This window comes from Shimazuella soli, from assembly GCF_022511585.1.
GTDB classification, from domain to species: Bacteria; Bacillota; Bacilli; order Thermoactinomycetales; family Thermoactinomycetaceae; genus Shimazuella; species Shimazuella soli.
Window position 1 is genome coordinate 634387 of sequence record NZ_JAKWBN010000002.1, and the last position, 57671, is coordinate 692057.

At 38.9% G+C, this 57671-nt stretch carries 55 protein-coding genes and 1 pseudogene (2 of these 56 only partly in view); 46 read left to right on the forward strand and 10 right to left on the reverse strand.

Annotated features, from left to right (window positions below; all coding sequences use genetic code 11):
- The 9 genes from MK805_RS08140 to MK805_RS08180 all read left to right on the forward strand — a co-directional run.
- On the forward strand, positions 1–1500 hold the 3' portion of the coding sequence (locus MK805_RS08140; RefSeq protein WP_338057487.1) for a DAK2 domain-containing protein. It extends 180 nt beyond the left edge of the window; only the last 1500 of its 1680 coding nucleotides appear in the window; its start codon lies off the left edge, out of view; its stop codon occupies positions 1498–1500.
- A gap of 18 nt (positions 1501–1518) precedes the next feature.
- Entirely contained in the window at positions 1519–2391 is an 873-nt protein-coding gene (locus MK805_RS08145; protein ID WP_240875082.1) for a DegV family protein, read from the forward strand.
- A 6-nt stretch (positions 2392–2397) separates the two neighbouring features.
- Positions 2398–3060 (forward strand): L-serine ammonia-lyase, iron-sulfur-dependent subunit beta, encoded by a 663-nt coding sequence (gene sdaAB / locus MK805_RS08150; RefSeq protein WP_240875083.1) that lies wholly within the window; start codon positions 2398–2400, stop codon positions 3058–3060.
- A gap of 95 nt (positions 3061–3155) precedes the next feature.
- The gene (sdaAA, locus tag MK805_RS08155; RefSeq protein ID WP_240875084.1) at positions 3156–4049 is read left to right on the forward strand and encodes an L-serine ammonia-lyase, iron-sulfur-dependent, subunit alpha; all 894 of its coding nucleotides are present in this window, start codon (positions 3156–3158) and stop codon (positions 4047–4049) included.
- Positions 4046–6088, forward strand: a complete 2043-nt coding sequence (gene recG / locus MK805_RS08160) for an ATP-dependent DNA helicase RecG (protein ID WP_240875085.1) — start codon at positions 4046–4048, stop codon at positions 6086–6088. Before sdaAA ends, recG begins: the two co-directional genes overlap by 4 nt.
- 263 nt (positions 6089–6351) lie before the next feature.
- Complete coding sequence (locus MK805_RS08165; protein ID WP_240875086.1) at positions 6352–7584, forward strand: ATP-grasp domain-containing protein; 1233 nt, start codon at positions 6352–6354, stop codon at positions 7582–7584.
- Positions 7585–7600: 16 nt separating this feature from the next.
- Complete coding sequence (locus tag MK805_RS08170; RefSeq protein ID WP_240875087.1) at positions 7601–8812, forward strand: MFS transporter; 1212 nt, start codon at positions 7601–7603, stop codon at positions 8810–8812.
- Positions 8813–8828: 16 nt separating this feature from the next.
- Positions 8829–9500: a site-2 protease family protein gene (locus tag MK805_RS08175; protein ID WP_240875088.1), complete on the forward strand. Its 672-nt coding sequence runs from the start codon at positions 8829–8831 to the stop codon at positions 9498–9500.
- 175 nt (positions 9501–9675) lie between these two features.
- Complete coding sequence (locus tag MK805_RS08180; RefSeq protein ID WP_240875089.1) at positions 9676–10899, forward strand: cytochrome P450; 1224 nt, start codon at positions 9676–9678, stop codon at positions 10897–10899.
- A gap of 110 nt (positions 10900–11009) precedes the next feature.
- Here MK805_RS08180 and MK805_RS08185 read toward each other — a convergent pair whose 3' ends face one another.
- Positions 11010–11639, reverse strand: a complete 630-nt coding sequence (locus tag MK805_RS08185; protein WP_240875090.1) for a spore coat protein — start codon at positions 11637–11639, stop codon at positions 11010–11012.
- Between the two features lie 178 nt (positions 11640–11817).
- On the opposite strand from MK805_RS08185, the gene MK805_RS08190 reads away from it, so the two are divergent.
- The gene (locus MK805_RS08190; RefSeq protein WP_240875091.1) at positions 11818–13290 is read left to right on the forward strand and encodes a catalase; all 1473 of its coding nucleotides are present in this window, start codon (positions 11818–11820) and stop codon (positions 13288–13290) included.
- Positions 13291–13363: 73 nt separating this feature from the next.
- On the opposite strand, the gene MK805_RS08195 is transcribed toward MK805_RS08190, so the two are convergent.
- The gene (locus MK805_RS08195; RefSeq protein ID WP_240875092.1) at positions 13364–14338 is read right to left on the reverse strand and encodes a hypothetical protein; all 975 of its coding nucleotides are present in this window, start codon (positions 14336–14338) and stop codon (positions 13364–13366) included.
- Positions 14339–14395: 57 nt separating this feature from the next.
- The gene (locus tag MK805_RS08200) at positions 14396–15091 is read right to left on the reverse strand and encodes a YiiX/YebB-like N1pC/P60 family cysteine hydrolase (protein WP_240875093.1); all 696 of its coding nucleotides are present in this window, start codon (positions 15089–15091) and stop codon (positions 14396–14398) included.
- Positions 15092–15242: 151 nt separating this feature from the next.
- Between MK805_RS08200 and MK805_RS08205 the strand changes: the two genes are divergently transcribed.
- Positions 15243–15551, forward strand: coding sequence for a hypothetical protein (locus MK805_RS08205; RefSeq protein WP_240875094.1), 309 nt, complete (start codon positions 15243–15245; stop codon positions 15549–15551).
- Between the two features lie 48 nt (positions 15552–15599).
- Here the strand turns inward: MK805_RS08205 and MK805_RS08210 are convergent, their stop codons facing one another.
- Positions 15600–16595: a lipoate--protein ligase gene (locus MK805_RS08210; RefSeq protein ID WP_240875095.1), complete on the reverse strand. Its 996-nt coding sequence runs from the start codon at positions 16593–16595 to the stop codon at positions 15600–15602.
- A gap of 292 nt (positions 16596–16887) precedes the next feature.
- Between MK805_RS08210 and MK805_RS08215 the strand changes: the two genes are divergently transcribed.
- From MK805_RS08215 to coaD, 4 genes are all read left to right on the forward strand, one after another.
- On the forward strand, positions 16888–17415 hold the full coding sequence (locus MK805_RS08215) for a DUF2062 domain-containing protein (protein WP_240875096.1): 528 nt from the start codon (positions 16888–16890) through the stop codon (positions 17413–17415).
- Between the two features lie 197 nt (positions 17416–17612).
- Entirely contained in the window at positions 17613–17762 is a 150-nt protein-coding gene (locus MK805_RS08220; RefSeq protein WP_240875097.1) for a hypothetical protein, read from the forward strand.
- Complete coding sequence (rsmD, locus tag MK805_RS08225; RefSeq protein ID WP_240875098.1) at positions 17750–18316, forward strand: 16S rRNA (guanine(966)-N(2))-methyltransferase RsmD; 567 nt, start codon at positions 17750–17752, stop codon at positions 18314–18316. The genes MK805_RS08220 and rsmD overlap by 13 nt, the downstream gene beginning before the upstream one ends.
- Positions 18313–18804 carry a pantetheine-phosphate adenylyltransferase gene (coaD, locus tag MK805_RS08230; protein WP_240875099.1) on the forward strand — a complete coding sequence of 164 codons (492 nt, stop codon included), beginning with the start codon at positions 18313–18315 and terminating at the stop codon, positions 18802–18804. The genes rsmD and coaD overlap by 4 nt, the downstream gene beginning before the upstream one ends.
- Here the strand turns inward: coaD and ylbJ are convergent.
- Positions 18801–20018 carry a sporulation integral membrane protein YlbJ gene (gene ylbJ / locus MK805_RS08235; protein WP_420833064.1) on the reverse strand — a complete coding sequence of 406 codons (1218 nt, stop codon included), beginning with the start codon at positions 20016–20018 and terminating at the stop codon, positions 18801–18803. The genes coaD and ylbJ overlap by 4 nt on opposite strands.
- A 203-nt stretch (positions 20019–20221) precedes the next feature.
- Between ylbJ and MK805_RS08240 the strand changes: the two genes are divergently transcribed.
- The 16 genes from MK805_RS08240 to MK805_RS08315 all read left to right on the forward strand — a co-directional run bounded on the left by MK805_RS08240 (position 20222) and on the right by MK805_RS08315 (position 34888).
- Complete coding sequence (locus MK805_RS08240) at positions 20222–21016, forward strand: patatin-like phospholipase family protein (RefSeq protein WP_240875101.1); 795 nt, start codon at positions 20222–20224, stop codon at positions 21014–21016.
- A complete protein-coding gene (locus MK805_RS08245) occupies positions 21009–22049 on the forward strand; it encodes a SepM family pheromone-processing serine protease (protein ID WP_240875102.1) in 1041 nt (346 codons plus the stop codon). The genes MK805_RS08240 and MK805_RS08245 overlap by 8 nt, the downstream gene beginning before the upstream one ends.
- Positions 22050–22258: 209 nt before the next feature.
- Positions 22259–22786, forward strand: a complete 528-nt coding sequence (locus tag MK805_RS08250) for a YceD family protein (RefSeq protein WP_240875103.1) — start codon at positions 22259–22261, stop codon at positions 22784–22786.
- A gap of 297 nt (positions 22787–23083) precedes the next feature.
- Positions 23084–23266: a 50S ribosomal protein L32 gene (gene rpmF / locus MK805_RS08255; RefSeq protein ID WP_240875104.1), complete on the forward strand. Its 183-nt coding sequence runs from the start codon at positions 23084–23086 to the stop codon at positions 23264–23266.
- A gap of 173 nt (positions 23267–23439) precedes the next feature.
- Positions 23440–23988 (forward strand): transcription factor FapR, encoded by a 549-nt coding sequence (gene fapR, locus MK805_RS08260; protein WP_420833065.1) that lies wholly within the window; start codon positions 23440–23442, stop codon positions 23986–23988.
- A 13-nt stretch (positions 23989–24001) separates the two neighbouring features.
- Entirely contained in the window at positions 24002–25003 is a 1002-nt protein-coding gene (plsX, locus tag MK805_RS08265) for a phosphate acyltransferase PlsX (protein ID WP_240875106.1), read from the forward strand.
- The gene (locus tag MK805_RS08270; RefSeq protein ID WP_240875107.1) at positions 25000–25995 is read left to right on the forward strand and encodes a beta-ketoacyl-ACP synthase III; all 996 of its coding nucleotides are present in this window, start codon (positions 25000–25002) and stop codon (positions 25993–25995) included. The genes plsX and MK805_RS08270 overlap by 4 nt, the downstream gene beginning before the upstream one ends.
- Positions 25995–26957, forward strand: coding sequence for an ACP S-malonyltransferase (gene fabD / locus MK805_RS08275; protein ID WP_240875108.1), 963 nt, complete (start codon positions 25995–25997; stop codon positions 26955–26957). The genes MK805_RS08270 and fabD overlap by 1 nt, the downstream gene beginning before the upstream one ends.
- A 3-nt stretch (positions 26958–26960) precedes the next feature.
- Positions 26961–27704 (forward strand): 3-oxoacyl-[acyl-carrier-protein] reductase, encoded by a 744-nt coding sequence (fabG, locus tag MK805_RS08280; protein WP_240875109.1) that lies wholly within the window; start codon positions 26961–26963, stop codon positions 27702–27704.
- Between the two features lie 69 nt (positions 27705–27773).
- On the forward strand, positions 27774–28010 hold the full coding sequence (locus MK805_RS08285) for an acyl carrier protein (RefSeq protein ID WP_240875110.1): 237 nt from the start codon (positions 27774–27776) through the stop codon (positions 28008–28010).
- A gap of 86 nt (positions 28011–28096) precedes the next feature.
- A complete protein-coding gene (gene fabF, locus MK805_RS08290; RefSeq protein WP_240875111.1) occupies positions 28097–29353 on the forward strand; it encodes a beta-ketoacyl-ACP synthase II in 1257 nt (418 codons plus the stop codon).
- Entirely contained in the window at positions 29353–30048 is a 696-nt protein-coding gene (gene rnc / locus MK805_RS08295; protein ID WP_240875112.1) for a ribonuclease III, read from the forward strand. The genes fabF and rnc overlap by 1 nt, the downstream gene beginning before the upstream one ends.
- Positions 30049–30263: 215 nt before the next feature.
- On the forward strand, positions 30264–31106 hold the full coding sequence (locus MK805_RS08300) for a MurR/RpiR family transcriptional regulator (protein ID WP_240875113.1): 843 nt from the start codon (positions 30264–30266) through the stop codon (positions 31104–31106).
- 70 nt (positions 31107–31176) lie between these two features.
- Positions 31177–32292: an o-succinylbenzoate synthase gene (gene menC, locus MK805_RS08305; RefSeq protein ID WP_240875114.1), complete on the forward strand. Its 1116-nt coding sequence runs from the start codon at positions 31177–31179 to the stop codon at positions 32290–32292.
- Positions 32293–32317: 25 nt separating this feature from the next.
- Positions 32318–33739: a YfcC family protein gene (locus MK805_RS08310; protein WP_240875115.1), complete on the forward strand. Its 1422-nt coding sequence runs from the start codon at positions 32318–32320 to the stop codon at positions 33737–33739.
- Positions 33740–33757: 18 nt separating this feature from the next.
- The gene (locus MK805_RS08315; RefSeq protein ID WP_240875116.1) at positions 33758–34888 is read left to right on the forward strand and encodes a M20 family metallopeptidase; all 1131 of its coding nucleotides are present in this window, start codon (positions 33758–33760) and stop codon (positions 34886–34888) included.
- Positions 34889–34951: 63 nt separating this feature from the next.
- Here the strand turns inward: MK805_RS08315 and MK805_RS08320 are convergent, their stop codons facing one another.
- Positions 34952–35554, reverse strand: a complete 603-nt coding sequence (locus MK805_RS08320) for a trimeric intracellular cation channel family protein (protein ID WP_240875117.1) — start codon at positions 35552–35554, stop codon at positions 34952–34954.
- A gap of 241 nt (positions 35555–35795) precedes the next feature.
- On the opposite strand from MK805_RS08320, the gene smc reads away from it, so the two are divergent.
- A complete protein-coding gene (smc, locus tag MK805_RS08325; RefSeq protein WP_240875118.1) occupies positions 35796–39365 on the forward strand; it encodes a chromosome segregation protein SMC in 3570 nt (1189 codons plus the stop codon).
- A gap of 12 nt (positions 39366–39377) precedes the next feature.
- Positions 39378–40352 carry a signal recognition particle-docking protein FtsY gene (ftsY, locus tag MK805_RS08330; protein WP_240875119.1) on the forward strand — a complete coding sequence of 325 codons (975 nt, stop codon included), beginning with the start codon at positions 39378–39380 and terminating at the stop codon, positions 40350–40352.
- 60 nt (positions 40353–40412) lie between these two features.
- Here ftsY and MK805_RS08335 read toward each other — a convergent pair whose 3' ends face one another.
- The 3 genes and pseudogenes from MK805_RS08335 to MK805_RS08345 all read right to left on the reverse strand — a co-directional run.
- Positions 40413–40592, reverse strand: a complete 180-nt coding sequence (locus MK805_RS08335) for an H-type small acid-soluble spore protein (protein WP_240875120.1) — start codon at positions 40590–40592, stop codon at positions 40413–40415.
- Between the two features lie 21 nt (positions 40593–40613).
- A complete protein-coding gene (locus MK805_RS08340; RefSeq protein ID WP_240875121.1) occupies positions 40614–40913 on the reverse strand; it encodes an MTH1187 family thiamine-binding protein in 300 nt (99 codons plus the stop codon).
- Between the two features lie 53 nt (positions 40914–40966).
- Positions 40967–41215: pseudogene (locus MK805_RS08345) on the reverse strand (GNAT family N-acetyltransferase); the annotation flags it as partial.
- A 273-nt stretch (positions 41216–41488) separates the two neighbouring features.
- Here MK805_RS08345 and ylxM point away from each other — a divergent pair.
- From ylxM to MK805_RS08400, 11 genes are all read left to right on the forward strand, one after another.
- Positions 41489–41815: a YlxM family DNA-binding protein gene (gene ylxM, locus MK805_RS08350; RefSeq protein WP_240875122.1), complete on the forward strand. Its 327-nt coding sequence runs from the start codon at positions 41489–41491 to the stop codon at positions 41813–41815.
- A 15-nt stretch (positions 41816–41830) separates the two neighbouring features.
- Positions 41831–43174 (forward strand): signal recognition particle protein, encoded by a 1344-nt coding sequence (ffh, locus tag MK805_RS08355; protein WP_240875123.1) that lies wholly within the window; start codon positions 41831–41833, stop codon positions 43172–43174.
- 38 nt (positions 43175–43212) lie between these two features.
- The gene (rpsP, locus tag MK805_RS08360) at positions 43213–43470 is read left to right on the forward strand and encodes a 30S ribosomal protein S16 (RefSeq protein ID WP_240875124.1); all 258 of its coding nucleotides are present in this window, start codon (positions 43213–43215) and stop codon (positions 43468–43470) included.
- 14 nt (positions 43471–43484) lie between these two features.
- The gene (gene rimM, locus MK805_RS08365; RefSeq protein ID WP_240875125.1) at positions 43485–43997 is read left to right on the forward strand and encodes a ribosome maturation factor RimM; all 513 of its coding nucleotides are present in this window, start codon (positions 43485–43487) and stop codon (positions 43995–43997) included.
- 9 nt (positions 43998–44006) lie between these two features.
- Positions 44007–44744 carry a tRNA (guanosine(37)-N1)-methyltransferase TrmD gene (trmD, locus tag MK805_RS08370; protein WP_240875169.1) on the forward strand — a complete coding sequence of 246 codons (738 nt, stop codon included), beginning with the start codon at positions 44007–44009 and terminating at the stop codon, positions 44742–44744.
- An 86-nt stretch (positions 44745–44830) separates the two neighbouring features.
- A complete protein-coding gene (rplS, locus tag MK805_RS08375) occupies positions 44831–45184 on the forward strand; it encodes a 50S ribosomal protein L19 (RefSeq protein ID WP_240875126.1) in 354 nt (117 codons plus the stop codon).
- Positions 45185–45258: 74 nt separating this feature from the next.
- Positions 45259–45834, forward strand: a complete 576-nt coding sequence (gene lepB / locus MK805_RS08380; protein WP_240875127.1) for a signal peptidase I — start codon at positions 45259–45261, stop codon at positions 45832–45834.
- Between the two features lie 25 nt (positions 45835–45859).
- Positions 45860–46738: a ribosome biogenesis GTPase YlqF gene (ylqF, locus tag MK805_RS08385; protein WP_240875128.1), complete on the forward strand. Its 879-nt coding sequence runs from the start codon at positions 45860–45862 to the stop codon at positions 46736–46738.
- Positions 46722–47498 carry a ribonuclease HII gene (locus MK805_RS08390; RefSeq protein ID WP_240875129.1) on the forward strand — a complete coding sequence of 259 codons (777 nt, stop codon included), beginning with the start codon at positions 46722–46724 and terminating at the stop codon, positions 47496–47498. Before ylqF ends, MK805_RS08390 begins: the two co-directional genes overlap by 17 nt.
- The gene (locus tag MK805_RS08395) at positions 47498–47857 is read left to right on the forward strand and encodes a YraN family protein (protein ID WP_240875130.1); all 360 of its coding nucleotides are present in this window, start codon (positions 47498–47500) and stop codon (positions 47855–47857) included. The genes MK805_RS08390 and MK805_RS08395 overlap by 1 nt, the downstream gene beginning before the upstream one ends.
- Positions 47858–48012: 155 nt before the next feature.
- Positions 48013–49170, forward strand: a complete 1158-nt coding sequence (locus tag MK805_RS08400; protein ID WP_240875131.1) for a D-alanyl-D-alanine carboxypeptidase family protein — start codon at positions 48013–48015, stop codon at positions 49168–49170.
- 116 nt (positions 49171–49286) lie between these two features.
- Here MK805_RS08400 and ilvA read toward each other — a convergent pair whose 3' ends face one another.
- Positions 49287–50522 carry a threonine ammonia-lyase IlvA gene (gene ilvA, locus MK805_RS08405; protein WP_240875132.1) on the reverse strand — a complete coding sequence of 412 codons (1236 nt, stop codon included), beginning with the start codon at positions 50520–50522 and terminating at the stop codon, positions 49287–49289.
- A gap of 296 nt (positions 50523–50818) precedes the next feature.
- Between ilvA and MK805_RS08410 the strand changes: the two genes are divergently transcribed.
- Positions 50819–57319 carry a non-ribosomal peptide synthetase gene (locus tag MK805_RS08410; RefSeq protein ID WP_240875133.1) on the forward strand — a complete coding sequence of 2167 codons (6501 nt, stop codon included), beginning with the start codon at positions 50819–50821 and terminating at the stop codon, positions 57317–57319.
- Positions 57320–57671, forward strand: partial view of a non-ribosomal peptide synthetase gene (locus tag MK805_RS08415; RefSeq protein WP_240875134.1) — the 5' portion only. It continues 10334 nt past the right edge of the window; 352 of the gene's 10686 nt are visible here — the first part of the coding sequence; it begins with the start codon at positions 57320–57322; the stop codon falls past the right edge of the window.

Genomic DNA, 57671 nt, shown 5'->3' on the forward strand with positions numbered 1-57671 from the left:
GCAGCAGAACCAACAGTAGGAAAGTTAGCGGAAGCGCTTTCAAAAGGTCTTTTGATGGGAGCTCGTGGGAATTCTGGAGTGATTTTATCTCAGTTGTTTCGCGGGTTTGCAAAATCTGTGTCAAAAAGCGAAGTCATCGGTCCAAAAGATTTAGCAGATGCTTTTCAAGCAGGAGTAGATACGGCATACAAAGCTGTAATTAAGCCAGTGGAAGGTACGGTTTTAACCGTGGCAAGAGAAGCGGCAGCAGCAGGTGTATTCCAAGCGCGTGTAGCAGATGATCCACTCCAAGTTATGGATGCTGTTGTGAAAGAAGCGCGAAAATCATTGGCTCGAACTCCGGATTTATTGCCAGTATTGAAGCAGACTGGTGTAGTAGATGCAGGAGGGCAAGGATTGGTATTTGTTTATGAAGGGATGAAAAAAGTGCTAGCTGGAGAAGAAGTGTCACTAGAAGCAAAACCTGCATCCAATTTGCCAAGCTTAAAAGATTTGGAGCACGAAGCACATGCTGGTGCAAATATCGACCCTGCTACGATCGTACATGGATACTGTACGGAGTTTATGATTTTACTTTCCACAACAAGACGGAAAACTCGTAAGTTCAATGAAGTTCATTTTCGTGAAGAGATATCTCAGTATGGAGATTCTTTATTAGTTGTTTCTGATGATGAACTGGTCAAAGTACATATACACGCAGAGCATCCAGGCGATGCATTAAACTATGCTTCTACATATGGCGACTTAACCCGGATTAAGATCGATAATATGCGGGAGCAGTTTGAAAACGTTACCGGAGTAGATGCTATTCATCAAGTACCTGTAGAAAAAAAAGAGCCAGAAAAACCATATGGGATTGTGGCAGTAGCTACAGGACAAGGGATTAGTGACATATTTGAAAGTGTGGGTGTCGACGTCGTGATCACTGGCGGTCAGTCGATGAATCCCAGCACAGAAGACTTAGTAAAAGCTGTGGAATCGATATCAGCAGAACATGTATTGATTTTACCGAATAACAAAAATATCATTTTGACAGCAGAGCAAGTAGGCCAGCTAGTGAATGTTGATGTAACCGTAATTCCAACGAAAACCATCCCACAGGGGTTGTCTGCTTTGCTGGCATTTGATGAAGAAAAAGAAATACAAGATAATAAAGAAAAGATGAATCGAGCTCTTACCTCTGTTCAATCTGGAGAAGTAACCTATGCAGTTCGTGATACGGTTGTGGATGGGATCACCATTGAAAAGGATGATTTTCTAGGGATTCGGGAAGGAAAGATTATTACTGCCGGAAAAAAGATGGTAGAAACTTCCTATGATCTCTTGTCTAATATGATGACATCAGAGACAGAAGTAGTTACCATATTGTTTGGCAGCGATGTATCCGAAGAGGAAACAAATGAATTAGTTTCTCGTTTAACTCAGTCATATCCTGATGTTGAATATGAAGTTTATGAAGGTGGCCAGCCACTTTATTATTTCTTGTTTGCTGTGGAGTAGGAGAAGGGGGAATGGTTTTTGGCACGTGTTCATGTGTTTACGGATAGTACAGCAGATATTCCCAAAGAACTTCAAGAGGAATTAAATATTCGTGTAATTCCGTTGAAGGTACATTTGGATAACCAATCTTATTTAGATGGAAAGACCCTCACTCCAGAGGAGTTTTATCGCAGATTGGAAGTAGCAGAACAACTTCCTACTACTTCACAGCCATCCCCTATGGATTTTTGTGATGCCTATAAACAAGCGATCGCAGATGGTGCAGAAGAGATCATCTCCATTCATCTTTCCTCAGCATTAAGTGGTACCTATCAGTCCGCTGTGTTAGCGAAAGGAATGTTAGAAGAGGAAGCAAATGTAAAATTAACCGTTGTTGATTCTAAATCTGCTTCTTATGGTATAGGGGTTGTTGTAGTAGCAGTAGCAAGAGCAGCACTTGCTGATAAAAGTTTAGAAGAATGTCTAGAGATTGCGAATTATTATATCGAAAATCAACAAATATATTTTTTAGTGGATACATTGGAATACTTAAAAAGAGGCGGTCGGATTGGAAAAGCGGCTGCTGTGGTTGGATCTCTTTTAAACATTAAACCCATACTTTCCATCAACAAAGAAGGCGAAATCTATCCAGTAGAAAAGGTTCGCGGTAAAAATAAAGCATTTGGCCGTATTTTAGAACTTGCTAAAGAAAAGATCCCAGAGGGTGCTCTGTCAGCTACAGTCATTCATGCTGATGCACCTGAAGAAGCGAGTCGATGGATGGAAAAGTTAATGAACCAGCCTGAATACGATATTCGAGAGAACGTGATTTCTTCGATTGGTCCTGTTATCGGTACACATACAGGGCCTGCTACCCTTGCTTATATACTAGTTCCTTTAAAGAAAGAATGATGAGACATGAAATATCGTACTGTATTTGATATTATTGGACCTGTAATGATTGGTCCATCCAGTTCCCATACAGCAGGTGCTGCAAGAATCGGTCGAACAGCTAGGACGGTATTTGGTCGAGTTCCCAAAGAGATTATCATCACTTTGTATGGATCATTTGCCAAAACATATCGAGGACATGGTACTGACATTGCGTTGGTAGGTGGAATACTTGACTTTGACACTTATGATGAACGCATGCCATTATCTTTACAAATGGCCAAAAAAGCAGGAATAGATGTTCGGTTTGTTGAATCAGAAGAAATAGCAGATCACCCAAATACAGCTCGAATCCATCTTTCTGATGATCAAGGAAAGTTAGAAGTAGTTGGTATTTCCATCGGTGGTGGAAAAATAGAGATTGTAGAGCTAAATGGCTTTGAATTAAAGCTTTCAGGAAACTCCCCAACTCTTCTTGTGCTTCATAAAGATCAATTTGGTGCTGTTGCTGATGTAGCTACTATTTTAGCGAAGCATGAGATTAATATTGGTTATATGCAAGTAGCTCGTAAAGAAAAAGGTTTGGAAGCGCTGATGTCTATAGAAACAGATCAAAGCGTCACACCAGAATTACTGAAAGAAATTCGTCAAAAATCGGGAATGTACTCAGTGACAGTGCTAAATAATTAGAGCCACCGCTAGTCGGTGGTTTCTATTTGATAATAATCCATTTCTATGCCATTCAAAAAATAATTGTCATTTTTCTTTCGAAAGGAGTAGGACCCGTGAATTTTCGAAGCGTAGCAGAATTAGTGGAACTAGCAGAAACAGAAGGGCTGAAAATTTCCGAAGTAATGATTCGACAAGAGGTCGAAGTGATGAACCGATCTCGTGAAGAGATTTGGGAGGAGATGGGAAGAAATTTAGATGTAATGGGACAAGCTATCGAACGAGGTCTATCTCAAGATGGCCGTTCGGCTAGTGGCTTGTCAGGTGGAGATGCGAAGCGCATTCAAACTTATAAAGAAACTGCCCCTGTACTGCTTTCAGGTGAAACTGTATTGGATGCAGTAGCTAGTGCAACCGCAGTCTCCGAAGTGAATGCAATGATGGGGATCATCGTAGCTACTCCCACTGCTGGTGCATGTGGTATACTGCCAGGTACTATTTTTACGACAGCTAAGAAGTTTCAGTTGGACCGCGATGCGATGATAGCAGGCTTATTTGTGTCAGGTGCGATAGGTTATTGCATTGCCAATAATGCATGTATCTCAGGTGCGACTGGTGGATGTCAAGCAGAAGTAGGGAGTGCGACTGCAATGGCGGCAGCAGCGGTGGTAGAAATGGCTGGAGGAACGCCTTCGCAAGCTGCAGAAGCAGTTGCCATCGCGTTGAAAAATATGTTGGGGCTCGTATGTGATCCGATTGCTGGTTTAGTAGAGGCTCCATGTGTAAAACGAAATGCAATGGGAGCAGCAATCGCAATGGTTGCAGCTGACTTAGCATTAGCAGGGGTGAAAAGTATTATTCCTACGGATGAAGTAATCAGCGCCATGTATAAAATTGGTCAAGATATGCCTGTTGCACTTCGTGAAACAGCACTTGGTGGATTGGCGGCCACTCCCACTGGAAAAGCCTTAGAGAGACAAATTTTTCAAAATACAAAGGAAGACGAATGACAAAACTTACAAATGTTCCCGTTACCGTATTGCCCGGAGTGGGACCAGAGAGGGCGATACAACTAGCTGAGTTAGGTATCAAAAGTATGGAGGATTTACTTACTTACTACCCTTTCCGCTATGATAACTATCAACTAATCAATCCAGTTGATGCTCTACATGAAGAAAGGGTAACTTTTCGTGGAAAGATAGTTGGCAGTCCCAGCATGCGCTGGTTTGGAAAAAAACAATCTCGTCTAACGGTAAAGATGGAAGTAGATAATATTCCCATTACGGTGATGTGGTTTAATCAACACTATTTAAAGCCAAAACTTTCATATGGCTCTACAGTAATGGTAACGGGAAGATGGGATCGTGAAAAATTATTGATCAATGGGGAGAGAACGTTTTTTAGTCAAAAAGAACAAGAAGCTCATCTTGGTCAATTTGAACCTATTTATTCCGTGACCAGTAAAATAAAAGTGTCTTGGTTAAGAAAACTCATCATGGAAGCTTTTAAGGAATACGGAAGTCAAATTGAAGAGGTGTTACCTGCAAGCTTACGTTCCAAATATCGATTGATATCAAGAGCAAAGGCAATATACTATCTTCATTTCCCAAGGGATATAAAAGACGGTCATCAGGCACGCCGAAGCATTGTTTATGAAGAGTTATTTCTTTATGAATGCCGTTTAATATGGTCCAGGTTACAAAACCGCCATGAGACAAAAGGAATATCTAGAGAAATCGACGAAAGAAAATTGAAAGAGATGATAGACAATCTATCATTTCCATTGACCAGTGCACAGCAGAGAGTAGTTGACGAAATTTGTGCTGATTTAAAATCTCCGTTTCAAATGAACCGCTTATTACAAGGAGATGTGGGTTCTGGAAAAACAGTTGTAGCGGCAATCGCTTTATATGCGAATTACTTATCTGGTTATCAAGGTGCCTTGATGGTACCTACTGAAATCTTAGCAGACCAGCACGCGACTTCTTTGAAATCGATTCTAGAGAAATGGGGATTAAAAGTAGTAACTCTAACGGGAAATATGAAAGCTGCGAGTAGGAGAGAAACGTTAGAGCAGATTCAGCAAGGTTCGGCTGATGTGATAGTTGGAACACATGCATTGATCCAGGAAGCTGTCGTATATCAAAAACTAGGTTTGGTCATCACAGATGAGCAGCACCGATTTGGAGTAAAACAGAGAGGTACGCTTCGTGAAAAAGGGGAGTTTCCAGACGTCTTGATGATGACAGCTACCCCGATTCCACGAACGTTGGCAATATCGGTGTATGGAGAAATGGATGTTTCGATTATTGATGAGATGCCAGCAGGACGTGAACCTATTGCAACTTATTGGGTGAAAAAAGAAGCATGGAAAAGAATTATGGCATTTGTGGCAAAAGAATGTAAGGCAGGCAGACAGGCATATATTATCTGTCCATTGATTGAGGAATCTGAAAAGTTAGATTTGGCTAATGCAGTAGAGTTATTTGAACAAGTGACACTGGAATTATCTCCTATTCGTGTCGGTCTATTGCATGGTCGCATGAGTTCTGTTGAAAAAGAGGAAATCATGGGTCTTTACGAACAAAATGATGTTCAAGTTTTAATTTCTACCACCGTAATTGAGGTTGGAGTGAATGTTCCCAATGCTACCGTTATGGTTATCTATGATGCTGATCGCTTTGGTTTAGCTCAATTGCACCAATTAAGAGGGAGAGTTGGCCGTGGAGGGGGAGCATCGACTTGTGTGTTAGTTGCAAATCCAAAATCAGAAACAGGAAAAGAACGGATGGAAATTATGACAGAAACGACAGATGGATTTGTGATTTCCGAAAGAGACCTGCAAATGAGGGGGCCGGGAGATTTTTTAGGAGTAAAACAGAGTGGTTTACCAGAGTTTCGCCTAGCTGATCTAACCCGTGATGAGCGAATTTTAGAAGTGGCTAGAAATGATGCAAAGGAAATTCTTCAATCTAAAGATGGAATAACTTCTGAAGAATACGAAGATTTGTTGAAAAGAGTGCAAACAGACGAATCCATATTAGATTAAAAGTAAAAGGTAGCAAATAGCTGCCTTTTTTCCTTTTTTATTGGAGAAAAATTTTGAGCGTAGAAGTTGAGTTACATACGAAATTTTCCCATAACCATTACTGCAAAACCTCTTGGCAAAATAAGTGATTATATATTTAATTGACAAATGAAATATTTTATTTTTAATATAAAAATATGGATTGTAAATTCTTTTTACATTATCAACTGACTAAAAAATGCAGCAGTTATTCCACTACAAAAATCAAAGGACAGGGAAAGCAGATGAGCATACTCATTCTTAATCAAAACAGCTATGAGTTTTTTCCTTACAAAGAATGGCTGGAAGATGTACAGGAAGAAATTTTGTTTCTCACTCATTCGTCGGTGGGAGAACAGTTTGAAAGTAACCGTTTTTTGTATTTTGAGTCTTTTCCTAATTATGAATCTGGATTGGTAGATTTTAGAGCCAAACAACTTTTTGAAAAGTATCAATATGATACCATCATCGCATTGCATGAATTTGATCTTTTGCGAGCTGCAAAATTACGAGAGAGCTTGGGAATAAAGGGTCAATCGTATGATAATGCACTTCGTTATCGAAATAAAATAAAGATGAAATCAGTTTTACAACAGAACGATAGAATAGAAATTCCTCACTTTCAAGAAATGAATTACCCCTTAGATGCTGTTCACTTTATCAGTCAATATAACTATCCTGTAGTCATAAAACCTGCTGACAGTGCAGGATCAATGGGGACAAGCGTGATTCATGATGAAAAAGATTTAGAAGAATTTGTAACCAATATGACGATGTATCAGTTTGCTAGTCATCAACCAACAAATAATCTATTGTTGGAATCATATGTACCTGGCGAAATGTATCATGTTGATGGGTATATTCAAGATAATGAGCTGATTCTTATCTGTGCGTCTAAGTACTTAGAAGATTCATTGATATACTTAGATCAAAATGATATAGCTGGCAGTTTTACACTCCCTCCAGATAATCCGCTTAGTAAGCGACTAATAGAAGAAACAAAAAAAGTAATTCATACTCTTGGTTCTGCTGAAAGTTTTATCTTTCATGCTGAATTCTTTCATACTCCTGACGATCGCTTAGTATTCTGTGAGATTGCCAGTCGTCCTGGTGGAGCTAGAATTATAGATATGATAGATGTCGCATATGATTTTCATATTACAAAAGCATTAACCCGCGCTTTTTGTGGGAAAGAAAAAACATTGTCAGCCGTGAGCCCAAAAAGGTTGGCGGGTCATGTTGTGCCAATCCCCAAAAAAGGAACACTGGTAGATGCTCCAATGGAGGCGCCTTTTCCTTGGATCGTTCAATACCGTTTAAATATTGAGTTAGGGACTAGTTTTGACGGGGTTTCCTATAGTTCTCATCATATTGCCTATATGATTGTGGAGGCGGATACAGAAAGTCAATTAAGAGAAAGGCTAATAGAAGCCAATAATTGGTTCCAACAAGCGTGTGTTTGGGAAAAATCTGAATAATACTGGAGGAAGAGTGATGGGCATAAAAAGATTTTTTCCCCCATACCCAGCAGGAGTTTGGTATCTTGCTGGGGTTAACTTTCTTACACGATTTATTACTTTTATGATGCTTCCTCTATCCATCATATATTTAGGGAAGATAGGGTATCAGGAGTCTGAAGTTGGATGGATTTTAGGAATTGGATGGATAATTGGTGCCTTTGGCGGGCCATTAGTAGGATATTTGGTCGATAAACTTGGTTCAAAGCGTGTTTATGCGGTTATTCTCATTCTATGGTCGGTGTCGTTTGTTGGCTATGGATTTACCCAATCATTTTGGATATTGATGTTTTTGGCAATACTCAATGGATTTTGCCGAAGTACGGTTGAGGTCGTCATATTATCTCGAATGTTTGCTTCTGTTTCAACTGATCAGCAGAGTAACATAAATCGCTTCCAATATATTATTTTAAATTGGGGAGCGATTATGGGAACTGTGGCTGGCGCGTATACTGGAAAGTATGTAGAACAAAATTGGTTTACGTACATGGGACTTGTTTTTCTAGTACTTATTGTCGTAGATAGATTTATTCCTCAAGGGAAACAAGAGAAAGATGAGAAGACAGAACAAACGCAATCTAATCCCTCCTTGGCAGAGGTAATGCGGATTATTTCCAAAGACCGAGTGTTATTACTTCTACTATTTTCAGGTATTTGCTATATGATAGGATATATTCAGTTAGACTCTACTATTCCCATTGCATTAAATGAGCAAAATCAGATGCACACCTATGCATTATTAAACGTGGAAAATTCCTTGCTAGTTATTGTCCTTGCTGTACCAATTATGAATTGGGCTTCTAAATGGAGACCTTCTGTCGTTGTGTTTATCATGTGTTTATTTGTAAGCCTTTCTTTACTCTGTTTTGCATTTACCTACGAACCTTTATATTATGTAGGTGTTTTGTTTTATACAATTGGGGAAATTGCCTTTTTCCCACTCTGGCGACAAAAAGTAGCTGATCTAGGTGGTTCTATGAAAGGAACATATCTAGGGTTAACCAATTTTTCTTACTTAGGCTTTTTCTTTGGCAGTTTTTTAGGAGGAACATTTTTTGAGCAGGGTGGAAGTCTGCTTGTTTTCTCGATTATGGCTATAATCGTCCAATTAACATTTTTGTTCTACATTTTTGCAGTGATGCTTCAAAACAAAAACGAAAAAGAAATTATACCGAGACAGGAAGCGTAACAAAGGAGAGAACTTATTGGATTTATCGACTTTTTTTGCCTATCCTCTTGCGGATATCCCTTATGTAGTAGTCGCCTTATTGCTGGCATTTACCGTACATGAATTAGCTCATGCCTACACTGCTTATCTATTTGGTGACCCAACTGCAAAAAATGAAGGAAGATTAACTTTAAATCCACTTGCACATATTGATCCGGTTGGGACAATCCTGATTTTTTTAATGGGGTTTGGTTGGGCCAAACCCGTTCCAGTTAATCGATTTTATTTTAAATCTCCAAGGAAAGCAGGGGTATGTGTAGCTTTAGCAGGTCCAGTTAGTAATTTGTTACTCGTTTTTGTGTTTATGGGAATCTTAAAAGTAGTTTTACTACTAGGAGGACTTGAGAGTCACGAAGCCATTGCAGAGGTATTATTTCGGTTGATTGATGTGGTGGTTCAGCTCAATCTTGTCTTGTTTCTTTTTAATCTTTTTCCATTTCCTCCGCTGGATGGATACCGGATAATAGAAGAGTTGGTAAGTCCGAGTTTACGATTAAAAATGCAACAATACGAACATTATGGATTACTTATCTTTGTTATTTTATGGATTACACCGCTTGGAGAATTTGTGCTTACTCCTGTATTTCAACTTGTAAGCCCAATGATATATCAATTTTTTGCATCTTTATTGGGAATTTCCTTTCCTTAAACGAAAACCACCAACTTTTTTATGAGTTGGTGGTTTTCATATGCACCCAATCTTTCAATTCGTGGGGAAGTTTCCCTTTTTTGATTTTTTAGTGAATTCGTTTCATTTTGCTTTCTATTGTGATAAATTAACACATGAATAAATATGTTAATTTAACATATAAGGGGAGTTTGTTATGAGTTCATCAAATCAAACGATTCTTTTACAAGAAATATCAAAACTTAAAACAAAAGAGGAACAATGGGAACCTTTTGGTTGGTACCGTCATATGAGAGAAAATAATCCCGTATTTTATGATGCGGAGCAAGATGTTTGGAATGTATTTTTATATGATCATGTTAAGACTGTGCTCTTTGATCACCAGTTGTTTTCCAATAAAAAAGTCCGAAGTTTAATTCCTATTCCGCGGAAGATGGATAACCGAAGTAATATCAATTTAGTAGACCCTCCTGAACACCGAAAAAGACGAGCTCTCCAGTCTCAAGCATTCACGCCAAGAAATCTGAAAGAATGGGAACCTAGAATACAAGCTATTGTGGATGAATTGGTCACAGATATGGAAGGCGATTCTACAGTGGATATTGTGCAGAAATTAGCGATTCCTTTACCCGTTACGGTAATTGCAGAATTGCTAGGTGTTCCTTCTAAAGATAGAGATAAAATTAAGGCTTGGTCGGATGTGCTTTTTCTTCCCTATAATAAAGAGGCATATAGTGATATTGCCCAAGAAAAAGGTAGGGTTATGAAGGAGTTTCAAGAGTACTTATATCCGATTGTCCAAGAAAAACAAAAACATCCTGCAGATGACATTATCTCTGATTTGACAAAAGCAGAGTTGGAGGGAGAACTACTAACCGTTGAGGAAGTGGTCATGTCGAGTATTGGGCTGTTGGGTGCGGGGAATGAAACGACAACTACGCTTATTTCAAATGTATTTTATTCACTATTGTTTGACAAACCAGGTATTTATCAGGAACTCAGAGCTGATCTATCATTGGTCCCTAACATGATTGAAGAAGTGCTGCGCTTCCGTTTTCCGGCTACTATGGATCGTAAAGTAGCGAAAGATACGAGTGTCTTTGGGCATGAGATGAAAGAAGGGCAAGCAATTGTAGCATGGATTGGCTCCGCAAATCGAGATGGAGCTCAATTTGCTCATGCGGAAGAATTTGATATCCATCGTCAAGGAAATCAACGTCATTTTACATTTGGAGCAGGTCCGCATTTTTGTTTAGGTGCCCCCCTCGCCAGAATGGAAGCCAATATTGCTTTAACGACATTTGTGAAACGGATTGCTAATATACAAAAGGTAGAAGGATTTAAGCTTACAGAGCATTTAATAGATTCTGTGATAGGACAATCTCTTAAAAGCTTTCCTATTCGATTGAAGAAAGCATAATAAGCATTTCCCATATAAAGATTGCCCTGATTTTCCCTAGGAAATAAATATTAACTCCCCTCACCATAAATACAAAAAAGGCGTCCCTGATGGGTCGCCTATAATAATTATTAATGCATAGTAGGAGTGGCAGGTGCAAATGCATGGACCATTGCGGTTGTTGTTTGCTGATCATATTGGGGGACTTGATAATGTCCATTTTTATTTCTCCAGAGGAAAAGTTCATAAGCCATTTCGATGCCATTTGGAATGCTGTCTGCAATAACACGACGGGCAACAGGATTGGTAACTTCTGTAGAAGCTAGTGCTTTCGAGGAAGCCAAACCTTTTACCAAGCTGAGCATAAAGCCTGAGATACAAGCGTCATCGATGGCATTAGGTTGTTTTGGTTGTTTTGGGGTAGGGGATGGTTTTAATCCATAAACAATAGATTCATTGTTTTGATTCACCATTTGATATCTTTTTGTACCATGAGCAGGATCTTGTCCTGTTGAAAATGCTTGCACGAGCATATTGTATTCATCAAGCATAAATTGATATTGGTTGTTGGCGATTTGCACTAACTCTTGATTTTTTAGTTGACCGCGAAACATTGCATATTGTTCTAATGCACCAATCATTCCGCCCAATACTTCATGTACATCATTTAGTTCATGACCACCGTGGTTATAGGTGACAGAGCCAGTCTGCATATTTTGTTGTGGTCTCTCACTTTGGAATCCATTTTGTGGTGTTTGCATATCAAACATACCTCCATCAGATTGATACCATTACTCTCCCCTTAGTCAGGAAGATTATTCATTTTTTTTGGTACAAATTTCTCTAAATGAAATCGAAAAAAGACTTGAAATAAATATCACTTTATAATTATTATTATATAGGAAAGATAATCAATTACAGATAGGAGCATCTACTTATATGAGTAAACGCTTAACAACGAATCAAGGTTCTCCAGTCGGAGATAATCAAAATTCACGTACCGCTGGGCAGCGAGGTCCTACACTGTTAGAAGATTATCATTTATTGGAAAAGTTGGCCCATTTCGATCGAGAAAGAGTACCTGAGCGTGTTGTGCATGCACGTGGTGCAGGAGCACATGGGGTTTTTACCGTCCATAATAGTATGGAAAAATATACAAAAGCAGCATTTTTACAAGAGAAAGGTAAAGAAACTCCTGTGTTTGTTCGTTTTTCTACGGTAATTCATTCAGCTGGTTCTCCAGAAACAGCTCGTGATCCACGTGGATTTGCTACCAAATTTTACACAGAAGAAGGTAATTATGATTTGGTTGGAAACCATTTGCCGGTTTTCTTTATCCGTGATGCCATCAAATTTCCAGATATGGTGCATTCCCTAAAACCAGCACCAGATACCAACATACAAGATCCAGACCGTTACTGGGATTTTATGACTCTATCTCCTGAGTCTACACATATGCTTACATGGGTATTTTCCGACTATGGGACCCCTGCTAACTACCGCCAGATGAATGGATTTGGTGTCCATACCTTCCAATGGGTAAACAAACAAAACGAACGCTTCTATGTCAAGTATCATTGGAAACCTTTACAACAAGTGAGAAATTTGTCTGCAAGTGAAGTTCAAGAGGTTCAAGGTCAAGACTTTAACCATGCCACAAGAGATTTATTTGATCATATCGAAAAGGGCGATTTTCCAGAGTGGGATTTATACGTTCAAGTTTTCCCAGTAGCAGAAGAAGATGCTTTTATTGATAAATTTGAATTTGATCCCTTAGATCCAACGAAAGTATGGTCAGAAGAAGAATATCCTCTGCAATTAGTTGGTCGTATGACTTTAAACCGAAATCCTAAAAACTTCTTTGCAGAAGTAGAACAATCTGCCTTTTCACCTAGTGCATTGGTTCCTGGCATCGAACCTTCTGCGGATAAACTATTGCAAGGGAGATTGTTCTCCTATCCAGATACCCAACGTCATCGAATCGGACCAAACTATTTGCAACTGCCAATCAATTGCCCATATGCTACGAAAGTAAATAATTATCAGGTGGATGGAAATATGCAGACACGTACAGATATATCCACCATTAATTATGAACCAAATAGATATGATGATACACCAAAAGAAACAGGTAGTAATGATGTAGAGAGTGAAACACCACTTACTGGTGCAGCTGGTAGGAAGGCTATAGCCCAAACACTTAATTTCCGACAAGCAGGTATTTTGTATCGTTCCTTTTCGGCAGAAGAACAAAATAATTTGATACACAATTTGACGAATGATTTGTCAGGTGTAAATGAACGTACGAAATTACTAGCAATTTGCAATTTTTATCGAGCAGACAAGGAATATGGAGAAAAATTGGCTAAAGCATTGGGTGTTGATATCACACCATATGTATCGAAAATATAAAGAAAAACCAGCTTAAAGGCTATCTAGTCGATAAGCTGGTTTTTCATATCAAAATAGATAGGAGGGATCAGAATTAGAAAACGACAATATCTTGAACAGTAGTATCACGAATCGTTGGAAGAAGGTACTTTTTTTTCAATTTCCAATTTGAGATATTATACACTCCAACCAATCCTTGTCCGTTGGCTGGAATTTGAGATAACACATATAATTCATTGGCTTTTTGTTTGAGTTTGAAAACAGGTTGTGGAAGTTCAATTTGTTCGAGAATTCGATATGTTTTCCGATCGATCTTTGTCAATTTTTTACTGTTTTGATAGGAGATAAGCAAGTACTGTGACATTGGAACAATATATTCGGGACGTAATTCAGGCAAAGTTTGATAGGTGATTTTCTTTGTTTTGCAATCGAAAATTGCGATTTGATTTTGATTGGCGACAGAGGTAATAAATAAGCGGTGATCGATGACTTGCATGTCATTTGCTTGGTCGATTTTGATTGGTATCGCTGCTGCAATTTTTGCAGAATTACGATTTATTACATAAAGGACAGGTTTCTTTTGTTCTATAATCGTAGCAAAGACATAGATATAAGTTTGGTCAAAGGTTGCGATTCGTGGAAAGCCTGATACTGCCCACGATCGGCTCGTTTTTCCTTCCTGCCACTCTACTGTGCCAGCCTGTAGTGCTGAATTAAAAGTGGTAACCCGAAAATTTCCTGTTTGTTTCATATAAATAGGGTAAGGGTGACTCTTTGTTTCTTTTAATTCATTATTTGCAAGGGTTAGGGAGTAAATTTTATTTTCATATTGAACTGGAAGAAATATATTTCCAGATCCATTGTTCACAATTTGAAAAATGCCCATTGCGGGTATTTCAAATTCATGATTCTTATCCCCATTTTGATCGAAAAGGACAAAGGCGCTATCAGGTATAGTGGCATTTGTGTAGATGGCTCCGAATGTATGGGTACTAGGTAAGGAAGAAACGGTGCAACTTGTTAGCAGAATGCTGATGCAAAGAAATTGTAGAAAAAATCGGAGTCTCACATACCCATCTCCTTCTGTGAAACAGGTTATTTTCTATATAGGAAATAACCTGTTGGTTTAACCTTGTGAGTAGTAGGGGATTGTATAGGGGCTCTTAATGAGATCAACAGGCCAAACGGCATAGCCTCCATAGTTGAGATCCCACCCTCGGTTATACCATGCCCTCCAAACCAACTGAGAGCAATAGAAGCGCGCTGTAGTGGTAATATTGAAAAAATTGTAATTGTAACCTTTACCGATTTGTTCTCGGTTGTAGGCTGCTACATATTTGTAATCATTTGGAGTAGCACCTTCTACCCATAAAGCTTTTACTTTTTTGTATCTTGTTTTCCAGTCATTCACCCAATGCCGTACGCCATTTAATCCGATGGATTTATTACCAAAAGATTCTACTACATAGCCTGGTACATCGGATACGATACCTGTGTGCCCTCCAGCCCATTCAAATCCTGTGCTTGTTCCATCTAGCGTTACTAAAATATCTCCAGGTTTACCGATGGCATTGCCAGTTACAAATAAGGACTGCATCTGTGCATCTTTAATTTTCACGTGTTTTATAGCAGCTTCTTTTTGAATTCGTTCGATGGGTAGATTGTTATTCCATTTGTAGACTTGGGTTAATGTTTCCTTTTTAGCTTGAAGGGACATCTTAATTTTGTTAAAGTCAAGGGTGGCTGCATTGCTGGTAGAGGGTATTAAAATAGCAAACAAAGCAATGAAAAAAGCAATAATTGAATAAAAGGAAAAGCGCATATTTTCACTCCTTTCTTTTCTTTATTGTAATTAAAATTTCATGAAATGTTCAATCTTTATTTTGTATTCCGATATAGTCAATTTGTTTATCCACTTCAACAGCAAGTGGAATAGACTAGAAAAAGATTGTTTTATTGGAGGTGAACGATTTTTGAATAGAGAGCGAGAATATCAAGAAATTTCGGATTCCATCAATCAATTGGTCGGTCGAAAAGCAGTAACATCAAAAAAAATAAAAAATGTGATAAATGAGGCAAAACATATCCGTAAAACCCAAGGGACTTCTGGTTTATTGCGATTTGCTTCAGCATTGCCTTATCAGTTTTTCACACCAAAAGAGTTGGACCATATACAAGCTACCCCACAGTATCGAGAACTATCTAATAGATTGATTGATTTGTTAGTTGTTGAAGGGGTTATATCTTCTTTTGAAGCGATGTTTTTACGCAGGCAAGTGTAAGAAAAAAGGAAGCGATACTTTATGTTCGCTTCCTTTTTGTGTGTAGTTTTAGTAAATTAAATCTAAAAAATCCTCCTTGCTGATATTACCGAAGTAATGTTTTGTATCTACATCTTGTAATGCTTGTTCTAAATCAGCACGGTCATATCGGATTCCTTTTAATTTTTTTTCTACATCACTTACATCTCCAATCCCAAAAAAGTCTCCATAAATTTTACAATTTTTTATTACTCCCCGTTCACCGACGTTTAAGCGTACATCAATGGAACCGATGGGAAAACGTCTGGAGTGTTGAACATTAAATTCAGGAGATTCTCCAAAGTTCCAATCCCAATTCTGATAACGGTCTTTGGATATTTGATGTATTTTTGCCCAGTCGGAATCCGTCAGGACATATTCTGGAATTGGATGGCTACCTTCGAATATAGAGTCTAACAAGGCATCACGAAATTGTTTCATTGTTATTGGTTTGCTGAGAAATTCAGAGATATTTGCTACTCGACTACGTACAGATTTGATCCCTTTGGACTGTATCTTATCTTGTTTTACATGGAGTGCTTTACCCACTTGATCTAGGTCAACATCAAGCATTAATGTTCCATGACTAAACATGCGTCCACGCCGAGAGAATTGGGCGTTTCCGGATACTTTTTTACCCTCCACTAAGATATCGTTTCTGCCGCTTAGTTCTGCATGTACCCCTAATTTTTGAAGCGCTTGTATAACAGGCTCGGTAAATTTACGGAAGTTTGCAAAGCTCTTACCGTCATCTTTGGTTAAGAAGCTAAAACTCAAATTTCCCAAATCATGATACACTGCTCCACCACCGGAAAGTCGTCGCACGACATGAATCCCGTGTTCCCGTACATAATCGACATGAATTTCTTCAACTGTATTTTGATGCTTTCCTATAATGATTGATGGCTCATTGATATAAAAAAGCAAATAACTTTCCTGATCTATCTTTAAGTGTTCCAACACATATTCTTCAATTGCTAAATTAATTCTTGGATCCGTAATATTACGATTGTCAATGAATAGCATGGAAGTTTCCTCCTAAGTTATGATAAACAAGTTCATCATAACGCGATAGAGATTGCATGAGAAGTATAATATTATTTATAATTAAATTGAGATGGTGTGATTTGTAGTATCTTTTGTCAAAACTGGGGAACGATATACCAATCTTTGTTGGAAATATGGTTCATGCAACGTTAAAATATGCGAAGTGTACGGATGAAAAAAACATGGTATTCTTATGAATGTATTGCCAGCATAACCATAATGGTAAACATGAAGAACAATAAAAGGGTATGATATAAAGGGTTGTTATTGGATGAGCGAAAAGAAAAAAAAGAAAAAACCAAATTGGTTTTTACAAATTCCACGTGCAATCCGCTACAATTACCTCAAGTTGTTACGGTCGCCTGAAGGAGGAAAGAAAGTTTCTTTAGGTTTTGCATTGGGATTTGGATTGGAAATGATTGTTTTACCTACTGCTTCCTTGATTTACATTTTGTTTTATCCAATCGTTCGTATATGTGGAGGATCATTTCCAGCTTCTATCATTGGAAATGTAATTGGTAAATTGACTTTTTTACCGGTGATTTTGCTTCCTTTTTCCAAAAAAATAGGGGAGCTTATCTATCCAACTCCATATGAAGACCATGTAGTGAAATTTCATCATATCTACTACCAATTGCTACATGGTGATTTTCGTGTGGTCAAGGATATTTTTCGTGGGGGGCTGCACATCTTAATTGGTCAGACTATCTTTGGTTTTATCTTAGGTTTCGCTTCCTATTTTGTCATTTACTATCTATATGAGCGTCAGAGAAAGAAAAAGATGGTACAGGAAGATTAAAAGAGAAAAGGTCAACTGCTGAAGGAGTAGTTGATCTTTTTTGTTTATTCTACTTGCGTCTGTATTCACAAAGCTTTCATTTAGTATAATGAAGTAGCAGTGCAAAAAAAATGACTCGCGAAACGGTCGCGAGTCCATAGTATTTTCACCATATGGGAAAATACGAAATGGGAGAGGAGAAACCGGAGGAAGAGCTTATGGGGAAACGTAAGTCTTCTCCGCGGTTAGACAGACCTTATCGGGTACTGTCTTTATTTATTGTTGCCATTGCTTGCTTGTTTATTCAACAATTTGATATTTTTATCAGGAGAAAAAAAGTTGAAGGTGCTAAGTTATGCGAATTATAGCAGGAAGTGCAAAAGGAATACGATTAAAAATGGTACCTGGAAACCATGTCAGGCCAACGGCCGATCGGGTGAAAGAATCGCTCTTTTCGGTAATTGGTCCCTTTTTTGATGGTGGAAAAGGACTAGATTTATTTACTGGAACGGGTTCACTTGGATTAGAAGCAATAAGTAGGGGTATGGATCAAGTTTATTTTGTAGATCAATCCGCTGTTAGTTTACGAATTGCCAGAGAAAATGCAGTGCATTGCGGATTTTCCGATCAAGCTGTATTTTTGAGAAGAGATGCGAGAAGTGTTTTAAAGTATTTTGCGACAAAATCATTGCAGTTTGATCTGATTTTCTTAGATCCTCCTTACCATGAAAATCTTTTGCAACCAGTTCTTTCTTTGATACAAGAAAAATCACTTTTATCGCCAGAAGGACTGTTGGTGGTGGAACATCCTCATACTTTATCGATTCTTTCATCCGATAGTAGCTTTGTTACTTCTAGAGAACTATCTTATGGAGATACTACTATAACATTGTTGAAACAGAAGGGAGTAACATCAGCATGAAGGTAGCTGTTTATCCAGGTAGTTTTGATCCAATCACTTATGGTCATCTCGATATTTTAAAAAGAGGGGCTAAAATATTCGATAAAGTGATCGTGGCAGTGCTGATCAATTCAGCCAAACAACCTCTCTTTAGTGTAGAAGAAAGAAAGCAAATGATCACGGAAGCCATCAGTCAAACCGAGTATGGTGTACCAGTTGAAGTAGATAGTTTCGAGGGGCTATTGGTTGATTATTTACGAGATAAAGATATTCATGTCATACTTAGAGGCTTACGTGCTATTTCTGACTTTGAGTATGAACTGCAAATTGCTTCCATCAATCGAAAACTAGCTAATGATGTAGAGACAATATTTTTGATGACCAATAACATGCACTCCTTTATCAGTTCAGGAAGTGTAAAAGAAATTGCCAAATACGGAGGTGATGTTACGGATTTAGTACCTTCTCATGTAGTAACTGCTCTAAGAGAAAAAGCAGATTACGTTTAAACCAGAAAATTATCTTGTTGTTTCTGTATACGCTTCAGCAAATAGAACAGCCAAAGGGATAGGGCAACAAGACTAAAAACTTGCAAGTAAGACCACCAGTGCATAGGATTGTGTGTGATGCCAGTTGTCCAGGCAGGTGCAATCGGTTGTAAGCTAGGTTGGAATAACTTCCAAAAAATGAAAGTTAAGAAAAAAGCTAATATAGCATGTAGTATTCTCGCGAAGAAATATGGACGATAGCGAATATCACTTTTACTCAAGACACTTGCGACTTGTGCATGAATAGACAAACCATTCCAGCCGAGAAAAAGACTGACAAATGCCAGTTGTACAAGCAGTGAAACGTTTGAGGTGTATTCGCTGATCATTTGAGAACCAATGGTCATCTCCAGTATTCCGGCAACTAATGGAATGGATATTATATCGGAAAGATGAAGCAATTGTAGGATCGGTTGTAAAATAGAGGCTAATAATGCTGTAATTCCAACATACGTAAAAACATGAATCAAAACAGAAAAGATAATAACAAAACCACCGATCATGAGTAGTGTTTGTACAGCAGAAGTAACTGCTTCACCAAGCATCTGACCGATTGGTCTTCCATCTGCTATTCTAGCATGATGCATGGCGGAAAAAGCTCTGATGAAGCGTTTGCCACCGTGATTAGCAGAGGGTGTTAGCCGTTTTTCTCTTGCGTGAAAACGCATAAGGAAGGCAACAATAAAACAACTTACATAATGCACTACTGCTAGGATCATACCCACTGAAGGATTTTCAAAAAAACCGATTGCAATTGCTCCGAAAATAAATAGTGGTCCTGCAGTACAAGCAAAAGAGACAAGTCGTTCTCCTTCTTCTTTTGTGATTAAGTTTTGTTCTCTTAGTCGAGTAGTGAGCTTGGCTCCCATGGGATTTCCTGAGATGAGGGCAACCGCCATAACAAATCCACCAGAACCAGGTACACGAAATAAGGGACGCATAAAAGGTTCAAAGAATACACCTAACAAGTGGACAACCCCAAAACCCATCATAAGCTCTGCAGTAATAAAGAAGGGTAGCATTGCAGGAAAAACAACATCCCACCATATTTTTAACCCACGTAAAGAGGCTTTAAACGCAATTTCGGGATAGAATACTAGCGTAACCGCAAATAATAGAGCAAACATACCTAAGAATAAAGTTTTTGATTGACTTTGAAGGCGATGGGAGAACATTGCCATACTGTAGTTCGCTCCTAACTTCAATTGTAACGTTACTTTATCGTACGCGGTTGTCCTACAGAATATGAGTTGTTCGAAAACAGTTTCATGGTTATAGTGAGACTTAAAACCGAATATTTTTCCACGGATTGGTAATCAAACGAAGTAGGTTAGTTTTTCTGGTTTTTTATTGAAGTTTTCAAGCGTGGGGTGATTTGGTGGGTAGGCCTAAAGTAGGGATAGCATTAAGTGCCGGAGCAGCTAGAGGATTTGCGCATCTAGGTGTCTTGCAAGTTTTAAAAGAAGCAAATGTTACAATTGATTACATTGCAGGAAGCAGTATGGGAAGTTTTGTAGGTGCACTTTATTCCAATGGATTAGATTTAGAGATGGTAAAACATCTTGCTATTCATTTAAAACGAAAACACTGGGTAGATGTTACACTCCCTGGATTAGGATTTATTACAGGTGATAAGATGCAGGCCTTGACAAGACTCTTAACGCATCATAAAAATTTAGAAGATCTACCAATACCACTTGCAGTAGTAACCACAGATTTACTAAAAGGGGAAAAGTTAGTTTTTCGAACAGGTCCTGTAGCTGACGCTGTTCGCGCGAGTATTTCCGTACCGGGTATTTTTGAACCGGTTCCTTATGGGGATAAGTTGTTAGTCGATGGTGGTGTAGCAGATCGTTTGCCTATTTCTGTTGTTCGTGACATGGGAGCAGATTTTGTTATTGCTGTTGATGTGTTATCCAAATCACATGATGTACAAGTTAAAAACATTTTCGATGTGATTACACAAGCAATTACAATCATGGAGCGTCAAATTTTAGAACAACAAGATCTAGCTGCAGATTTTCTTGTTTTACCAGAAGTAGGCGACATTGCTCCAACTGCATTTCATCGAGTAGAAGAATGTATACGTCGTGGGAAACGAGCTATTCATCCTTATTTGACAGATTTACTAGATAAGCTAGCCAATTGGCAAGGGGAGAACAAACATGAGTGAAACATCTAGTAACAAACAAGCGATCCGATTATTATGGCTTTCTATATTACTTTTAATCATTGGCATTTGCTTTCTTATTCATGTTCCCTACTATGCAATGCAACCTGGAGATGCGATTGATACAGGGACAGTAATTTCAGTTGATGGAGGTTATACGAAAAAAGCAGGTGACTTTTTTTTAACAACCGTTGCGATGAAACAAGCTAATGTGTTTGATTATCTGTTAGCAAAAGTGAATAAAAAAATAGAGTTAGTACCTGTAAAAGAAGTATTAGCTGAGGATGAAAACGATAAACAGTATGAACAACAACAAGTCGAGAATATGTTAGAATCCCAACATAGTGCTGTTATTGCTGCTTTTCATCAATCTAAAAAGCCTTATCGTGTTACATACAAAGGAATAGAAGTTTTAGGAGTAACTCCAGGAGCAAAAAATCATCTGAAAAATGGTGATATCATTCAATCCATCGATGGAAAAGCCACACTTACAACGCATCAGTTGATGGACTTGTTTAGAACAAAGAAGGCCGGGGATAAGGTAAGTATAGGAGTACTTCGAGCGAATAAAAAAGTAACGGAACAAGCAACTTTGATTTCACTGGATACTGGCAACAATAAAGTAAAGCGAGTTGGACTCGGTTTTCTTCCAATGGATCGTTTGCTTTCTTTGACCTCTAATCCAAAAGTAAATTTCAAAACAAATAATATTGGTGGGCCATCTGCAGGTCTCATGTTTACATTAGAAATCTTAAATCAGTTGACACCAAAAGATTTAACTCACGGTTACGAAATAGCTGGAACAGGAACGATTTCCCCAACAGGTGCAGTAGGGCAAATCGGTGGTATCCAGCATAAAATCGCAGCAGCGATGGAAAAAAATGCTACGATATTCTTTACCCCAAAAGATATTTATGAGGGTGACGATAATGAAGCGATTGCCAAAAAGACAGCAAAAGAATTAGGAGCAAATATGAAAATCGTTCCTGTAGCTACGCTTCAAGAGGCGATCGATTATTTAAATAAATTGAAGTAGATAATGGAAAAACAACTATCTCATTTATTTGGTGTAGAGATAGTTGTTTTTATTGTATCTTTGGATTTTCTATAGAAAATCACTCTTAATTAGAAGAGATAATGGGCAAGATACAAGTATGTTTTCCACAAGCAAAGATGTGTAAAGATAAATAGGTTGACACCTAAATTTAATTTCTCGTATAATTCACCTGTTAGGGAGTGGGCATATTGATCATTACAATAAACCAAATAAATCAAACAGCAGATGGTGTCTATCCTTTTCAGGGCAAGGTTTATTTGGAAGATTTAGTGGAAGAAGAGCCAAATATTGTGAAATTGGAACCGATTCAGGTAGAAGGAGAAGCAAGCAGGTTGGACTCCCATCTTTACCAGGTTTCAGCAAAGCAAAAATGTGTTGGGAAATTAATCTGTTCCAGATGTCTAACGACTTTTCCTACCTCATTGGAATCCTCTTGGTTCGAGAAGTTTACAGATAAGAAGGAATTGGCCATAGACACAGAAGAAGAGACTATTCACCTTCTTATAGACGGACAAATTGAGCTTGAGCTGTTTGTTAGAGAACAATTGGTGATCCATCTTCCCTATGCCCCATTGTGTAAACCTGATTGTGCAGGTCTTTGTCCGGAATGTGGGGCAAACAAAAATGAGAAATCTTGTGATTGTAATACAGAGCGGATTGATCCGAGGCTTGCGAAGTTACAAGATTTGCTTGAAGATAAAGATTCTGTATCCTAGCACTCTTTTTAGATTTGTAGTATAATGGTTCGCGAACCTTTCGATGTAGGAAACCCATATTCATTTCCTCTTCTTATGGGCGGAACATGTAGAAGGCTGAAAGACACCGTTTAGTGATAGCATTATGATCACAAGCGGAAAACGGTTAAAACAGCACAAAGAGGTCAATAGTGCTGCTTGCATATAGTGAGCAGGGTTACTGTCTGATAACCATACGTGGTCGTTTTTAGAACCATAAACCCATTGCTTTAGCTTTGGGTATCATGACATTAGTTTTTCTTAGGAGGTGACATTCCCATGGCAGTACCTTTTCGTCGTACATCCAAAACACGTAAAAGATTGCGTCGTACACACTTCAAATTAACCGTAGCAGGTATGGCTACTTGTGAAAAGTGCGGGTCAGCTAAATTAGCTCACCATGTTTGCAAAGAGTGTGGACATTACAAAGGCGCAGAAGTTGAAGGCGTAGTAAGCCAATAAAAAGTCGGTGATACCGGCTTTTTTTTGTAGGACGTCATACATATATTCAAAATGGAGAAGAAAATGGTATACTTTCTTTCTTTGTGATTGCCAACAGAAATCATTTTTTGTATACTAATTTAGTACTTGGTACTAGAATGTGGTCATAAAAAGGGGCTGGTTCCGTCATGCGCCTGTCCAAAAAAATGCGTCAATCTCGATTGGTTCAATCATTTCAAGAAAATCCTTTCTTGACAGATGAAGAAGTAGCCAAGCAATGTCAAGTCAGTATTCAAACCATTCGTTTAGACCGTATGGAGCTCGGTATCCCTGAGATGCGAGAACGTTTAAAGCATATGGCAGAAAAAAGTTTTGATGAAGTGCGGTCTTTATCTCCAGAAGAAGTGATTGGAGAAGTGGTTTCGCTCGAACTGGACCAAAGTGGGGTTTCGGTGTTAGAAATCAGTGAAGACCATGTGTTTGAACGAAATCAGATCGCACGAGGGCATTATTTATTTGCGCAGGCGAATTCTCTAGCTGTTGCAATTGTAAATGCAGATCTTGTACTAACACGATCAGCAGCTATTCGCTTTGTTCGCCCAGTTAAATTAGGAGAGAAATGTATAGCACATGCAAAAGTGGTGCAAAAACAACCATCACGTTTTCAAGTGGATGTAGAAACAAAAGTGCTTGATGATATGGTTTTTCAGGGAGTGTTTGATGTATACCGTGCAACCAACTGAAAGGAGTTCGCTTATGCGAATCGCATTAGATGCACATGGTGGAGATGATGCACCAAACTCAGTTGTAGAAGGATTAAAGCTCGCTGCAAAAAAGTGGCCTGATACTTCTTTTATTCTTATTGGTACAGATGATTCGTTACTTCTTGGTAACAATCTTCCAAATATACAGTTTCATAAAGTTTCAGAAATAATATCACCAGATGATGAACCAGTTAAGTCCGTTCGTAAAAAACGAGATTCTTCGATGGTTGTCGGTTGTCAAATGGTGAAGACTGGTATGGCAGACGCGTTTATCAGCGCTGGTAATACAGGAGCACTCATGGCAGCTGGATTGTTTTACACTGGTCGAATGAAAGGCGTGGATCGTCCAGCACTTTCTCCAGTATTTCCTACCTTGCAAGATAAGGGTATCTTGGTGTTGGATGTCGGGGCAAATCCAGAAGCTAAAGCGAATCATTTGCACCAATATGCTCTTCTTGGAAGCCTTTATGCTAAATATGTCCAAGGAATAGGAATCCCAAAAGTTGGCTTGTTGAACATAGGGGCAGAGAATGGAAAAGGTACTGCGTTGACCAAAGAAGCATTTGATTTGTTGCAAGACGATGATCGTCTTCAGTTTGTAGGGAATGTAGAAGCAAGAGAAGTCCTTTATCGTCCTTGTGATGTGTTAATCTGTGACGGTTTTAGTGGCAATATCCTTTTAAAGGGAACAGAAGGTGTTGCCAAAGTTTTGTTTGATCGACTAAAAGATATATTTACTAAAAATATTTTAACGAAATTAGCAGCAAGTCTATTATTGCCCCATTTAAAAACATTGAAGTCAGAAATGGATTACAAAGAACATGGAGGGGCACCGTTGTTAGGATTATCAGGTGCGATTATAAAGGCACATGGCTCTTCTGATGAGACTGCTATTTTCCATGCAATCCGACAGGCTCGTCTTTTTGCTGAAGGTAATGTCATCAAACAAATGGAATCACATTTACACCCTACAGAAGGGAATGTGGGAAGATGAGAAGCGTAGGTATTATAGGCACAGGTGCGTATTTGCCTGAGAGGCGCCTGACAAACTCTGATTTAGAAAAGATGGTGGATACTAGTGATGAATGGATCACTTCACGCACTGGTATCAAAGAGAGAAGAATCGCGGCAGAAGATGAGGCATCATCAGATCTAGCTGTCAAAGCTGCTAAACAAGCGATGGAAAATGCTGGTATTACTGCGGATCAAGTAGATTTGATCATTGTCGCTACTGTGACACCTGATATGTCTTTTCCAGCCACTGCATGCCTTGTTCAAGAACAGATAGGAGCACCAAAAGCAGCTACTTTTGATTTATCTGCTGCTTGTACTGGCTTTATTTATGGAATCTCTACTGCAGCACAGTTTATTGCTACAGGAACTTATCAACATGCATTGGTTATTGGGGTAGAATGTCTCTCTCGGATTGTAGACTGGACAGATCGCAATACTTGCGTATTGTTTGGAGATGGGGCAGGTGCCGCAGTTTTGGGACCAGTAAAAGAAGGATATGGATTTCAATCTTTCGAACTAGGCGGAGATGGCAGTGGGAAAGATCTACTTAAAGTGGCAGCTGGTGGCTCTCGTTTACCTGCATCGGAAAATACAGTAGCAAATAGTTTACACACTCTCTATATGAACGGGAGAGAAGTGTTTAAATTTGCCGTTCGTGTTATGACATCTGCTTCGGATGTAGCATTAGAAAAGGCAAATCTCTCGTTTGAAGACATTGATTTATTTGTCCCTCACCAAGCAAATTTGCGAATTATTGATGCAGCAATGAAGCGATATGGTCTACCAGATGAAAAAGTAGTGGTTAACCTAGATCGTTATGGCAACATGTCATCTGCATCTATTCCAGTAGCCCTTCATGAGGCGATAGAAGAAGGTAGAGTTTCAGATGGGGATACCCTTGTGCTCTGTGGATTTGGTGGAGGACTCACATGGGGTGCCACCGTGCTAAACTGGGGAGGAGCTATAAAATAATGAGTAAAATAGCCTTGCTTTTTCCTGGACAAGGTTCCCAAAAAGTAGGGATGGGGAAAGAAGCTTTTGATCAATCGGAAGATGCAAAAAAGGTATTTGAGTCAGCGGATCAAGCGTTAAACTTCTCTTTATCAGATATTATTTTTCAAGGGCCAGAAGAAGAATTAAAACTAACCTATCATACACAACCAGCTCTGTTAACTACTAGTATTGCTCTCTATCGTTGGTTGCAATCCAAAATAGAGATCAAACCTGCATTTGTTGCTGGTCATAGTCTAGGAGAATATGCTGCTTTGGTTGCGGCGGATTCCTTATCCTTTGAAGATGCAGTCTCTGCTGTATATCAACGCGGTTTATACATGGATCAAGCAGTACCGGCTGGAGTAGGGGCAATGTCAGCAATCTTAAATTTAGATCGTGATGTATTGGATCAAATTTGCGAAGAGGTTTCTACACCTGAAAATGTCGTCCAAGCTGCTAATTATAATTGTCCAGGACAGATTGTTATTTCTGGACATGCAGAAGCAGTAAAGATAGCTGGTGAGAAGGCTTTAGAGGCTGGAGCTAGAAAAGTTGTTCCTCTGTCTGTCAGTGGGCCTTTCCACTCTTCTCTCATGCAGCCGGCAGCAGAGCATTTGCAGGAGAAATTTTCAACGTATGCTTTCCATGATGCGAAGATCCCAGTTATAGCAAATGTTACTGCTAGACCTGTCACAAAAGCTGCTGATATACAAACATCCCTTGTTCGACAAGTGGCTTCACCCGTTTTGTGGGAAGATACGATTCGATATCTGCTTCAAGAAGGAGTCGATACTTTCATTGAAGTAGGATCAGGATCAGTACTTGCTGGATTAACCCGTAAAGTGGATCGCAAAGTGATGATGTTAAATGTTCAAGATCAAGCTTCATTGGAAAAGAGCCTTTCTCAGCTTGAAGGGAAAACGGAAGGAATGACGAGATAAGAGATGCTAACAGGAAAAGTAGCTGTTGTCACAGGTGGTTCTAGAGGCATCGGACGATCCATTGCTTTGGATTTGGCCAAAGAAGGAGCGAAAGTGGTCATTTTTTATGCAGGTAATCATGGGGCAGCAGAAGAAACGGTTTCGGCTATCACAGATCTGGGAGCAGAAGCAGCAGCATTTCAAGTAGATGTTGCCGATAGCGGGCAGGTTGATGATGCATTTAAACAAGTAGTAAAGCAATTTGGGCGAGTGGATATTTTGGTCAACAATGCTGGTATTACAAGAGATAATTTGTTGATGAGGATTAAAGAAGAGGACTGGGACCAAGTAGTAGACACTAACCTTAAAGGTGTTTTTCTCTGCTGTAAGGCTGTTGTTCGTCCCATGATGAAACAAAGAGGCGGTAGAATCATCAATATAAGCTCCGTAGTGGGTGTTTCAGGGAACGCTGGGCAAGCTAACTATGTAGCAGCTAAAGCAGGAGTAATCGGGCTAACCAAAACAATGGCAAAAGAATTTGGTAGTCGGAATATTACTGTCAATGCAATTGCCCCAGGTTTTATTCAAACAGATATGACTTCTGTTTTAGATGAAAAAGTAAAAGAGGCTACCCTTGCTTCTATTCCACTAGGTAGATTTGGAGTTGCAGAAGAAGTAGCAAATGCAGTTTCTTTTCTAGCAAGCGATAAAGCGAGCTATATTACCGGCCAAACTCTCCATGTAGATGGAGGCATGGTACCAAATTAAGAAAATGGATGAGAAAGGTTTGCGTCTGAGCCTATCATTCAACTATACTACGATAGGGAGGTGAAGAGCATGGCAGACACTTTAGAGCGTGTAACACAAATCATTGTAGAACGTCTAGATGTTGAAGCGGACGAGGTAACTTTAGAAGCATCCATTAAAGAAGATCTTGGCGCTGACTCCCTAGATGTTGTTGATTTGATTATGGAATTGGAAGATGAATTTAACTTAACTATTGAAGAAGAAGATGCTGAAAAGATCAACACCGTTGGAGATATTGTTAATTATATTAGTGCGAAAGTCTCGTAATTATAAGGTAAGTCCCGAATTTCGGGACTTACCACTTATTTCATCTAAAATAGGTCAACTCTAACGTGAAAGGCGGTTGATCCATTATGTCAAATAGAGTTGTTGTAACAGGGCTAGGTGCTGTATCTCCCATCGGAAATGATTTGTCTACTTTTTGGGATAACCTTTTAGCAGGTAAATCTGGAGCTGGACCACTAACGCGTTTTGATCCTGATTCATTTCCCACCCCATTCACAACCAGAATAGCAGCGGAAGTAAAAGATTTCGATCCTCTTCCTTTTATTGATAAAAAAGAAGTTCGCAAAATGGATATTTTTATTCAATATGCAGTAGCTGCAGCAAAAATGGCGATTGAACATGCAAAATTGGATATGGAAAAAGAAGATTTGGATGAAGTTGGGGTCTATATTGGTTCTGGGATCGGTGGCATGAACACCATTGAAGCAAATGCACAAATACTGCATGAGCGTGGTCCTAAGCGTGTAAGCCCATTTTTTATCCCCATGCTTATTGCCAACATGGCATCGGGACAAGTATCGATCTTAACAGGAGCAAAAGGTCCAAATAGTGCTTCTGTGACCGCTTGTGCATCTGGAACACACAGCATCGGTGAGGCATTTCGTATCTTGCAGCGAGGAGAAGCTTCTGTGATGATTACAGGTGGTACGGAGGCAACCGTGACACCACTTTCTTTTGCAGGATTTTGTTCGGCTCATGCTATGTCTACTCGCAATGATGATCCAGAACATGCAAGTCGTCCTTTTGACAAAGAGCGGGATGGATTTGTGATGGGGGAAGGTGCTGGTATTTTGGTGCTAGAGACCTTAGACCATGCACTTGCACGAGGAGCGAATATCATCGCAGAAATGGTTGGCTATGGAATGACTGCTGATGCTCACCATTTAACAGCCCCAGCCCCTGAAGGTGAAGGTGCTCGCCGCAGCATGATTCGGGCACTCAAAGATGCAAATCTAGAACCAACTGAAGTGGACTATATCAATGCACATGGCACTTCCACAGATTTGAATGACAAATTCGAAACGATGGCTATCAAAGGCGCGTTTGGGAACCATGCTTATAAGCTGGCTGTCAGCTCTACAAAATCGATGACAGGTCACTTATTAGGTGCAGCTGGTGGTATAGAAGCGATTGTATTGGCAAAGTCCATTCAAGATCAAGTAATACCTGCAACCATTAACTATGAATTCCCTGATCCAGATTGTGATCTTGATTATGTGCCAAATGAAGCTCGCAAAGCCAATGTGCGAGTTGCTTTGTCCAATTCTCTTGGATTTGGAGGCCACAACGCTACCATTATCATGAAAGCTGTTGAGGAAGTATAATGTTAATCGATTTTGAAAAGGTGGAGCAAATTACAGGAATCTATATTCAAAATAGAAATCTATTTGTACAAGCATTCACCCATACTTCCTTTGCCCACGAACGAAAATCCCCCGGACGTGTTCAAGATAATGAACGCTTAGAATATCTCGGAGATGCAGTATTAGAACTACTTGTTTCTGAATTCCTGTACTATCGCTTTCCCAAAATGAGTGAAGGGGAATTAACCCGAACACGAGCAAGAGTGGTATGCGAACCATCCCTTGCTTCCTTTGCTCGTGAACTTGAGTTTGGTAAGTTTGTTCGATTGGGAAAAGGAGAAGAGCTTACAGGAGGCCGAGAGAGACCATCCTTATTGGCAGATTTATTTGAGGCTTTCATCGGTGCACTATATTTGGATCAAGGACTAGAAAAGGTTCGCCAGTTTTTAAACAAACTTGTTTTCCCACAGATCAATGGTACCTGGTTGGAACAAATGACAGATGCTAAAAGCCAATTACAAGAATTGGCTCAGCAAGAGAAGAGAGGAACATTGGAGTATCGAATTGTAGATGTCCAAGGACCTGCACATGACCGCTTCTTTTCGGCTGAAGTTTATTTGGATGATAAAAAATTGGGTCGAGGGTCTGGACGTTCGAAAAAAGAAGCAGAGCAACAGGCAGCCAGTACTGCTTTAAAAGCGTGGAAAACAAACTAAACCACTGTGAGGGGATCACGGTGGTTTTATTTTACAAAAATATAGTTTCCTAACAAAGTTAAAGGAATACTAATACTTAATTTTCAAGGCATATAAAAAAATATTATTGTAAGGGTTTTCAAATGAGTTTGTTCATGATATAGTCAAACTTAATTACGAAGCATAAAATACTTCCTTTTGTTAATATGAAGTAAAAGATGCAAAGGTGGGCATTTATGGAAGTCGATTTTCGTCAACTGGTCCAAGGTTTATATTCAAATCTATCAACAGGACAAAAGAAAGTTGCTGAATATATTTTAGATAATTTTGATAGGGCTGCATTTTTGACTGCGGAACAGATTGGTAGAGAGATAAAGGTGAGTCAGACAACCGTTATTCGCCTCTCTTATGCACTAGGATTTCGGGGTTTTTCCGAAATGCAACAAACGATTCAAGCTGAGGTGCTTTCCAAGAAACCATCCTCTGTTGTAGAAAAAACTGCAAATTTGAATGAAAAAGCTTCCATCTTTACTCCGATTATTGAAAAAGATATTGATATTTTACAACGTATGTCCCAAGAGATAGATGAAGAACATTTATGGAAAGCAATAGATTGGCTGTTAAAAGCAGATAGTATATTGGTGATTGGCTATCGAAGTTCCTATGCTGCTGCACACTGGTTTTCATTTGGCCTCGGTGAACTTCGGGATCATGTTGATTTGAATCCTACTTCTGGTCATATGGGCAAATTACTTACGTTATCTCAAAAATCTGTAGTGTTTATTATTTCCTATCCAAGATATAGTCCACAATCATTAATAATCGCTGAACATGCGAAGCATGTAGGAGCTAAGGTGATCGCAGTAACAGATCGTGTCTTGTCTCCAATCGCAAATACAGCAGATCTTTGTTTTTATGCAGAGACCAATCTCATGTCAGGTTATAATTCGATCGCAGCTAGCATTAGTCTTTTGAATCTATTTCTAGTGGGTCTTCAAAGTAAACTGTCAACAGAAGATCAATCACGCCGCAAGAATTTAGAACAATTATATTCACAGTTGGGCATTTTTTCGGAATGAATGAAAGATATACAGTGAAGGAGGTGAGGGCTCAAATTTATTTCATATAGAGATAGAAGGAGAGTTTTCCATGAGAATCGATAAGATCATATTACGTCAATTAAAAATGAAAATGGTGTCCCCCTTTCGAACCAGCTTTGGTACCCAGACAGATCGGGAATTTTTGCTTACAGAAGTACACGGCGAAGGATGGACGGGTTTCGGAGAGTGTGTAGTGAATACTGCACCTATGTATAACGAAGAGACCGTTGGAACAGCAAAACATATCATAGAGCAGTTTTTAATTCCGATTCTTTTCGAGCGTGGTGAATTTATCCATCCTGATAATATTCGTGATTGGTTTTCTCCTATAAGACGAAATATGATGGCAAAGTCTTCACTCGAAGGTGCAGTCTGGGATTTATATGCGAAAAGTAAAGGTCAAACGCTTGCACAAGCATTGGGAGGAGAAAAAGATAAGATCGAGGTAGGTATCAGTATTGGCATTCAAGAACAAATAGATGATCTTTATCGGTTAGTAGAGCAATATCTTGAGCAAGGATATCGCCGAATGAAAATAAAGATCAAACCTGGTAAGGACATAGAAGTTTTACAAGGATTACGAGCTCGTTTTGGAAATATTCCCATGATGGCAGATGCAAATTCTGCTTATACACTTGATGATTTATCCTTATTTAAAGAGATAGATGATCTCGGGTTAATGATGATCGAACAGCCACTTGCGCATGATGATATTGTCGATCATGCAAAATTACAACGCGAGTTAAAGACTCCAGTATGTCTAGATGAGAGTATTCATTCCTTGGAAGATGCCCGTAAAGCAATTGAATTAGGAAGCACACGTGTAATCAATATAAAAATTGGTCGTGTTGGCGGACTGACTGAAGCAAAGCGAATTCATGACTATGCTTTGGAACATGGAGTTCCTGTTTGGTGTGGTGGAATGCTAGAATCGGGGATTGGACGAGCACATAATATTGCCATTACCTCTCTACCTAATTTTACTCTCCCTGGTGATACGGCAGGGTCTACCCGATATTGGCAAGAAGATATCATCGATCCATTTGTAGAAGTACAAAATGATGGAACCATCATCCTTCCCACCAATTCAGGAATAGGCTATCATCCTAATGCAGAAAAAATAGAAAAATATACGATTTGGAAAAAGGAATATACAACTGGATAAATAGAAGATCTAAGGAGGCAATAGTATGGAAAAAACGATGAACCAAAAACCGAATTTTTTCAAACGTCTTTTAAAGCCTGATGCTTATGTTCTTCTTTTTTGTATTTTAATCATTTGTGCTATTGCAACGTATATTTTACCAGCAGGTGAGTTTAAACATGTGCCGCAAGGAGATCTGACTGTTACCGTACCAGGAAGTTATCATGCTGTTGCGTCGAATCCAACGGGATTTATGGACTTTTTTATGGCTATTCAAACAGGAATGGTAAAAGCAGCTCCGCTTATCTTTCTGATTTTGTTTACTGGTGGAGCATTGAAAGTTTTGGAGAAAACAGGAGCGATTAATGCTGCTATTGCCAAAACGGTTAAGCGTTTTCAAAAGAAAGAAATTTTATTAATCATTGTCATTGGAGTTTTGTTCTCCGTACTTGGAACCACTGGAGTGGTGGTCAATTCTATCATTGCCTTTGTTCCATTAGGAATTATCATTGCCAGGGCGATGAAATTAGATGCCATATTTGGGGTATCCCTGATTTATCTTGGAGCATACGCAGGTTTTAACGCTTCTATGATCACACCTTCTACTTTGGGGTTATCACAGAAAATTGCAGAACTGCCTATTCTTTCTGGAATTGGGTATCGAGCTGTTATTTATACAGCGTTTGTAATCGCGACACTTGCCTATATCTATATCTACATGCTTAAACTTCGCAAGAACCCAGATAATAGTTTGTTGGGTAATGATAAGTTCCCTTTAGCAATTGGGGATGCAGAAGAATGGGATGAGAACCAGGCCTTTACTACGCGTCAAAAGTGGATGCTTACGTTTGCAGGACTGACACTTCTGGTTTTTGTTATTTGCACTATTATCTATAAATTAGATGTGGATGCGATGACTGCAATGTTTGTCTTTATGGCAGTAGGTTCAGGCCTTATTGCTGGGATGAAAGCAAATGATATCTCCAAAACCTTTCTCAAGGGATGCCAACGTCTTGTTGCTGGTGCACTGATTGTGGGTATGGCACGAGCTGTAGTGATTATTTTAGGTGACGGCAAGCTGATCGATACCATTGTCAATGTACTAGCACATCTATTGCAATCGCTACCACCTGTCTTTGGAGCTGTAGGAATGTTTTTAGGAAGTGCCGGGATTCACTTTTTGATCTCTTCTGGTTCTGGTGAATCTGCTATGATCGTTCCGATCCTTGTTCCATTAGCAGATTTGATGCATATTACCCGTCAAGTTGCAGTAGAGGCAGTAATTTTAGGTGAAGGGGTAGTCAACTGTATTAACCCGACTTCAGGTGTGTTGATGGGTGTGCTTGCTGCAAGTGGGATTGCTTATGGTAAATGGGTGAGATTTATGCTGCCATTAGTTGGTATTTGGATTGCTCTATCGATCATTTTTATCGTAATTGGCGTGTTGATCGGTTGGGGACCAGCATAAGGAGAGGAATGAGGAAACATGAGTGCAATTTTACAATATCTACAGTCTCACCAGTCGGAGATGCTAGCCGATTTAGAAGAGTTAGTAAAAGCAGAATCCCCTTCTGATAATAAAGAACTGACAGATAAATGTGGGAAGGTTTTGCAAGCTATATTTGCTAAACATCTTGGACTAACTGCTGATATATTTCGTAGGGAGCATACCGGTGATCACCTTCGTTTCACTTATGGTGATGGATCGGAACAAATCTTGATTCTCTCTCATTTCGATACCGTTTGGGATCAGGGGCAGCTTCATTTTCGAGTTGAAGGAAATCGTGCCTTTGGCCCTGGAATATATGATATGAAAGCTGGAATTATACAAGCAATATGGGCATTAAAAGCTTGTAAAGAGTTAGGGGTTTCATTTAATAAAAAAATAGTATTTCTATGTACAAGTGACGAAGAAACAGGCAGTTTATCATCTCGAAAATTGATCGAACAAGAAGCGAAAAAAAGTAGTGTGGTATTAGTTACAGAATTTGCTGTTCGAGGAACGGGAGCATTAAAAACAGAAAGAAAAGGTGTAGGAGATTTTATTTTCACGATTGCTGGACTTGCTGCTCATGCAGGTAATCATCATGAGGATGGTGTTAGTGCAGTAGAAGAGATGGCACATCAAATTTTATGGTTGAATTCATTCACGGATTATACTGCTGGTACTACAATTAATGTAGGTGTTGCAAGAGGTGGAACACGACCAAATGTGGTAGCAGACAAAGCAGAATTACAAGTTGACCTTCGATTTTCTGATCCACTCGCAGGAGAGCAGATTGCCAGTAAGATCTTAAAAGCAAAAGCCTTTTTGCCCAAAGCTTCTGTAAAAGTAACAGGGGGGATTAATCGTCCGCCAATGGTAAAAACTCGTTCGACCAAAGAGCTTTTCGAAATGGCTTATGATTGTGGGAAACAAATTGGCATTACTTTAACAGAGACAGCAGTCGGTGGTGGTAGTGATGGTAATTTCACCGCCGCGCTCGGAATTCCCACTCTCGATGGTCTAGGAGCAATGGGCGACGGTGCTCATGCACAAAATGAACATATATTGATTGATCAACTTCCAGTTAGAAGTGCTTTGATGTCTCATCTGGTGAGCCGGCTTTCAGAGTGAGTTTAACAACTTTCAGGAAACGTTTTGAACAGATGAATCACTGTGTTCGGGCACAGTGGTTTTTTAGTGTTTTATTAGCTTCAATGGTAACTTTAGTTGATATTGGACGGAGATCAACCGCATTGTGACAACCAAAATAAACACGAAAAATAGTTCGATATTTGTTATATTTTTGTGCATTCCTATAATAAGTCCACTCAACATAGACCAAACAGCATAGACATCTTCTCTGAGCAGGATAGGTTTTTTACCAGCTAAGAGATCACGAATAAGCCCACCACCAATACCTGTTAAAATAGATGCAACCATAATGGCATGGATTGGCAAATGTTGATTTACTGCAAATAAAGCACCTTGAATGGAAAATGCGGACAAACCTATAGCATCAAAAAAGATAAGCCATCTTTTCCACTTATGAAACCAAAGAGTTGGAGTGAAAATAGTGAACGTAATCGCAATGAGTGCAGTATAGATAGCTATATTTTGTTTCCAAAGCATAGAGGCAGGTAATCCGATTAACAAATTACGAATGACTCCTCCTCCAAAAGTAGTGATAAATCCCAAAACATAGACGCCAAATATATCATATTGTTCTTCGATTGCCATCATTGCTCCACTCACAGCAAAAGCAGCAATGCCAATGTAATTAAAAATATCCCAAATCATATGCTACCTCGTTTAGTTGAGAAATACTTATTTCTAGGTATAAAGCTTAATATATTCCTATTTTGTACAATAATAATCATTTTTAGTTTTAAATTAGTTCTGGAAATCAGTAATGTCCAATCCTGCTATAGATTGATTCATTTTTCGTATTTTCAAAAAGATAGAGGTGAGCAAGTCAATTTTTTGTTAAATATATGCTACAATAGGCAAGTTAGCGATTAAGAAAGGAGGTATCTTTTCGATGCATCTTAAACGCTTAGAAATGTCTGGATTTAAATCTTTTGCAAGTCGCACTGAATTGGAGTTTGTACCTGGAATTACAGCAGTGGTCGGTCCGAATGGAAGCGGCAAGAGCAATGTCACGGATGCGATACGCTGGGTATTAGGAGAACAAAGTGCTAAGTCTCTGCGTGGTACGAAAATGGAAGATGTAATCTTTGTCGGGAGTGATTCACGTAAACCGGTTGGTTTTTGTGAAGTTTCTATCACCTTGGACAACACCAAACGAATTCTGCCTTTGGATTATGCAGAAGTTACCGTAACTCGTCGAGTTTATCGATCTGGAGATAGTGAGTACCTCCTCAATCGGCAAGCTTGTAGGTTAAAAGATATTCAAGAATTGTTTATGGATACGGGAATTGGGAAAGAAGCATATTCGATGATTGGACAAGGTCGAATAGAAGAGATGATCAGCAACAAATCAGAAGATAGACGAGCTATCTTTGAAGAGGCTGCTGGCATTGTTAAATATAAATCTCGTAAAAAAGAAGCAGAAAAAAAACTTGCAGATGCAGAGCAAAATCTAGTTCGTATTCGCGATTTAATTCATGAACTTCGCAATCAACTGGAACCACTGCAAAAACAAGCAGAACATGCTCAGCAGTTTAAAGCATGGCAACAAGAATTAACAGAGGTAGAAATATCTTTTTATGTACATAAGATTGAGACTCTACATGAAGAGTGGACCAAAACTTCTCAGCTGGTAAAGCAGCTGAAAGAACAACATATATCTGGTGCTTCTAAACAAAGTAAAGAAGAAGCAGAATTAGCACAAGTCAAATTCCAATTGGTGGAATTAGAAAAGAAATGGGAAATTCTTCAGTCAGAATTACTAGACACGAGTGAAAAAGTGGAAAAAGCGGACGCCGAAAAACAGGTTTGGCAAGAGCGAACAAAAAATCGAGCAGAAATGGAAGAAAAATTACAGGAACAATTGAAAGCTTATGTTGCGGAATATACAACAAGTGAGAAAGAACGGTTAGCAAAACAACAACAACATCAAGCAAAAAAACTAGAATTATCTACTCTTCAAGACCAAATGAAAGCGATAAAATTTACAGCAAATCAAGAAATCGAATCAGAAGTATCTTCGACGCAGATCGAATGGGAAAAGATAAAGAATGAACAAGTTCGGGATGATAGCGAAAAGAAATATATTCTAAATCAGTGTGAAGAGATAGAGCAAGAATTTGCGACTTACCAGCAAGAAAAGCAGATTTTGAATGAAGAAAAGAAAAAATTAGAGCAGATCAGTAATGAAATCGAGCAGCAAATCGATGCCGTAGAAGCAGAACTGGAGTTAAAAACAACAAAAGCTAACATTTTTGAAACGGAAAAAATAGAATGTTTGTCAGAACAGAAAAATCTGCACAATCAATTACTACAATTGGAAAAGCAATTGGTTCGAATCCAATCGGAGCGCGATGTATTGCAATCCATGGAACAAAATCATGCTGGTTTTTTCCAAGGAGTAAAAGCTGTTTTGGAGAATCGTTCACTAACTGGTATTATTGGAGCCGTGGCAGAGTTGATCCAAGTGCCTAAAAAAGTAGAAGTAGCGATGGAAACAGCACTTGGTGGAGCTTTGCAGCATGTAGTTGTAGAGGATGAAGCAGCTGCTCGCAGCGCAATTTCCTTCTTAAAAGAGAAACGACTAGGACGAGCAACCTTTTTGCCGATCAATGTGATAAAAGGAAGAAGTATTCCTGAACATGATTTAGCAAAACTTGCACACATCAGTGGTTTCTTAGGAGTTGCAGATGATTTAGTTTCGACAGCCGTTGCTTATCGTCCGTTATGCTCTCAGTTACTGGGGAATGTTTTGGTAACAGATAACTTAGCAACGGCAAATAAAGTTGCCCAAGTTTTATCTCATCGTTATCGAGTCGTTACCTTGGAAGGGGACGTTGTCAACCCCGGGGGATCGATGACTGGGGGAAGTAGACAGAACAAGACTCCTAATCTGCTTGCACGCAGTCGCCAACTGGAAGAATTGAATCAACAAGTCCAACAATGGCTTGATAAACAAGAGAAACTTCAAGCGGATGAGAAGATGCAGACGGAGAGATTAGCATCTCTGGAGAATGAATGGAAAATTATCCAAACGAATCTAAACGATTTGTTTGCTCAGCAGAAGGATTTAGATGCTAAAAAGCAAGAAAACCAATTACAATTTAAAAACAATGCACATCGCTTGAATCTAATTGTTATTAGGGAAGAGGAATCAAATAAAAAACGTGCTCAATTGCAGCAACGATTACGTGAAATGGAAGACATTCAACATAATAGGATGGAAAGATTAAAAGAATTAGAAGTCTTATTAGAACAAGAGGAGTTTATAAGAAAACAACAAGCAGATGAAGAGAGAGAAAGAAACACCCAATTAACGGAGTACCGAATTGAGGAAGCAAAACTTCAACAAATGATAAGCGGTTTAGAAGAAGATTTAAACCGGATTGAAGAGGCACAACAAAAAAATCTTACCTTGCAGCAAAATACAGAAAAAGAACAACAAAAGCTTTTGGAGATGGAAGACTTAAGCGAAGAAGCATGGCAAAGATTACTCGCTTCCCTCTATCAACATCAAGAGGCAAAAAAATCCCTTCAATTAGAGATTTCCGAACTCCGCGATGAGCGTGATGCTTGTAGTCAAAAACATCAAGAGTTAGAGCACATTGTTTATGAGAATAGCAAGTTGCTTCGTTCTTATGAAGAAAAACTTCATCAGCAAGAAGTACGAGTGAACCGTCTTGATGTCGAGCTTAACCATCTTCTGCAAAAATTAGCAGAGGAGTATGAAACAAGCTTTGAAGGTGCGAAAGAAAAGTATGGTGTACCTGAGAATCCAGCACAAGCAGAAAGAAAAGTCAGATCTTTAAAGCAAAAATTAGAACAATTAGGCGATGTGAACATTGGAGCGATTGAAGAGTACCAGCGATTAACGGAGCGTCTTACCTTTTTGACGACACAAGAAGATGATCTACTTCAAGCCAAACAACAGCTTTATCAGATGATCGCACAAATGGTTTCTGAGATGGGGAAACGATTTTCTGATAATTTTGTGCTCATCCGTGAAGAATTTCAAGATGTATTTGTAAAGATGTTTGGGGGAGGTCGTGCTGATTTGCAACTCACCGATCCTAATAATTTACTGGATACTGGAATTGAGATTGTCGCACAGCCCCCAGGAAAGAAGCTGCAACAATTGTCGCTATTGTCTGGTGGGGAACGATCTTTAGCGGCCTTAGCTCTACTCTTTGCTGTTCTGAGAATCAAACCTGTACCTTTTTGTTTTTTAGACGAGGTAGATGCAGCTTTGGATGAGGCGAACTTGACGCGGTTTACGCATTACTTACAAAAATTTGCTAATCAGACGCAGTTTATCATTATCACACACCGCAAACATACGATGGAAGGCGCGGATGTGTTGTATGGAATTACCATGCAAGAATCTGGTGTATCTACTCTAGTATCTGTCAAATTAGAAGAGTATGATGAGAGCAGAGAAGAAGTTGCCGCGGCAAAAGCATGAGGAGGATAACCGTTGAGTTTTTTTTCAAAGTTAAAAGAAAGTGTTTCCAAACGAACAGAATCAGTGACTCAAAAATTTGTTTCTGGATTGAGTAAAACGAGTTCTAATCTCGTTGGTGCGATGGGCAGTATTTTTTCGGCTCGTAGTAAGATTGATGAAGATTTATATGAAGAATTAGAAGAAGTATTGATTGGCGCAGATGTAGGAGTGCCTACTACGATGCATTTAGTGGAACGGCTCCGAGCAGAAGTAAAAGCGAGAAAAATCAAAGATCCAAATGAATTACAACCCATTATGACGGAATTGATCGCTGAGCTTTTAGAAGATGGAGATGGTCCTGCTCTGAGACTAAATCAAGATGGGATGAGTATCATCTTGTTTGTAGGAGTCAATGGAGTTGGGAAAACGACTACCATTGGAAAACTCGCTCATACCCTCAAAAAAGAGGGAAAGAAAGTTATCTTAGCAGCAGGAGATACGTTTCGAGCTGGAGCCATTGAACAGTTAGAGACATGGGGAACACGTGCTGGTGTAGATGTAATTAAACAACAAGCTGGTTCTGATCCTGCTGCAGTTATCTATGACGCAATCCAGGCTGCTAAAGCTCGAAAAGCAGATGTTTTGCTTTGTGATACTGCTGGTCGATTGCAAAATAAAGTCAACTTGATGGAAGAGTTAAAAAAGGTATTTCGTGTGGTTCAGCGTGAAGTTCCTGATGCTCCACATGAAGTGTTACTCGTATTAGATGCGACTACTGGTCAAAATGCGATGCAACAAGCAAAAACGTTTGGTGAAGCAGTAAATGTATCAGGAATTGTTCTTACAAAGCTAGATGGAACTGCTAAAGGTGGCATTGTTATCGCAATCCGTCACGAACTAGACTTGCCAGTGAAATGGATTGGTTTGGGAGAGAAAGCGGATGATCTGCAACCGTTTGATCGAGAACAATTTTTGCATGCGTTGTTTCAAGAGGCAGAAATCTCATAGCTACAATAGGAAAAAGGCGTTCCTTTTATTAAGGACGCCTTTTATGACGTTTTTTTATCACTATTTTTCCTGTAATTCACTGACAGGGACCATCTTCTCATCTTCTTTGTTCCCTACTGTATACACATTAGCAATTTGAGTAACATCGTTAACAGATTGAATCCAGACAGGATTACCTTGGAATGTAACGGTTATATTGTCTGGGGAATGTAAAATTTCCTCTGCGCGTTTAACATCCATCTCTATCCCTCTTTTTGAAAATTATTGTAGCGATTGCTCAATAATTTCTACTTGTTGTTCCATACTAATTGGTTTATCCATTCTCTCATCGATGGATATATTGGTAACAATACGGTGTGCACCATTAGTAATAGCATTCTGATGAATTGCTTTTGCTGTATCCATCAGTTGATTTATATCACCTTCAATGATGGTGGCTGTAGGGGTAATTTGATACTTTAATCCTTTTTCTTCAATGAGTCTCACTGCATTGACAACAGATGAACTAAAACTAGGGCTCTGTGTTCCAACCGGGATGAGACTTATCTCCATTAATGCCATTTACAAACCTCCTTATAGATATAATTTTCTCTTTTGGAAGTTTTATTCATTATTCAATTAGGATCAAATTTTTTTCTTTTTTCTAGTAGGTTCTGTTTCACTTGTTTCCAATCTTCTTTGATGATGGAATAAACAAATGCATTTCGGATATAGCCATTTTCTAAGATTCTCTCATTGCGAAGTAATCCTTCTTTTGTTGCTCCAAGACGTTCAATTGCTTTCTGCGAAGGTATATTTCTTTCATCTGTTTTGAATTGAACTCGAATAAAATGTAAGACCTCGAAACAATATTGGAGGAGCAGTAGTAAAACGAAAATAAATTTTTAATTGCAGGATAATCATACAAAGGTTTCAAGAGAACTTCATATAGAAGAGAGAACAAATGAATGAGATTAGTTGAAAATAATGAATTAAAGACGCCCCTATGGAATAAAGCATTGGGGCATTTTCTTTGTGAGAATGTTATTTTGGTAGTATTTTCGGATACAAGGAATTTTCTTGACTCTACATCTGTTTTCTGTTACTATTTTCAACTGTAAAGGAAATCACCTTGACACAAACAAGAGGTGATCTTGGTGCTAGAGCAAACAACTGAAATAAACTTGTTGTATGATTTTTATGGAGCGCTATTGACCAAAAAACAACAACTTATTTTAGAGTGTTATTATTTAGATGATTGGTCTCTTTCGGAGATAGCCAATCACCAAGGAACATCGAGACAAGCTGTGTTTGAAGGTATTAAACGTGCCGAACAACATTTGATAGAGTTTGAGAACAAGCTGGGAATGGTTCAAAAGTACCGCCAGCGAGATCAGTTAGCAAAGAAGATTCTCTCCAAATTATCTGCTGATCCAACCCTTCAAGCGGAGATTTCTCCTCTGATTCAGCAGATGATAGACTAGCGAAGAGGTGAGAAGATGGCTTTTGAAGGATTATCAAGCCGTTTGCAGAGCGTCATGCAAAAGCTTCGCGGAAAAGGAAAAGTGAGCGAAGCCGATGTAAAAGAGGCCACACGGGAGATTCGTCTTGCACTTCTTGAAGCAGATGTAAACTTTAAAGTTGTAAAAACGTTTATTGATCGAGTGAAAGAACGTGCGATCGGCCAAGAAGTATTGAAAAGCCTCACCCCAGGTCAACAAGTGGTAAAAGTAGTGAATGAAGAGTTAACAGCTCTGATGGGTGGACAAGAGAGTAAACTTACTGTTGCGAGTAGTCCTCCAACTGTTATTATGATGGTGGGATTGCAAGGAGCAGGGAAAACCACCTCATCTGGCAAGCTAGCAAGGCTGCTAGCGAAACAAAACAAAAAACCACTGTTGGTAGCAGCAGATATTTACCGCCCTGCTGCAATTCGGCAGTTAGAAGTATTAGGTGAACAGCTAGGTGTTCCTGTTTTTTCCCTCGGCGATAAAGAAAGTCCAGTGAATATCGCTAAAAAAGGGATTGAAAAAGCAAAAAGCGAACAGTTCGATACCGTTATTATTGATACAGCTGGTCGACTGCATGTAGACGAACAGATGATGGATGAGCTGAGAAATGTTCGGCAAATAGCAAATCCTGATGAGGTATTGCTTGTAATTGATGCGATGACTGGTCAAGATGCAGTCAATGTGGCGGAGAGTTTTCACCGTGAGATGGAATTGACTGGTGTCATCCTCACCAAGTTAGATGGTGATACACGAGGTGGGGCTGCATTATCAGTAAAAGCTGTAACCAACTGTCCCATCAAGTTTGTGGGGATGGGCGAGAAAGCGGATGCTTTGGAGCCTTTCCATCCAGATCGCATGGCTTCCCGTATACTCGGGATGGGTGATGTGCTTTCCTTGATTGAGAAGGCACAAGAAGCTGTTGACATGGAAAAAGCCAAAGAGCTGGAAAAGAAAATGCGCAGCCAGAAGTTGACGTTAAATGATTTCTTGTATCAACTTCAGCAAGTACGCAAAATGGGGCCATTGGAAGATATGCTGGCGATGATCCCAGGAGCGAACGCTAAGGCCTTGAAAAATGTCACAGTAGATGAGAAAAAAATGGATCGGATCGAGGCGATTATTCGCTCTATGACGGTCTATGAAAAGGATCACCCCGAAATATTAAACGCAAGTCGCAGAAGAAGAATCGCAATGGGTAGTGGTACTTCTGTTCAAGAAGTAAACCAATTGCTCAAGCAGTTCCAAGAAATGAAGAAAAGTATGAAACAGATGGCTTCGATGATGAAAAATACAAAGAAGCGAAAAGGATTTAAATTTCCTTTTATGGGATAGAAGTCCCCTGTGTATTCTAGAGTGGAGGTGAAAGAAAAATGGCAGTGAAAATTCGTCTAAAACGGATGGGTGCAAAAAAAGCTCCTTTCTATCGTGTAGTTGTAGCGGATGCTCGTGCTCCTCGTGATGGTCGCTTTATCGAAGAGATTGGTTATTTCAATCCTTTGACTGAACCAGAAACAGTGAACATCAACGAAGAAAAAGCTTTGAAATGGCTTCAAACAGGTGCACAACCTTCTGATACAGTAAAAGCTTTGCTTCGTAAAGAAGGTATCCTAGAAAAACTACAAAAATAAGGTTGGACGTAAAAATGGAATTTCTTCGTGTAGGTCAATTTGTCAATACACACGGGATTCGCGGTGAAGTAAAAATTAGGCTGAATACGGACTTCCCTGAGCAACGGTTTGCAGTTGGTAAACAAGTTTGGCTTCAGCATCCAAAGCTTGCTAATAAGCAGGCATTAACGATTGCAGGGGTTCGTAAGCATAAATCTGCCCTTCTGATTCGTTTTCAAGAATGGACAAATATCAATCAGGCTGAGCCTTTTAAAGGAGCAGGTTTGTTTGTTCCAGAAGAAGAAGTAGTGTCAGATGAGGAAGATGGTTTTTTCTTTCATCAAATAATTGGCTGTCAAGTGGTTACCACTGAGGGAGAACAAATTGGGAGAGTAAAGGAAATATTGACCCTTCCAGCGAATGACGTGTGGGTAGTATCCAGAGAAGGAAAAGGAGATTTACTTCTTCCGTATATCGAGGATGTTATCAAAGAGGTGGATGTTAAAGAGCGAGTGGTCACAATGAAGTGGATGGAAGGACTGGAGTAAATGGCGATGATTCGCTTTGATGTATTAACCTTATTTCCGGAGATGTTTCATGGATTCCTTTCTCATAGCATCATGGGTAGAGCGAAGGAAAGAGGGTTAGTTGAGGCTAATCTTATTAATTTTCGTCAGTTTTCCGACTCCAAACATCATACTGTCGATGATACTCCTTATGGAGGCGGAGGTGGGATGGTTCTAAGAGCCCAACCTATCTTTGATGCAGTTGATCATCTGCTGGAAAACGTAGCAGAAAGACCACCTATCATTATGATGACACCTCAAGGAGAACCCTTTTCTCAAGAAAAAGCAGAGGAGCTGTCACAGTTTCCTCATCTGATTCTGCTCTGTGGACACTATGAAGGTTTTGACGAGCGAATTCGTGAGCACTTGGTAACCCATGAAATATCGATGGGAGACTATGTGTTAACAGGCGGTGAATTACCAGCCATGATTATTATGGATAGTGTTAGTCGCTTGCTTCCAGAAGTTTTGGGGAATCCCAACTCTCATGTGGATGATTCATTTTCTATGGGATTGCTAGAGTATCCACACTACACCAAACCCGCAGATTATCGAGGGATGAAGGTACCAGATATTTTATTATCCGGTCATCATGCTAAGATAGATAAGTGGCGTAGGGAACAAGCATTACTTCGTACATGGAAACGCCGGCCGGATCTGTTAAAATCTTCGATTTTGACCGAGGAAGACCGTAAATTTTTGCGTCAATTAAAAGCAGACCAAGTTTAAATTGTCTTCATGAAAGACATGTGATAAAATATTTCCGTTTCCGTGATTCGGAATTTTGAATAGGACAGAAGGGAGGTCATCCGATCATGCAAGAACTTATCAGAAGCCTTACAGAAGATCAATTGAAAAAAGATATCCCACTATTTCGCGCTGGGGACACACTTCGTGTTCATGTGAAAGTAAAAGAGGGTCAACGTGAACGGATTCAGCTTTTTGAAGGAGTTGTAATTCAACGCCGTGGTGGTGGAATTTCTGCAACTTTTACAGTTCGTAAGATTTCTTACGGTGTAGGTGTAGAGCGTACTTTCCCACTTCATTCTCCACGTTTGGACAAAATTGAAGTAATCCGACGTGGTAAAGTTCGTCGTGCGAAACTGTTCTATCTCCGTAAACTTCGTGGAAAAGCTGCTCGCATCAAAGAGAGAATTACACATAAATAGAATGCACGATTCGCGAAAAAGGGCTTGAGATAATCAAGTCCTTTTGCCATATTTACATAGGGGGCGTCTGGTGATTGAGTGAATTTATGTCTCGCTCTGAGCGGCAAAGAAAAGAACGTCTAGAACGAAGAAAACAAAAACGCTATAAACGTTCATCTAATGCATTTGATTGGGTGAAGGCGGTTGTGATTGCTTTAGTTGTCGCTGTTATCATTCGTGGATTTTTTCTTGAACCAACATATGTGCAGGGCCCTTCCATGTTAAACACCATGAGAACTGGAGATAAGATTATCATCAATAAACTTGTCTATTGGTTTACATCCCCCGCTCGTGGTGAAATAATCGTATTTCATTCAAAAGAAGATAGAGATTTGATCAAACGGGTAATTGGTTTACCCGGCGATACCATTCAAGTGAAAAACAATCATGTATACATCAACGGCAAAATATTGTCAGAACCTTATTTGACTTATTCAACACAAACCTCCACTATCCCACTTATAAAAATCCCTTCCAATCATCTATTTGTTATGGGAGATAATCGTGAAAATAGTACTGATAGCCGTGAGTTAGGACCTATTCCGATCGATCAAATTATCGGTAGGGCAGAGTTTATCTATTGGCCAATTTCAGAGTGGAAGTTATTGTGATCTTAATGAACTAGAGGTGTTCAACATGTCGATTCATTGGTTTCCTGGGCATATGGCAAAGGCAAGAAGACAAATAGAGGAAAAATTAAAACAAGTAGATATCGTGATCGAACTATTAGATGCCAGACTCCCACTGGCCAGTCGTAATCCTATGATTGATGAAATAACCGGTCATAAAGCCCGTCTTGTTTTATTTACAAAAGGGGATATGGCAGATGAGGCAATAACCAATGAATGGGTGTCCTATTTCACCAGTATGGGGATTTCTGTTTTACCAATCGATGCAAAAACAGGAAAAGGAGTGCAAAAGATCGCTACTACCTGTGAACGTGTATTGGAACCGCTTTTTATTTCGAGGAAGAAAAAAGGTATCGTTTCGAAAAGAATGCGAGCAATGGTTTTAGGGATACCCAATGTAGGAAAGTCATCCTTAATCAATCGTTTGGCAGGAAGACATGCTACACAAACAGGAGACCGACCTGGAGTAACAAAAGCACAACAATGGATACGAGTGGGAAAACAACTAGAATTGTTAGATACACCCGGCATTTTATGGCCCAAATTTGAGGACCCAAATGTGGGTATGCGATTAGCTATGAGTGGTGCAATTAAAGAAGAAATTTTACCAACAGAAGAAGTAGCATTACATACTTTAAAATATTTAAGTTCACGTTATCCAATACTGTTAGAAGAACGCTATAACATAGAAATATTAGAGCACACTCCAGTAGAGTTATTAGATGAAATAGGCAAGAAAAGAGGATGCTTGATGCGTGGAGGCCAAATCGATTGGGACAAAGCAGCAGATATCGTTATGGGCGATTTGCGGTCTGGCAGACTGGGTCGAATCTCTTTGGAAATTCCAAGTGATTATGAGGAGGACATTCATGAAGAGAACGATTGAGGCTTGGCGTGAATGGCTTTCGACCAATGAAGTCACAGATGAAATATTGGCTGAGCTTCTGACCGATACACGGCAAGGGGTGAGGCAACTAGGCAAACGGTATCAAATGCAGCAGGAAAAAGAAAAGGCTGAACAAGAAAGATTAAATCGAATGTGGAAATATGAAAAACAGTTTTGGCAAAATGGTCAAGTTTTGATTGCTGGGGTTGACGAAGCTGGCCGTGGTCCATTGGCAGGTCCTGTTGTCGCTGCGGCTGTTATATTGCCACAAGATTTTGATGTAACAGGATTAAATGATTCAAAACAAGTAACTGCGACTGATCGCGATATTTTGCGAAAACGGATTGAACAAACAGCTATTGGAGTCGGAGTGGGCATTGTAGATGTCGCGTTTATTGATCAATATAATATTCTTCAGGCAACTTACCAAGCGATGAGAATAGCAATTTCTCAATTGCCAGAAAAACCAGATCAGCTTCTACTCGATGCAGTTAAACTACCGAAAGTTCCTATTCCCCAGCAGAGTCTCATCAAAGGAGATAGTTTAAGTCATTCTATCGCTGCTGCTTCCATTATTGCTAAAACAACAAGAGATAAATGGATGATGGATATACATAAGCATTACCCGCAGTATGGATTTGATCAACATATGGGCTACGGTGTCCCAGCTCACCTAGAAATGTTAAAAAAATATGGTCCATCCCCGATCCATCGACGTAGCTTTTCTCCTGTACGTGCAGTGCTTGGGGAATCTTCGTAATGGATAAAAGAAAAGAAGTTGGACGAAGAGGAGAAGATATTGCTGCACAATATCTAGTTTCCAAAGGATGGGGACTAATAGCACGAAATTGGTCTACCAACTTAGGGGAGTTAGATATTGTTGCTCATGATGGATTACAGCTTATTATTGTAGAAGTTCGTACCACAACATCCAACCAGTATGGACTTGGTTTTCAATCTGTCCAGCATCGCAAACAACAACAAGTCCGAAAGCTGGCTCTCCAATTTATTAGTCAGAGGCGCTTGGGACATCTACCAATACGTTTTGATGTAGTATCGATACTATTGTCCAAAAATTGGGAGTTTGTCGATTTAAATCACTTAGAAGGTGCTTTTTAGAAAAATGAATACTAATATTTATAAATGCTCTAAAAAATAGATAAAGGATTCATACTAGCAGGAAATATGCTAGTTTTTCCTTTTTTGAAGTGATAATATATTTCTGTCAAAGTATATTAGTAAGTATAATCTAATCAGGCAGGAGTAGGGGCGTAATGGTAAGAAAATTTTCTCTGTTTCTATTATTGATCTCTATTTTGTCCTTTTCTATGGGAACAATGGTATTTGCAGAAGCAAAAAAACCAAGCATCCAAGCAAAGGCCAATTATGTGATTGACTATTCAAGTGGAGCTATTTTAACAGAAGATAACGGAAACACAGAACTAGCATTAGCAAGTCTTACAAAATTGATGACAGTTCTGATTGTGCTCGATCAAATTTCTGCTGGGAGACTACATTGGTCAGATATCGTTACAGTGAGTAAAAAAGCAGAAGCTGTCAATGAATCAGAGATTCGCCTAATAGCAGGAGAAAAAATAACGATAAAAGAACTTGTGACTGGAATGATGGTTCAATCTGCAAATGACGCAGCGTATGCCCTAGCAGAAAAAGTAAGTGGTACAGAATCAAAGTTTGTTGCTTTGATGAATCAAAAAGCAAAGCAACTAGGATTGACCAAAACGCATTTTTATACGAGCAATGGATTAATTTATAAATCAACCTCTGGAAAAGTCTATAATAACTATATGTCAGCCGCTGATATTGCTCACTTAACGAGGATTTTAGTAGCAACCCACCCAGAAATCTATACATTTAGCAAAATCACCCATTATACATTTCACAAAGGTACCAAGCGTGAAATGAAAGTAACAAATACCAACCTCATGTTACCGACACTTGCGTATGGCTATAAAGGAGTAGATGGTTTAAAAACGGGCTATACATCTGCTGCCGGGTATTGTTATACAGGAACCGTACAACGAAACAATTTTCGTTTAATAGCAGTCGTGCTAGGTTCAAGTTCTGTATCAAAGCGTTTTTCCGATACCAAAAAACTATATGATTATATTTACAGTATCTATACTCCACGAAAAGTTTTAGAGGCTGGGAAACCAATTTCCTCTTATAAAACAATCACTATACAAGGTCATCGAGGACCTGTTACGATTGCTCCATTACGTAATTTGACAGTACCTCTGCGCAATGGTCAAGAAAGAAGTTATACTTATCACATTGTGATTTACTCCAACTTAAAAGCACCGATGAAAAAAGGTACAGCAGTTGGATATGTTCAAGTGTATTACAAAGGAAAAGCTGTAGCTGGTACTCCGCCAATTTCCCTTGTGACGAGTAGCAATGTAACAAAAAATTAAAATTAATTGGGCATTTTATAATAGATGAAGTTAATAGGAAGCAATAGAAATCAAACTGATAAATGCAGATAGGTATGCACCAAAAAAAGACTCCTAAGGAGTCTTTTTTTAAAGAATCAGATAAGTAAATTAAACAACTGTGGATTATTGTTTACTTCTGTATACCGAAATCCATGCTGTTCCATACGTTTTAAAAGTGCTGGATAATCTTTTGGATCTTTCAGTTCAATCCCGACAAGGGCTGGTCCTGAGCTTTTATTATTTTTCTTGGTATATTCAAACCGAGTGATATCGTCGTCCTCACTTAAAACATTCTGGACAAACTCACGAAGTGCTCCTGCTCTCTGAGGGAAAGAGACGATAAAATAGTGTTTCAATCCTTCATAGATCAAAGATAGTTCTTTCATTTCTTGCATACGATCGATATCATTATTTCCACCGCTAATGATGCAGACGACATTTTTTCCTTTGATTTCTTGGCGGTAGAAATCAAGGGCAGCAACGGAAAGAGCTCCCGCAGGTTCTACAACTAATGCGATTTGATTGTATAGTTCAAGAATAGTACTACAGACTTTTCCCTCTGGTACTACAGTAATATCATCTACTAATTCTTGGACGATTTGAAAAGTCAGTTGACCTACTTGTTTTACTGCTGCCCCATCAACAAAAGGATCGATCTTATCCAACGTTACCACTTTTCCAGCTTCTAATGATTTTTTCATAGAAGGGGCTCCTTGTGGTTCTACGCCGATTATTTTGCAACTTTGGTTTACACCTTTCATATAAGAGCTAACCCCAGAGATCAGACCACCACCACCAACGCCTGCAAACAACATATCTACTTTATCAATATCATTCATGATTTCCATGCCTATAGTGCCTTGTCCTGCAATAGTGCGGTAATCATCAAATGGATGGACGAAAGACATCTGATTTTGATCGCAATATTCTTTTGCTTCTAGATAGGAGTCGTCGAAAGTATCCCCAGTCAAAATAACTTCTATATATGATCCGCCATAGCGTTTTACTTGTTCTACTTTTTGCCTGGGTGTGGTAGTTGGCATGAATATTTTACCTTTGATATTGAGTTTACTACAAGAATAGGCTACCCCTTGCGCGTGATTTCCAGCACTGGCACAAACTACTCCTCTGTCTCTTTCTTCTTCTGATAAACTTTGAATCATATAGAAAGCACCGCGTATTTTAAAAGAGCGCACTACTTGTAAATCTTCTCTTTTTAAATAGACATTACAGTCGTATAAGTTTGACAAATATTCGTTTCTTTGCAGTGGAGTGCGAAATACCACATCTTTTATCATCTGATTTGCGATAATGATATCTTCCATTTTCATTAGTATGGATTGTGTAGTCATGGATAACTTCATTCCTTTTTCACAAGTATCTTGAAAAAGATTCTATCACATTTTTAACATCCTTGCGTAAGAAGTCCCCTGTTCCTATAGAGGATAATTGCTAGCAACCTTTTTGCAGGCTATGAATATGCAGAATTATTACAAACGGTGTCCGATCATTGACACAACTCATTTTATTCTGATAGTATGTCATTATAATTTCCAAAAAATTCATCATGTAGAAATGACTGTATTTTTCTTCCGTATCGAACTTTTTGATAGATTAAGGAGGAATCATGGATAAAATATTTAAAACCTTGATCGATATCGCTAGATACCGTTCCCAATATCAAGGAAATCGAAAAGCATACACCTTTCTAAAAGATGGAAATAAAGATGTAGTGAGTTATACATATAAAACATTGGATATACGAGCCAGAGCAATTGCAGCATGGCTTCAAAGCAAAGTCCAAAAAGGTGATCGAGTTATGTTGTTGTATCACCAAGGACTTGATTTTATCAGTGCATTTTATGCTTGTTTATATGCAGGAGTTATAGCAGTTCCAGGCTATCCACCTGAAAAACAGCATCGACGAACAGCTCGTTTGCAAGCAGTCGTGAAAGATGCAGGAGCTAAGATTGCTTTAACAACAACAGATGTTTTACACCAAATAGATGTGGAAAAAAGTAAGGATTTAGTAGGTTTGGATATGGAATGGTTTCCAACGGATACATTATCTGATGAGTGGGCAGAGTCTTGGAAAGAGGCCAATGTAGATCGAGACACAGTCACTTATTTGCAGTATAGTTCAGGTTCCACTGGTGATCCCAAAGGTATCATGGTAAGCCATGGTAATATGTTGGATAATTCGGCAATTATTTGTGAGCGATTACAACATACGGAAGATGATGTTAGCGTATCATGGCTTCCTATTTTTCATGATTTGGGTTTGATTGGTTGTGTGATTCAACCAATGTTTGCTGGTTTTCATGCTGTCTCGCTGTCACCTTATCAGTATGTTGAAAATCCATACCTATGGTTAAAAGCGATTGATCGTTTTCGAGGTACGACCACTTGTTGTCCGAACTTTGGCTTTGATTTATGCATCCGAAAAATCACACCTGCAGAGCGAGCATCTTTAGACCTAAGCAGTTGGAGAGTTGCAGTCAATTGTGCAGAACCAGTCAGGCATCAAACTTTAGAAAAGTTTACAGAAGTATTCTCTCCTCATGGATTTCGTGCAGAGGCGCATTATCCTATGTATGGAATGGCTGAAACTACGTTATTTATCACTGGAGCAAAATGGAATGAGAAACCAAATTATCAATCTGTTTCTATTTCTGATTTAAACCATGGAAAAGTTCGCCTTACAGATTCGAAAGATTCAAGAATGGTTGTCAGTTGTGGATCTGTTGGAACAGGATTGACCGTCAAAATTGTAAATCCTAAGACTTTAACCTTATGTGAAAACAATGAAATAGGTGAGATATGGGTCAAGGGAAGTAGTGTAGCTCATGGGTACTGGAATCGACCAGAAAAAACAAAGGAAGATTTTTCCGCTTCGATAAATGGTGATGGCCCATATTTAAGAACTGGTGATTTGGGTTATTTTGTGGGCGATGAATTGTTTATTGCTGGTAGATACAAAGATCTTATTATTATTCGAGGAAGAAATCTTTATCCACAAGATTTAGAGCTAACAGTAGAATCTTGTTCTTCTTTTATTCGCCCAGGTTGTGGCGCGGCATTCTCCATTGATCATGAAAACGAAGAAAAACTGATCATTGTACAAGAGTTGAGGAAAAATGCACGGGAACTCATAGATGTTTCTCATCTAGCACACCAAATTCGGCAAAGATTGCTAGAAGAGCATGGAGTAGCATGTTTTGAACTTGTCCTTATAGAAGAAAATAGTGTAAAGAAGACATCAAGTGGGAAGATACAGCGCCGAGCTTGCAAAGAGGCTTATCTGGCAGATAACCTAAATGCAGTACATCGTTTGATAGAGAAGAATACTTCTGCTGTGTATGTAAATGAAGGTGAGTTTGATTTGCAAAAATGGAGTTTGTTAACTCCTTCTATGCAACGAGTAGAGTTGCAATCAGATTTAGTTGGTTTATTAGGATTACAAGAAATTGGAACGGAATGGGAGAATGAAAAGCTTTCTTTTTTCGGGTTTGATTCTATAAAAATCCTTCAATTTAAATTTTTATCAGAGCAACATTGGAATGTTGAATTGCCTTCCATTGCAACATTGCTTTCTTGGACTTGGGATCAATTTATTAATTGTATTCATTCTCAATTACTTGAATATCCAAATGAATTTAAAACTTTAAATCCAACCTCTATTACTACTAACGAAATTCCTTTGAATCGAGGACAAGAGGCGCTTTGGTATATTTATGAAACATATCCTCAAAATGCAGCTTATTTAATGCCGATGGCTATTCGATTTCCAAAAGAATTAGACAAGTATATTTTGTCTGAAGCTGTTCATCAACTTGTTGGTCATTATCCCATTTTGCGCTCTTCTATCCAGCAAAAAGAGGATGGGAAATTATTTTTTCAAGTACAGGAGACCGTATCTCTTGATTGGACGGAGAAAGAAGCAATAGTAGATTTTACATCACAATTGATGGAGGATGCTTATAAGCCATTTGATTTACAACAAGCTCCACTGTTTCGAACAAATTTATACAAACATTTGGATGGTTCGTATACTGTTTTGTTTTGTTTTCATCATATTATTTGTGATTTATGGTCATTGGATATATTTCTTTCTGAACTTCGCACCTGTTATCTGGCTTTAGAAGCAGGGACAAAAGTAGTTTTACATTCCAATATTTCAATACAGATGGAGAAAGAACCATTAACTGCGTCTCCCCTTACTTACTGGAAAGAAAAGTTAGCTGGTGTATTGCCTGTTTTGTCTTTGCCCCAAAAACGATCCAGAGGATTGAATCAATCTTTTCAAGGGCGAACGATAGAGACGAAAATTTCATCGGAGTTGGTTGAATCTATACGAACATTTGCTAGAGAGTACGCAGTAACAGTTTACCAAGTTTTATTAGCTGTCTATCAATTGGTTTTATCTCGATACAGCGGACAAAAAGAGGTGATTATTGGTTCACCTGTCACAACTAGATCGAGCCTTACTACCTGTAAACAAATGAATTACATGGTAAATCCCATTGCTATAAGAGGAGACTTGTCGAATTCTCCTACGTTCATTCAATTGTTAAAACAAACAGTTCAACATGTACAAGAGTCTTTTGAGAATGGGATATCCTTTATTGATTTAGTAGAACATCTTACTATTCATCGTGATTCAAGTATTTCCTCGATTTTTCAAGCAATGCTTGCATTTGAACAAACAGTATATGTTCCTGAGACAGCAGCAATATCGCTTGGAGCAGGTAATATAAAACTAAAATGGGGAAAAAGGGAACTGACAAGTGTAGCATTGCCAGATCCTACATCCCAGTTTGATTTAACATTAAAAATTGCCGAATACGAAGGCGGATTATTGTTGCATTGGCAATATGATTCATTTCTGTTTGAAGAGAGCCTTATGCAACAATTAGCACAAAGTTTTATCATTCTTTTAGAGCAAATATTACGAAATCCAAATCAGTCTATTGACTCGTATTCTAGTATATCGAAAGAAACAGAACTACAGATCATTGAAGCGGGTCTCGGAGAAAAAGTACAAGCTCCTGTTCGGACGTTAAACCAAGCATGGATGGATCAAGTCAGAAAAACACCGGAAGCGATAGCAGTAGTAGATGGTCTTGATCATATCTCTTATCAACAGATGAAAGATGATGTTAGTCGATTTACTCATTTGTTAAAAGCGAGAGGAATAGGCAGTCAGCATGTAGTTGGCATTGCACTCAGACGAAAGTATCCATTATTAGTGGCGATGATGGCTGTATTACAGACCGGAGCAGCCTATGTTGGATTAGATCCTTCTTATCCAGAAGATCGCTTGATTTATATGATCCAGGATTCAAAGGCATCTTTGGTACTAATCGAACCTGATATGGAATCAAAACTGAAGGGATTCGAAGCACCAATATTACCTGTTACAAGAAGTGTTTGGCAAAATTTCCCGAAATCTGATACAAAGATGAATCAAGATGTACATGATCTTGCTTATTTCATTTATACATCAGGTTCTACAGGAAAACCAAAAGGTGTTGCCATTGAACATTTTCAAGCGATGAATTTAGTACATTGGGCAAAAAGCGTATTTTCAGCAAGTGAATTGGCTGGAGTATTATTTGGGACTTCTATCTGTTTTGACTTATCTATCTTTGAGGTATTTGTACCTTTGTTGTCAGGTGGTAAAGTGATTATTGCTGAAAATGCACTTTCTCTACCATCTCTATCAGCAGCTCATGAAGTTACTCTTATCAACACAGTACCTTCTGCGGCAAAAGCCCTCGTTGCATTAGGTATACCATCATCCGTAACTACGATAAACCTTGCTGGAGAAGTTTTAACTAGGAAACTTGTCGATGAATTATATCAGATTAAGACTATACGTAAAGTCTACAATTTATACGGACCATCAGAATGTACCACTTATAGTACTTATGCACTTGTATCCAGAGAAGAAAAAGAGTCTCCAACAATTGGGAAACCTATCTCTAATACCAATGTCTATATATTAGACTCCGAACTTCAAATCGCTCCTAATGGTACCGTTGGTGAACTATGTATCGGAGGGGCAGGAGTTGCCCGAGGGTATATTGGTCAACCTGAGAAGACAAAAGAAAAATTCATCGATCATTCTAAATATGGAAAGTTGTATCGTACGGGTGATCTAGTGAAATTTTCGCCAACACAAGAGCTTATTTATATTGGTAGATCGGATTTTCAAGTCAAAGTGAGAGGTTACCGTATTGAATTAGGAGAAATTGAGGCTGCACTCTGTGAGTATCCTATGGTAAAAGATGCTGTTGTGATTGTCAAAGAGCAAAAACTAATAGCTTATATTACAAAAAAACAGGATAGAAAAGAACTGAAGTTGCCTTCCATAAAGTCATATTTAGAAAACAAATTACCTTCTTATATGGTTCCTAATCATGTAGTAGAGTTATCTTCTTTTCCATTGACCTTAAATGGAAAAATTGATCAAAAGTTACTACCTGAACCTAATGAGAATCATAATGAGAACAAAGTCATGCAACCAACAAATGAAATAGAAATGAAACTATTGACTATTTGGCAAAAAGTATTGAAGAAAGATGATGTCGCAATCAACGATCGTTTCTTTGAATTAGGTGGAGACTCTATCATGAGTTTACAAGTAATCGCAGAAGCTAAGCGAGTTGGTTTACAAATAAGTCCCAAACATTTCTTCACTCATCCGACGATTGGTAAGATGGCTTCTGTAGCAGGAAATAAATCAAAACTGTCCATTGACCAAAGTGTTGTTACTGGTGAAGTAGCGCTTACTCCTGTCCAGGAATGGTTTTTTTATCAAAATATACCTAATTATAACAATTGGAATCAATCGATGATCCTTACACTTGAGAAAAGAGTGAAAGCCTCTTACTTGGAACAAGTTCTACAAAAAGTAATCGAACATCACGATGCTTTGCGTCTTCGATTTCGTAAAGAACAAAACCATTGGACATGCAGGAATGTAGAAAGAGAAAAACATTCTTTTTTCCGAGTTGTGGAAGCGAAAGAGGCATCGTTAACAGAAATACATCGACAATCAGAACAACAATTAAATATTACAGATGGTCCATTAATACATGCAACTTTTGTCCAAAAAAAAGAAGAAGCTTCGAAATTAATCCTTGTTGTTCACCACTTAGCGGTGGATGGTGTTTCATGGAGAATATTGCTAGATGATATCAATCGACTATATCGTCAGCTGGAAAATGGGGTACCTTTGGCACCTCCACCAAAAACTACATCTTATGCTAATTGGTCCAAGCATTTGAAGCTTTACAGTGCAGATTCCATACTCACTCAGAAAGAGAAACAGCAATGGCTGGAAATAATTCGGCCTTCCATCGATCGTTTTCCAGTAGATTACCAAGATGGTGTAAACACAGATACCCAAGTGGAGGAGTATATACAAGTCTTTACCAAAGAGGAAACCCAAAATTTACTTGAACAGTCATTCACAGTAAAGATTAATGAACTGCTTCTAACGGCACTATGGAAAGGTTATCAACAGTGGTCTGGGAAGCAAATATTGAGATTAGATGTAGAAGGACATGGAAGGGATCATCAAAGGGAAGATTTAGATGTTTCACGGACAATTGGATGGTTTACGAGTATATTTCCTGTTCTCTTTCAAGGAGATGCTACAAAAGATGGCATCCGGATTGTCCAACGGCAACTTCAAAGCATCCCTAATGGAGGTTTAGGATTTGGAATTTTACGGTATTTAATCAGAGATGAAGAGATAAGGAATACGGAAACTTCACCTATTTGTTTCAATTATTTGGGTCAGTTTGATCAGATGATCGAAAAAGATGGGATATTTAACCATTTGTCTTTTTATGGACCGCGTAAATATCAAGAAGTAAATCGTCCTTATCTGATTGAGATCAATTGTTACATTCAAGATGGCAATTTGATTGTTTCCTGGGTTTATAGTAGAGCGCTCTATCGAGCCAATACCATTTCTGCTTTTGCTGCCGCATTTCATGAGGCGTGTATGTCTTTCAATCAAAAAGATCGAAAGTTGAAGACAGGGAACAATAGTAAAATAAAGGATTCCGACTTATCTAAAATTTTTTCCAAAATCCAGGAGAGAAAGGGCCGATAAATGTTGCAAGAAGGAATACAAGACGTTTATCCTTTGACACCTGCTCAACAAGGTATATTGTTTCATTCATTGGATGACACAATTGTTGGTGTGTATGTAAATCAATTGTGTCTTCGACTCCATGGCTGTATAGATTTGATTCGATTTGAACAGGCATGGAAACATATAGTACAGCGTCACGACGTGTTTCGCACTGCTTTTTTTTGGGAAGAGTTGTCTGCTCCTCTTCAAGTGGTTTCAGAAGAAGGGAATATACCCTTTGAGACAAAAGATTGGAGTCATCTTACTGAAAAAAGCCAAGAAGAGTCATGGAGAAAATTGCTTATTCAAGATAGGGAGTTAGGCTTTGATC

Bases quoted from the DNA above. Each gene is read 5' to 3' on its own strand.
- sdaAB (WP_240875083.1), top strand. From the start codon at position 2,398: ATGAAATATCGTACTGTATTTGATATTATTGGACCTGTAATGATTGGT.
- recG (WP_240875085.1), top strand. From the start codon at position 4,046: ATGACAAAACTTACAAATGTTCCCGTTACCGTATTGCCCGGAGTGGGA.
- MK805_RS08165 (WP_240875086.1), top strand. From the start codon at position 6,352: ATGAGCATACTCATTCTTAATCAAAACAGCTATGAGTTTTTTCCTTAC.
- MK805_RS08170 (WP_240875087.1), top strand. From the start codon at position 7,601: ATGGGCATAAAAAGATTTTTTCCCCCATACCCAGCAGGAGTTTGGTAT.
- MK805_RS08180 (WP_240875089.1), top strand. From the start codon at position 9,676: ATGAGTTCATCAAATCAAACGATTCTTTTACAAGAAATATCAAAACTT.
- MK805_RS08185 (WP_240875090.1), bottom strand. From the start codon at position 11,639: ATGCAAACACCACAAAATGGATTCCAAAGTGAGAGACCACAACAAAAT.
- MK805_RS08190 (WP_240875091.1), top strand. From the start codon at position 11,818: ATGAGTAAACGCTTAACAACGAATCAAGGTTCTCCAGTCGGAGATAAT.
- MK805_RS08200 (WP_240875093.1), bottom strand. From the start codon at position 15,091: ATGCGCTTTTCCTTTTATTCAATTATTGCTTTTTTCATTGCTTTGTTT.
- MK805_RS08210 (WP_240875095.1), bottom strand. From the start codon at position 16,595: ATGCTATTCATTGACAATCGTAATATTACGGATCCAAGAATTAATTTA.
- MK805_RS08215 (WP_240875096.1), top strand. From the start codon at position 16,888: ATGAGCGAAAAGAAAAAAAAGAAAAAACCAAATTGGTTTTTACAAATT.
- MK805_RS08220 (WP_240875097.1), top strand. From the start codon at position 17,613: ATGGGGAAACGTAAGTCTTCTCCGCGGTTAGACAGACCTTATCGGGTA.
- rsmD (WP_240875098.1), top strand. From the start codon at position 17,750: ATGCGAATTATAGCAGGAAGTGCAAAAGGAATACGATTAAAAATGGTA.
- coaD (WP_240875099.1), top strand. From the start codon at position 18,313: ATGAAGGTAGCTGTTTATCCAGGTAGTTTTGATCCAATCACTTATGGT.
- ylbJ (WP_420833064.1), bottom strand. From the start codon at position 20,018: ATGTTCTCCCATCGCCTTCAAAGTCAATCAAAAACTTTATTCTTAGGT.
- MK805_RS08245 (WP_240875102.1), top strand. From the start codon at position 21,009: ATGAGTGAAACATCTAGTAACAAACAAGCGATCCGATTATTATGGCTT.
- rpmF (WP_240875104.1), top strand. From the start codon at position 23,084: ATGGCAGTACCTTTTCGTCGTACATCCAAAACACGTAAAAGATTGCGT.
- plsX (WP_240875106.1), top strand. From the start codon at position 24,002: ATGCGAATCGCATTAGATGCACATGGTGGAGATGATGCACCAAACTCA.
- MK805_RS08270 (WP_240875107.1), top strand. From the start codon at position 25,000: ATGAGAAGCGTAGGTATTATAGGCACAGGTGCGTATTTGCCTGAGAGG.
- fabD (WP_240875108.1), top strand. From the start codon at position 25,995: ATGAGTAAAATAGCCTTGCTTTTTCCTGGACAAGGTTCCCAAAAAGTA.
- fabG (WP_240875109.1), top strand. From the start codon at position 26,961: ATGCTAACAGGAAAAGTAGCTGTTGTCACAGGTGGTTCTAGAGGCATC.
- MK805_RS08285 (WP_240875110.1), top strand. From the start codon at position 27,774: ATGGCAGACACTTTAGAGCGTGTAACACAAATCATTGTAGAACGTCTA.
- fabF (WP_240875111.1), top strand. From the start codon at position 28,097: ATGTCAAATAGAGTTGTTGTAACAGGGCTAGGTGCTGTATCTCCCATC.
- rnc (WP_240875112.1), top strand. From the start codon at position 29,353: ATGTTAATCGATTTTGAAAAGGTGGAGCAAATTACAGGAATCTATATT.
- MK805_RS08300 (WP_240875113.1), top strand. From the start codon at position 30,264: ATGGAAGTCGATTTTCGTCAACTGGTCCAAGGTTTATATTCAAATCTA.
- menC (WP_240875114.1), top strand. From the start codon at position 31,177: ATGAGAATCGATAAGATCATATTACGTCAATTAAAAATGAAAATGGTG.
- MK805_RS08310 (WP_240875115.1), top strand. From the start codon at position 32,318: ATGGAAAAAACGATGAACCAAAAACCGAATTTTTTCAAACGTCTTTTA.
- MK805_RS08315 (WP_240875116.1), top strand. From the start codon at position 33,758: ATGAGTGCAATTTTACAATATCTACAGTCTCACCAGTCGGAGATGCTA.
- MK805_RS08320 (WP_240875117.1), bottom strand. From the start codon at position 35,554: ATGATTTGGGATATTTTTAATTACATTGGCATTGCTGCTTTTGCTGTG.
- smc (WP_240875118.1), top strand. From the start codon at position 35,796: ATGCATCTTAAACGCTTAGAAATGTCTGGATTTAAATCTTTTGCAAGT.
- MK805_RS08335 (WP_240875120.1), bottom strand. From the start codon at position 40,592: ATGGATGTTAAACGCGCAGAGGAAATTTTACATTCCCCAGACAATATA.
- MK805_RS08340 (WP_240875121.1), bottom strand. From the start codon at position 40,913: ATGGCATTAATGGAGATAAGTCTCATCCCGGTTGGAACACAGAGCCCT.
- ffh (WP_240875123.1), top strand. From the start codon at position 41,831: ATGGCTTTTGAAGGATTATCAAGCCGTTTGCAGAGCGTCATGCAAAAG.
- rpsP (WP_240875124.1), top strand. From the start codon at position 43,213: ATGGCAGTGAAAATTCGTCTAAAACGGATGGGTGCAAAAAAAGCTCCT.
- rimM (WP_240875125.1), top strand. From the start codon at position 43,485: ATGGAATTTCTTCGTGTAGGTCAATTTGTCAATACACACGGGATTCGC.
- rplS (WP_240875126.1), top strand. From the start codon at position 44,831: ATGCAAGAACTTATCAGAAGCCTTACAGAAGATCAATTGAAAAAAGAT.
- ylqF (WP_240875128.1), top strand. From the start codon at position 45,860: ATGTCGATTCATTGGTTTCCTGGGCATATGGCAAAGGCAAGAAGACAA.
- MK805_RS08390 (WP_240875129.1), top strand. From the start codon at position 46,722: ATGAAGAGAACGATTGAGGCTTGGCGTGAATGGCTTTCGACCAATGAA.
- MK805_RS08395 (WP_240875130.1), top strand. From the start codon at position 47,498: ATGGATAAAAGAAAAGAAGTTGGACGAAGAGGAGAAGATATTGCTGCA.
- MK805_RS08400 (WP_240875131.1), top strand. From the start codon at position 48,013: ATGGTAAGAAAATTTTCTCTGTTTCTATTATTGATCTCTATTTTGTCC.
- ilvA (WP_240875132.1), bottom strand. From the start codon at position 50,522: ATGAAAATGGAAGATATCATTATCGCAAATCAGATGATAAAAGATGTG.
- MK805_RS08410 (WP_240875133.1), top strand. From the start codon at position 50,819: ATGGATAAAATATTTAAAACCTTGATCGATATCGCTAGATACCGTTCC.